The organism is Streptomyces sp. APSN-46.1 (genome assembly GCF_022815725.1).
Lineage (GTDB): Bacteria > Actinomycetota > Actinomycetes > Streptomycetales > Streptomycetaceae > Streptomyces.
In genome coordinates this window covers 1-52,644 of record NZ_JALGRF010000018.1, presented here as the reverse complement: position 1 = coordinate 52,644, position 52,644 = coordinate 1, and the positions used below count along the sequence as shown (strand labels likewise).

At 70.9% G+C, this 52,644-nt stretch carries 40 protein-coding genes, 1 pseudogene and 1 riboswitch; of the genes and pseudogenes, 21 read left to right on the top strand and 20 right to left on the bottom strand.

Features of this window, described 5'->3' with window-relative positions; translation table 11 throughout:
• From MTF65_RS29660 to MTF65_RS29640, 5 genes are all read right to left on the bottom strand, one after another.
• On the bottom strand, positions 1–2,822 hold a 2,822-nt coding region (locus MTF65_RS29660; RefSeq protein WP_243632083.1), incomplete at its 3' end, for a caspase family protein.
• Positions 2,815–4,206 (bottom strand): lipase/acyltransferase domain-containing protein, encoded by a 1,392-nt coding sequence (locus tag MTF65_RS29655; RefSeq protein ID WP_243632082.1) that lies wholly within the window; start codon positions 4,204–4,206, stop codon positions 2,815–2,817. The genes MTF65_RS29660 and MTF65_RS29655, both read right to left, overlap by 8 nt.
• 107 nt (positions 4,207–4,313) lie before the next feature.
• Positions 4,314–6,077: a 2-oxoglutarate dehydrogenase, E2 component, dihydrolipoamide succinyltransferase gene (gene sucB, locus MTF65_RS29650; RefSeq protein WP_243632081.1), complete on the bottom strand. Its 1,764-nt coding sequence runs from the start codon at positions 6,075–6,077 to the stop codon at positions 4,314–4,316.
• Positions 6,078–6,130: 53 nt separating this feature from the next.
• Positions 6,131–7,519, bottom strand: a complete 1,389-nt coding sequence (lpdA, locus tag MTF65_RS29645; RefSeq protein WP_243632080.1) for a dihydrolipoyl dehydrogenase — start codon at positions 7,517–7,519, stop codon at positions 6,131–6,133.
• A 316-nt stretch (positions 7,520–7,835) separates the two neighbouring features.
• Complete coding sequence (locus MTF65_RS29640; RefSeq protein ID WP_243632079.1) at positions 7,836–9,374, bottom strand: leucyl aminopeptidase; 1,539 nt, start codon at positions 9,372–9,374, stop codon at positions 7,836–7,838.
• A gap of 529 nt (positions 9,375–9,903) precedes the next feature.
• Here MTF65_RS29640 and iscB point away from each other — a divergent pair.
• The 5 genes from iscB (at position 9,904) to MTF65_RS29615 (ending at position 17,570) form a co-directional block, all read left to right on the top strand.
• Positions 9,904–11,316 (top strand): RNA-guided endonuclease IscB, encoded by a 1,413-nt coding sequence (gene iscB, locus MTF65_RS29635; RefSeq protein ID WP_243632078.1) that lies wholly within the window; start codon positions 9,904–9,906, stop codon positions 11,314–11,316.
• A 181-nt stretch (positions 11,317–11,497) separates the two neighbouring features.
• Positions 11,498–13,528 carry a hypothetical protein gene (locus MTF65_RS29630; RefSeq protein ID WP_243632077.1) on the top strand — a complete coding sequence of 677 codons (2,031 nt, stop codon included), beginning with the start codon at positions 11,498–11,500 and terminating at the stop codon, positions 13,526–13,528.
• Positions 13,529–13,639: 111 nt separating this feature from the next.
• Positions 13,640–15,181, top strand: a complete 1,542-nt coding sequence (gene pelF, locus MTF65_RS29625; RefSeq protein WP_243632076.1) for a GT4 family glycosyltransferase PelF — start codon at positions 13,640–13,642, stop codon at positions 15,179–15,181.
• Positions 15,182–15,387: 206 nt separating this feature from the next.
• Entirely contained in the window at positions 15,388–16,821 is a 1,434-nt protein-coding gene (locus MTF65_RS29620) for a hypothetical protein (protein WP_243632075.1), read from the top strand.
• 80 nt (positions 16,822–16,901) lie between these two features.
• Entirely contained in the window at positions 16,902–17,570 is a 669-nt protein-coding gene (locus MTF65_RS29615; RefSeq protein ID WP_243632074.1) for a spherulation-specific family 4 protein, read from the top strand.
• A 110-nt stretch (positions 17,571–17,680) separates the two neighbouring features.
• Here MTF65_RS29615 and MTF65_RS29610 read toward each other — a convergent pair whose 3' ends face one another.
• The 5 genes from MTF65_RS29610 to MTF65_RS29590 all read right to left on the bottom strand — a co-directional run bounded on the left by MTF65_RS29610 (position 17,681) and on the right by MTF65_RS29590 (position 23,990).
• On the bottom strand, positions 17,681–18,868 hold the full coding sequence (locus tag MTF65_RS29610; protein WP_243632100.1) for a sensor histidine kinase: 1,188 nt from the start codon (positions 18,866–18,868) through the stop codon (positions 17,681–17,683).
• Between the two features lie 77 nt (positions 18,869–18,945).
• Positions 18,946–19,551 carry a hypothetical protein gene (locus tag MTF65_RS29605; RefSeq protein ID WP_374207326.1) on the bottom strand — a complete coding sequence of 202 codons (606 nt, stop codon included), beginning with the start codon at positions 19,549–19,551 and terminating at the stop codon, positions 18,946–18,948.
• Positions 19,552–19,658: 107 nt separating this feature from the next.
• On the bottom strand, positions 19,659–21,521 hold the full coding sequence (locus MTF65_RS29600; protein ID WP_374207325.1) for a phosphatidylglycerol lysyltransferase domain-containing protein: 1,863 nt from the start codon (positions 21,519–21,521) through the stop codon (positions 19,659–19,661).
• A gap of 96 nt (positions 21,522–21,617) precedes the next feature.
• Positions 21,618–22,673 (bottom strand): nicotinate-nucleotide--dimethylbenzimidazole phosphoribosyltransferase, encoded by a 1,056-nt coding sequence (cobT, locus tag MTF65_RS29595; protein WP_243632099.1) that lies wholly within the window; start codon positions 22,671–22,673, stop codon positions 21,618–21,620.
• A gap of 111 nt (positions 22,674–22,784) precedes the next feature.
• Positions 22,785–23,990 carry a bifunctional adenosylcobinamide kinase/adenosylcobinamide-phosphate guanylyltransferase gene (locus MTF65_RS29590; RefSeq protein WP_243632071.1) on the bottom strand — a complete coding sequence of 402 codons (1,206 nt, stop codon included), beginning with the start codon at positions 23,988–23,990 and terminating at the stop codon, positions 22,785–22,787.
• 103 nt (positions 23,991–24,093) lie between these two features.
• On the opposite strand from MTF65_RS29590, the gene MTF65_RS29585 reads away from it, so the two are divergent.
• The gene (locus tag MTF65_RS29585) at positions 24,094–24,306 is read left to right on the top strand and encodes a hypothetical protein (protein WP_243632070.1); all 213 of its coding nucleotides are present in this window, start codon (positions 24,094–24,096) and stop codon (positions 24,304–24,306) included.
• A gap of 82 nt (positions 24,307–24,388) precedes the next feature.
• On the opposite strand, the gene erpA is transcribed toward MTF65_RS29585, so the two are convergent.
• The gene (gene erpA / locus MTF65_RS29580; protein WP_030010511.1) at positions 24,389–24,745 is read right to left on the bottom strand and encodes an iron-sulfur cluster insertion protein ErpA; all 357 of its coding nucleotides are present in this window, start codon (positions 24,743–24,745) and stop codon (positions 24,389–24,391) included.
• Positions 24,746–25,066: 321 nt separating this feature from the next.
• Here erpA and nadA point away from each other — a divergent pair, with 321 nt between their 5' ends.
• Positions 25,067–26,254: a quinolinate synthase NadA gene (nadA, locus tag MTF65_RS29575; RefSeq protein ID WP_243632069.1), complete on the top strand. Its 1,188-nt coding sequence runs from the start codon at positions 25,067–25,069 to the stop codon at positions 26,252–26,254.
• A gap of 87 nt (positions 26,255–26,341) precedes the next feature.
• Here nadA and MTF65_RS29570 read toward each other — a convergent pair.
• From MTF65_RS29570 to cobS, 3 genes and pseudogenes are all read right to left on the bottom strand, one after another.
• Positions 26,342–29,140 (bottom strand): annotated as a pseudogene (locus tag MTF65_RS29570) (efflux RND transporter permease subunit); the annotation flags it as partial.
• 484 nt (positions 29,141–29,624) lie between these two features.
• Entirely contained in the window at positions 29,625–30,329 is a 705-nt protein-coding gene (locus tag MTF65_RS29565; protein WP_243632068.1) for a response regulator transcription factor, read from the bottom strand.
• A gap of 53 nt (positions 30,330–30,382) precedes the next feature.
• The gene (cobS, locus tag MTF65_RS29560; protein ID WP_243632067.1) at positions 30,383–31,204 is read right to left on the bottom strand and encodes an adenosylcobinamide-GDP ribazoletransferase; all 822 of its coding nucleotides are present in this window, start codon (positions 31,202–31,204) and stop codon (positions 30,383–30,385) included.
• Positions 31,205–31,274: 70 nt separating this feature from the next.
• Between cobS and MTF65_RS29555 the strand changes: the two genes are divergently transcribed.
• Positions 31,275–32,060: a hypothetical protein gene (locus MTF65_RS29555; RefSeq protein WP_243632066.1), complete on the top strand. Its 786-nt coding sequence runs from the start codon at positions 31,275–31,277 to the stop codon at positions 32,058–32,060.
• A 100-nt stretch (positions 32,061–32,160) separates the two neighbouring features.
• Here MTF65_RS29555 and pspAA read toward each other — a convergent pair whose 3' ends face one another.
• Complete coding sequence (gene pspAA, locus MTF65_RS29550; protein WP_243632065.1) at positions 32,161–32,439, bottom strand: PspA-associated protein PspAA; 279 nt, start codon at positions 32,437–32,439, stop codon at positions 32,161–32,163.
• Positions 32,440–32,452: 13 nt separating this feature from the next.
• The gene (locus MTF65_RS29545) at positions 32,453–33,247 is read right to left on the bottom strand and encodes a PspA/IM30 family protein (protein WP_243632064.1); all 795 of its coding nucleotides are present in this window, start codon (positions 33,245–33,247) and stop codon (positions 32,453–32,455) included.
• 326 nt (positions 33,248–33,573) lie between these two features.
• Between MTF65_RS29545 and MTF65_RS29540 the strand changes: the two genes are divergently transcribed.
• Both MTF65_RS29540 and MTF65_RS29535 read left to right on the top strand, forming a co-directional pair.
• A complete protein-coding gene (locus MTF65_RS29540; RefSeq protein WP_243632063.1) occupies positions 33,574–34,182 on the top strand; it encodes a DUF3043 domain-containing protein in 609 nt (202 codons plus the stop codon).
• A 116-nt stretch (positions 34,183–34,298) separates the two neighbouring features.
• Complete coding sequence (locus MTF65_RS29535; protein WP_243632062.1) at positions 34,299–35,006, top strand: bifunctional 2-polyprenyl-6-hydroxyphenol methylase/3-demethylubiquinol 3-O-methyltransferase UbiG; 708 nt, start codon at positions 34,299–34,301, stop codon at positions 35,004–35,006.
• Positions 35,007–35,148: 142 nt separating this feature from the next.
• Here the strand turns inward: MTF65_RS29535 and MTF65_RS29530 are convergent, their stop codons facing one another.
• Positions 35,149–36,597 (bottom strand): hypothetical protein, encoded by a 1,449-nt coding sequence (locus MTF65_RS29530; protein WP_243632061.1) that lies wholly within the window; start codon positions 36,595–36,597, stop codon positions 35,149–35,151.
• Between the two features lie 82 nt (positions 36,598–36,679).
• Positions 36,680–36,904, bottom strand: a complete 225-nt coding sequence (locus tag MTF65_RS29525) for a hypothetical protein (RefSeq protein WP_243632060.1) — start codon at positions 36,902–36,904, stop codon at positions 36,680–36,682.
• A 132-nt stretch (positions 36,905–37,036) separates the two neighbouring features.
• Here MTF65_RS29525 and MTF65_RS29520 point away from each other — a divergent pair, with 132 nt between their 5' ends.
• Positions 37,037–38,011 carry a carbohydrate kinase family protein gene (locus tag MTF65_RS29520; protein WP_243632059.1) on the top strand — a complete coding sequence of 325 codons (975 nt, stop codon included), beginning with the start codon at positions 37,037–37,039 and terminating at the stop codon, positions 38,009–38,011.
• Between the two features lie 211 nt (positions 38,012–38,222).
• On the opposite strand, the gene MTF65_RS29515 is transcribed toward MTF65_RS29520, so the two are convergent.
• On the bottom strand, positions 38,223–39,620 hold the full coding sequence (locus MTF65_RS29515; RefSeq protein WP_243632058.1) for a cysteine desulfurase/sulfurtransferase TusA family protein: 1,398 nt from the start codon (positions 39,618–39,620) through the stop codon (positions 38,223–38,225).
• A 283-nt stretch (positions 39,621–39,903) separates the two neighbouring features.
• Here MTF65_RS29515 and coxB point away from each other — a divergent pair, with 283 nt between their 5' ends.
• The 4 genes from coxB (at position 39,904) to MTF65_RS29495 (ending at position 44,387) form a co-directional block, all read left to right on the top strand.
• Positions 39,904–40,875: a cytochrome c oxidase subunit II gene (coxB, locus tag MTF65_RS29510; protein ID WP_243632057.1), complete on the top strand. Its 972-nt coding sequence runs from the start codon at positions 39,904–39,906 to the stop codon at positions 40,873–40,875.
• The gene (gene ctaD / locus MTF65_RS29505; RefSeq protein ID WP_243632056.1) at positions 40,872–42,605 is read left to right on the top strand and encodes a cytochrome c oxidase subunit I; all 1,734 of its coding nucleotides are present in this window, start codon (positions 40,872–40,874) and stop codon (positions 42,603–42,605) included. The genes coxB and ctaD overlap by 4 nt, the downstream gene beginning before the upstream one ends.
• On the top strand, positions 42,602–43,000 hold the full coding sequence (locus MTF65_RS29500) for a cytochrome c oxidase subunit 4 (protein WP_243632055.1): 399 nt from the start codon (positions 42,602–42,604) through the stop codon (positions 42,998–43,000). Before ctaD ends, MTF65_RS29500 begins: the two co-directional genes overlap by 4 nt.
• Before the next feature lie 139 nt (positions 43,001–43,139).
• Entirely contained in the window at positions 43,140–44,387 is a 1,248-nt protein-coding gene (locus tag MTF65_RS29495; RefSeq protein ID WP_243632054.1) for an Ig-like domain-containing protein, read from the top strand.
• A 120-nt stretch (positions 44,388–44,507) separates the two neighbouring features.
• On the opposite strand, the gene MTF65_RS29490 is transcribed toward MTF65_RS29495, so the two are convergent.
• Complete coding sequence (locus MTF65_RS29490; RefSeq protein ID WP_243632053.1) at positions 44,508–44,912, bottom strand: hypothetical protein; 405 nt, start codon at positions 44,910–44,912, stop codon at positions 44,508–44,510.
• 199 nt (positions 44,913–45,111) lie between these two features.
• Between MTF65_RS29490 and MTF65_RS29485 the strand changes: the two genes are divergently transcribed.
• From MTF65_RS29485 to MTF65_RS29460, 6 genes are all read left to right on the top strand, one after another.
• Positions 45,112–45,732: a heme-copper oxidase subunit III gene (locus MTF65_RS29485; RefSeq protein ID WP_243632052.1), complete on the top strand. Its 621-nt coding sequence runs from the start codon at positions 45,112–45,114 to the stop codon at positions 45,730–45,732.
• Between the two features lie 76 nt (positions 45,733–45,808).
• Positions 45,809–46,618, top strand: coding sequence for a c-type cytochrome (locus MTF65_RS29480; protein ID WP_243632051.1), 810 nt, complete (start codon positions 45,809–45,811; stop codon positions 46,616–46,618).
• Positions 46,615–47,673: a ubiquinol-cytochrome c reductase iron-sulfur subunit gene (locus MTF65_RS29475; RefSeq protein ID WP_243632050.1), complete on the top strand. Its 1,059-nt coding sequence runs from the start codon at positions 46,615–46,617 to the stop codon at positions 47,671–47,673. The genes MTF65_RS29480 and MTF65_RS29475 overlap by 4 nt, the downstream gene beginning before the upstream one ends.
• Positions 47,670–49,298 carry a cytochrome bc complex cytochrome b subunit gene (locus MTF65_RS29470; protein ID WP_243632049.1) on the top strand — a complete coding sequence of 543 codons (1,629 nt, stop codon included), beginning with the start codon at positions 47,670–47,672 and terminating at the stop codon, positions 49,296–49,298. The genes MTF65_RS29475 and MTF65_RS29470 overlap by 4 nt, the downstream gene beginning before the upstream one ends.
• Before the next feature lie 178 nt (positions 49,299–49,476).
• On the top strand, positions 49,477–50,541 hold the full coding sequence (trpD, locus tag MTF65_RS29465; RefSeq protein WP_243632048.1) for an anthranilate phosphoribosyltransferase: 1,065 nt from the start codon (positions 49,477–49,479) through the stop codon (positions 50,539–50,541).
• Positions 50,542–50,619: 78 nt separating this feature from the next.
• Positions 50,620–50,736, top strand: a riboswitch (SAM riboswitch).
• A 217-nt stretch (positions 50,737–50,953) separates the two neighbouring features.
• Positions 50,954–52,351 (top strand): aminotransferase class V-fold PLP-dependent enzyme, encoded by a 1,398-nt coding sequence (locus MTF65_RS29460; RefSeq protein WP_243632047.1) that lies wholly within the window; start codon positions 50,954–50,956, stop codon positions 52,349–52,351.
• Positions 52,352–52,644: the final 293 nt, after the last annotated feature.

Here is a 52,644-nt window from a genome sequence, read left to right as displayed (position 1 = left end):
GGGAGGTAGGCGGCGGGGTTGTTCTGGGCGAGGGCGCGGTAGAGGTCGGTGGCTTCGGTGATGGTGGTGAGTGCGCCCTGTCGGTCTCCGGCCCCGGCCTGGACGGCGGCGAGGTTGTTGAGTGCGCCAGCGAGGTCGGGGAGGTAGGCGGCGGGGTTGTTCTGGGCGAGGGCGTGATGGATGGTGACGGCTTCGGTGATGGTGGTGAGTGCGCCCTGCCCGTCTCCGGTCTCGCTCTGGAAAGCGGCGAGGTTGTTGAGAGACATGGCGAGCTCGGGGAGGTAGGCGGCGCGGTTGCTGCCTGCCAGGGACCGGTAGAGGTCGGTGGCTTCGGTGATGGTGGTGAGTGCGCCCTGTCGGTCTCCGGTCTCGCTCTGGAAGGCGGCGAGGTTGTTGAGTGTGCCGGCGAGTTTGGGGAGGTAGGCGGCGCGGTTGCTGCCTGCCAGGGACCGGTAGAGGTCGGTGGCTTCGGTGATGGTGGTGAGTGCGCCCTGTCGGTCTCCGGTCTCGGCCTGCCGGTTGGCGAGGTTGTTGAGGGACATGGCGAGGTCGGGGAGGTAGGCCGCGCGGTTGCTGTCTGCCAGATACCGAAAGAGGTCGGCGGCTTCCTGTGCCGGTGCGAGGGCCTCGATGCGACTGCCGTCCTGTGATAGCGAAAACGCCACGCTGTCGAGCGCGTGTGCGAGATCGGGACGAAATGCTTCCTCTCGCAGGTCGGCCAACTCACGGATCAGTGCGATTCCGCGGTGGTTCGCCATTGCCGCGTGTGCCGCTAGCGTCTCTAGCAGGTAGAGGTTCGCGTTCTCGATCATCGTGGCGTCAGCGGACTGCTCCAGCAGGAGATCGACCAGCGCACGTGCCACGCGGTACGCCGGATCGGACTCGCCTGCCGTGTTCCGCAGGTGGCCGATGAACTCACGGTGATAGAGGCGGTACACCGCCTGGACGCCGTCGGTGTCTTCCACGACGTAGTGGCCGTACGTGTTCAGCAACCAGTCGACGTCCTCGGGGCCGTACTCGGTTCCGTCCGAGCTGAGGGCTGAGGCCGCCGCTTCCCAGACCCCTCGTGCCGGCATACCGTTCCCCGCGCTCCAGGCCAGCGCGGTCAGCAGATCCTCGGCTGCCTGCGGCAGGTGCTTGCCGTCCCGCTCCCGCTTCGGGCCCTCCGCCAGGTCCTCAGTGAAGGCGGCGCTGATGGAGGAGGGAATGGCGTGGGCCCAGTCGTCCAGACCGGACACGGCGAAGCGCCGGATCACGGCGTCGGTCGCCATCCTGGCAAAGAGGAAGCCGCCTGTGTGGGTGGATGCGCGGTCCGCGATCAGACCGGCTGCCGGCGCCACGTCTTCGGGCGGCAGCTCGCGGGCGAGCAGTCGTCGGAGGCAGTACTCCCGGATGTCGTTGGCGGTCTCGGTCTCGTCGTCCAGATCGGACGCGCGGGCCCGGACGTCCAGCAGACGGCTCACCGTCTGGTCCAGGGGCTCCTGAAGTTCCCGCTGGGGGCGGAACGGGCGGTCCCGGGAGCCGAGGAGTACGCAGACCAGGCGGCTCAGGGGCGAGAGGAGCTGTTCGACGATGGGATGGGCCTGGTCAGGAGCCGCTTCGTCCAGGCCGTCCAGGACCAGGGCCGGGAGCCGGTGCTGAGAGGAGTCGGACCACTTCTTCTCGACCTCGGCGATCAAGGCCGCAGGGGTCTGCGGCTCGGGAAGACGGAGGTGGCGGGCGATGGCCTCGGCGAGTTGCTGCACCGTGAAGCCCCGTAGGTGCAGTGAGACGTCCACCGAGCCCTCGCCCGGGTCCGGGTCCTCGGGGGCGAGGGCCCCGTGCTGCTCGATGTCCGCGCGGTGCTTGGGGTCGGACAAGGTGGCGATGCGCCCGAGTACGGCCGACTTGCCGCTTCCCGCGCTGCCCGTCACCAGGAACAGTCCGGCCTGCCGTGCCTCCAGCCACTTCGTGATCTCGCCGAGCACACGGCGCCGGCCGCTGAAGAACCAGCCCTCGTCCGTCAGGGCGGCTCCACGGCTCGCCTGGACGAGGTGTTCGACCAGCTCCGGTTCCGGGGCGTCCGCCCGACGCGGGTTGTCGAACATCAGCCGGGCCTCGCCGCCGAACATGACCGGCACCGGTGCGTGGCCGACCTCCTGAGGCCACTGGGCCAGCACGGTATTGATGACCGTGGCCCCGCTGACCTGCCCGTTTCGGCGGCTCCACTCGTGGCGGTAGTCGTCGGTCCGCGGGCCGTCCCGCAACACCTGGGTGAGGGTCTCCAACAGGATCCCGGAGGCCTCGGCCTCTTCCTGGGGACGGCAGCTCGCGATCACCCCGAGCCATGGGGACCGGCCGGGCGGAAGGTTCCGCATCGACAGCTTTCCGAGCGCTGTCTTCAGGGACTCCACCACCCCGGCGCCCGCATGGCAGGTGTCGATGATCAGCAGCATCTGGTCCGCCTTGCTGCGCAGAGCCGCCTCCGTCAGCAGATTGGCCGAAAACGTATCCGCCGCGTACTCCGGGTCGTCGGTGTCGTGAACGACCAGGTGCAGGGAGTCGGCGTCGAGGACGCCGTGGCCGGACCACAGGATGACGGCGGGGCCGTGACCGCCGCTCTCGGCCCAGTCCGCCCCCCAGTTCTTCAGCTGCGCCCTGAGTGGGTCGTACGGTGGGTCGGGCACCACCCTCTGTTCGTAGCCGCGCTCCTCCAACAGGGAGCACAGCTCCCGCATTTGACCGGTGGCGCCGGTCAGGGTCCGGAACCGCGTCTTCTGGTAGTTCTCGACCACGATCCCGAGCGCCGTTCCCCGGATCTCGTCCGCCGTGCGCTCACTCACCGGAGCCTCCCACCAGGGTCAGCGCCGTCACCGTCGTCTCCGTGCGGTGGCTCACCCGTACCGCCAGGCGGTACGCGCCCGGTTCCGGGGCCGGGAAGGTGGCGGTGTAGCGGCCCTCGCCCAGGGGGCGGATCGTGCGGGACAGGGGCTTGGCGCCGTCCGTCGGGCGGAGTTCCGCCGTGAGGTGGAGGGCGTCGTGGTCCGGGGTCTCCGGCGGGATCGTGACCGCGACCTCGTAGGGGTCGCCCGGGGCCAGGAAGGAAGGGGCCAGGACGCTCAGGGGGACGGTGGCGTCCTCGTCGCCGCGGTGGAACGGGCGGGCGTGGCCCAGGAGGCCGCACAGGGCGTCCCGTACGCCCCGGTTGTTCTGGAGGGCGCCGTGCTGCTCGCATGGGGTGTGGGATTCCGGCACCGCGTAGTCCGTGTTGTCGGCGTTCGTGGGGCGGGCCGAGAGGCGGGGGACCGTACCGTCGCCGCGTTCGTCGATGCCGTCGATCAGCCAGAGGGGGGTGAGGACGTCGTCCGCGTACTCCGCCGTCGTCAGCGTCGGCTGGCGGATGCCGGTGATGGCGTGCAGCGGGGCCGCGGGGGCCGCCCGGCGCAGGTTCGCGTGGAAGGCGGCCGCGTCCTTCAGGAGCCACGGGTCGATTCCCGGCAGGCCCGGGAGGTCGCGGGCGTACGCGAGGCCGCCCGGGCCCGCAACGCACGTGTAGTCCGGGGTCAGCTGGTGCAAGGAGGGGAGGCTGCGCGCGAAGGCGCTGAGGTCGACGCCGAGGCGGCCCCAGCCCTTGCGCAGGCCGTTCACCAGGTGCCCGAGGGCGTCCAGCGAGCCGCGGTGCGGGGTGCCCAGGGTGATCAGGCGGCGGGTGACCTCGTGGCCGCCGAGGCATTCCACGTAGTGGCGGGCGATCAGGCCGCCCATGGAGTGGCAGATGAGGACGACCCGGGCTTCGCGGCGCTCGGGTGCGGAGGCCTGCCAGCGCGGCAGCTCGCGCGCGAGGGTGTCGCGCAGCCGCTCCGCGTTGTAGCGGCAGGACAGGCGCCAGTCGTACGGGAAGGGGAGGAGGTTCTCGCCGCGGGCGACGGTGAAGGTGCGTTCCAGCCAGCCCAGCAGGTCCGTGTAGCCGTCGACCGGCTGCCAGATGCCCGGGATCGCGTGCACGTCCGGCATCAGGCCCGTGGGCACGACACCGTCGCCGGGGTGGTCGTCGCCGATGTCCTTCGGGAGCCGCAGCCCCTTCACCACGCCGCCGAAGGTGCGCAGGCCCCGCCACAGGGCGCTGCCCGACAGGTCCCAGACCGGTTTGCCGTCGGCGTCCGCCAGCCGGCTGCCCATGATGCCCGGCAGCACCACGACAAGATCGATCACCCGTGCACGCGACATGCAAGCCCCCCCGCTGGTCATCCCTGGACCGGCAAGGGTAAGACGACGGCGCCCTTGTCCGGAGGGGTTCCGGACAAGGGCGCCGTTCGCTGCTGAAGCGGGGAGCCTTACAGGCCGAGCTCGACCTCGAACTCGCCGGCCTCCAGGATGGCCTTGACGGCCGAGAGGTACCGGGCCGCGTCCGCGCCGTCCACCAGGCGGTGGTCGTAGGACAGGGTCAGGTACGTCATGTCGCGGATGCCGATGTTCGTGCCCTCGGCGGTCTCGATGACCACCGGGCGCTTCACCGTGGCACCGATGCCCAGGATGGCGACCTGGTTCGGGGGCACGATGACCGTGTCGAACAGCGCACCGCGCGAGCCGGTGTTGCTGATGGTGAAGGTCGCGCCCGACAGCTCGTCCGGCGTGATCTTGTTGCCGCGGACCTTGGCGGCCAGGTCGGCGGTCGCCTTGGAGATGCCCGCCAGGTTGAGGTCACCGGCACCCTTGATGACCGGGGTCATCAGGCCCTTCTCGGAGTCCACGGCGATGCCGATGTTCTCCGAGTCGAAGTAGGTGATGGTGCCCTCGTCCTCGTTGATCCGGGCGTTGACGACCGCGTGGGCCTTCAGCGCCTGGGCAGCGGCCTTGACGAAGAACGGCATCGGCGAGAGCTTGACGCCCTCACGGGCAAGGAAGGAGGCCTTGGCCTTCTCGCGCAGCTTCATGATCTTGGTGATGTCCACCTCGACCACGGAGCTGAGCTGAGCCTGCGAGTGCAGGGCCTTCATCATGTTGTCGCCGATGACCTTGCGCATGCGGGTCATCTTGACCGTCTGGCCACGGAGCTCCGAGACCTCGGCGGCAGCCGGGGCCTTGGCGACCGGGGCGGCGGCCGGAGCCGCGGCGGCGGCCTTGGCGGCCTCGGCGGCGGCCAGAACGTCCTGCTTGCGGATACGGCCACCGACGCCGGTGCCCGAGACCTGGGACAGGTTGACGCCGGACTCCGAGGCGAGCTTGCGCACCAGCGGGGTCACGTACGCGCCCTCGTCACCGGCGGAGACCGGGGCGGCGGGAGCGGGGACGGCAGGGGCGGGGGTGACCGGAGCGGCAACCGGAGCCGGAGCGACCGGAGCCGGAGCGGCAACCGGAGCCGGCGCGGCCACGGGGGCCGGAGCGGCAGCGACCGGAGCCGGGGCGGCCGGGGCGGCAACCGGGGCCGGGGCGGCGGCCGGGGCCGGGGCTGCAGCCGGAGCCGGGGCAGCCGCCGGAGCGGCACCCGCGACGCCGATGACGGCCAGACGGGCGCCGACCTCGGCGGCCTCGTCCTCGCCGACCAGGATCTCCAGCAGCGTGCCGGAGACCGGCGCCGGGATCTCGGTGTCGACCTTGTCCGTGGAGACCTCGAGCAGCGGCTCGTCGGCCTCGACGGTCTCGCCGACCTGCTTCAGCCAGCGGGTGACGGTGCCCTCGGTGACGCTCTCGCCCAGGGCGGGGAGAACGACGTCCGTACCGGCGGCGGCAGGGGCCGCAGCCGCTGCGGGAGCCTCGGCGACCGGGGCCGGAGCCGGAGCGGCCGGGGCCTCGGCGACCGGAGCCGGAGCGGCGGGAGCCTCGGCAGCGGCCGGAGCGGCGGCCTCGGCGGCCGCGCCCGAGCCGTCGTCGATGACGGCCAGCTCGGCGCCGACCTCGACGGTCTCGTCCTCGGCGACCTTGATGGAGGCCAGGATGCCGGCGACGGGGGAGGGGATCTCGGTGTCGACCTTGTCGGTCGAGACCTCGAGCAGCGGCTCGTCGGCCTCGACGCGCTCGCCCTCGGCCTTCAGCCAACGGGTGACAGTGCCCTCAGTGACGCTCTCCCCGAGCGCCGGAAGGGTTACGGAAACCGGCATGGTTTCAGTTGCTCCTTACGAAAGTGCGGAAGTGGTCGTCGCGCCCGTGACGATTAGTCGTGTGCGTGCAGCGGCTTGCCGGCGAGGGCCAGGTGGGCCTCGCCCATCGCCTCGTTCTGCGTCGGGTGCGCGTGGATGAGCTGCGCGACCTCGGCCGGCAGAGCTTCCCAGTTGTAGATCAGCTGGGCCTCGCCGACCTGCTCGCCCATCCGGTCACCGACCATGTGGACGCCGACCACGGCACCGTCCTTGACCTGGACGAGCTTGATCTCGCCCGCGGTCTTCAGGATCTTGCTCTTGCCGTTGCCCGCCAGGTTGTACTTCAGGGCCACGACCTTGTCCGCGCCGTAGATCTCCTTGGCCTTGGCCTCGGTGATGCCGACCGAGGCGACCTCGGGGTGGCAGTACGTGACGCGCGGGACACCGTCGTAGTCGATCGGAACGGTCTTCAGACCGGCCAGACGCTCCGCCACCAGGATGCCCTCGGCGAAGCCGACGTGCGCGAGCTGGAGGGTCGGGACGAGGTCACCGACGGCCGAGATGGTCGGCACGTTGGTCTGCATGTACTCGTCGACCAGGACGTAGCCGCGGTCCATCGCGACGCCCTGCTCCTCGTAGCCCAGGCCCTGCGAGACCGGGCCGCGGCCGACGGCGACCAGCAGCACCTCGGCCTCGAAGGTCTTGCCGTCGGCCAGCGTGACGCGCACGCCGGTCTCGGTGTACTCGGCCTTGTCGAAGAAGGTGCCGAGGTTGAACTTGATGCCGCGCTTGCGGAACGCGCGCTCCAGCAGCTTGGAGCTGTTCTCGTCCTCGACCGGGACGAGGTGCTTGAGGCCCTCGATCACGGTGATGTCGGAGCCGAAGGACTTCCACGCCGAGGCGAACTCGACGCCGATGACGCCGCCGCCCAGGACGATGGCCGACTCGGGGACGCGGTCCAGGACCAGCGCGTGGTCCGAGGAGATGATGCGGTTGCCGTCGATGTTCAGGCCCGGCAGCGACTTCGGCACGGAGCCGGTCGCCAGCAGGATGTGGCGGCCCTGGATGCGCCGGCCGTTCACGTCGACGGAGGTCGGCGAGGAAAGGCGGCCCTCACCCTCGATGTAGGTCACCTTGCGGGAGGCGACCAGGCCCTGCAGGCCCTTGTACAGGCCCGAGATGATCTCGTCCTTGTACTTGTGGACACCTGCGATGTCGATGCCCTCGAAGGAGGCCTTGACACCGAACTGGGCGGCTTCGCGCGCCTGGTCCGCGATCTCACCCGCGTGCAGCAGAGCCTTCGTGGGGATGCAGCCGTTGTGCAGGCAGGTGCCGCCGAGCTTGTTCTTCTCGATCAGGGCAACGTCCAGACCCAGCTGGGATGCGCGCAGCGCCGCGGCGTAACCGCCACTGCCACCGCCGAGGATCACTAGGTCGAAAACGGTGCTGGCGTCGTTCGCCACGTCACGTCCTCCATGCATGTGCGCCGGGCACCGGTCCTCTGTGACCGGGCGGCGGCTGGTATCGGCCGCTTGTTTCTTCGGCCCTGTGGTGGGGGCCCTGTCCTGCCGAGAACCCATCTTCGCATTTGTCGGGGGAACGCGGGACGCCGGGCCCGGACTGTGACAGGTCGTTCTGCCCGAAGTAAGGGTTACCGCTGCGTAGAAACGTACGGATTTCGTTGTGAGTGAAACGTACCCCGGGACCTCGATCAAGGTCCCGGGGTGCGTCACGTCTCACACGCGCACGTCACACACGCGCACGTCACTCGGTACTACGTCAGCCCAGGTCGCCCGTGGCCGTACGCTCGGCCAGCCGCACCAGGGTGCGCACGGCCGAGCCGGTGCCGCCCTTGGGGGTGTAGCCGAACGGGGAGCCCTCGTGGAAGGCCGGGCCCGCGATGTCCAGGTGGGCCCAGGTGATGCCCTCGCCGACGAATTCCCGCAGGAAGAGGCCGGCCACCAGGCCGCCGCCCATGCGCTCGCCCATGTTGGCGATGTCGGCGGTGGGGGAGTCCATGCCCTTGCGCAGGTCCTCGGGGAGCGGCATCGGCCAGGAGGCCTCGCCGACCTCCTCGGCGATCTCGTGGATCGCGGTGCGGAAGGCGTCGTCGTTCGACATGATGCCGAAGGTCCGGTTGCCCAGGGCCATGACCATGGCGCCGGTCAGGGTGGCGACGTCGACGATCGCGTCCGGGTTGTCCTCGGAGGCCCGGGTCAGCGCGTCACCGAGGACCAGGCGGCCCTCGGCGTCCGTGTTGAGGACCTCGACGGTCTTGCCGCTGTACATGCGCAGCACGTCACCGGGACGGGTCGCGGAGCCGGACGGCATGTTCTCGGCGAGCGCGAGCCAGCCGGTGACGTTGACCCGGAGGCCCAGCTTGGCGATCGCGACGACGGCGGAGAACACGGCGGCGGCGCCGGCCATGTCGCACTTCATCGTCTCGTTGTGGCCGGCCGGCTTCAGGGAGATGCCGCCCGAGTCGTAGGTGATGCCCTTGCCGACGAAGGCGAGGGTCTTCTCCGCCTTGGGGTGGGTGTAGGAGAGCTTCACCAGGCGCGGCAGGTTCTCGGAGCCCTTGCCGACGCCCATGATGCCGCCGAAGCCGCCCTTGAGCAGAGCCTTCTCGTCCAGGACCTGGACCTTGACGCCGTTCTCCTTGCCGGTCGCGGAGGCGACGGCGGCGAAGGACTCGGGCGTGAGGTCGTTCGGCGGGGTGTTGACGAGGTCGCGGGCGATGTTGACCTCGGTCGCGACGACCGTGGCGCGCTCGGCCGCGGCCTTGTGCTCCTTGTCGCGCGGCTTCGCGCCGAGCAGGGCCACCTCGGCGAGCGGCTGCTTCGGGCCGCCGTTCTTGTCGCCGTTGCCGGCCTTCTTCTCGCCGCCCTGGTAGGCGGTGAAGGCGTACGCGCCCAGCAGCGCGCCCTCGGCGACGGCGGTGACGGCGGAGGCGTCGTCGAGGGGGAGGGCGAAGGCGGCCTTCTTGGTGCCGTGCAGCGCGCGGGCGGCGGCGCCGGCGGCGCGGCGCAGCGCCTCCTCGTCGTAGGACTCGTCCTTCTCCGGTACGGAGCCCAGCCCGACCGCCAGCACGACGGGGACCTTGAGGCCGGCCGGAGCGGGCAGCTTGGTGATCTCGCCTTCGGCGCCCGAGGCACCGAGCGCTTCGAGCACGGCGGCGAGCTTTCCGTCGTACGCCTTGTCCACGGCCTCGGCTCCGGCGGCGGCCACGGGGCCCTTGGGGCCCTTCGCCACGCCGACCACGAGGGCGTCGGCGCGCAGCGTCGCCGCGCCGGCAGTGCTGAGAGTCAGAGCAGTCACGGTGGTGAAGTCTCGCTTCCGTTTGTGTTGGTGGGCGCGTCGGTCGCGTCAGGGTCGCCGGCCGCGCGAAGCGATCGTATTCGGGCCCGACGGCCGCCGGAAATGAGCCTACGCGTAGCCGCTCACCCGTACGCCTGTCGAAGGTTTGGCAAGTTGTTCGATCACGTGGTGATCAGGTTCACCCATCTGTGGCCTCTGTTCCAGGTTTGCCCCGTAGACGTGGACGAGGTCCGAAAGACTCGGTCCACTCCCACAAGGGGGCGCGGGGCTCCTTTGCGTCAAGAAGAACCGGGTATCGGGATCCCCCTCACGAAGGAGGGGGCTGTCAGCTGCTCTGGTTGAGGGCCGCCGTTACCAGCACCAGCCAGCGTGTAGGTGGAGGTGAACGAAGTTGGCTACGTTCCACGCAGGTGAGAAGACCCACCAGTCCGTGCTTCCTCAGCGGGCTGCTCTGGAATTCGAGTCAGCAGACACCCCTCGGATCGGGGACGAAACGGGGCTCGAACACCGTACTCGTGCGGTACCCGGCGTGGAACATGCGCGAGGGGAGACCGACGATGCTTCACCTGGCATCGACGGCGTCACCCCCGACCGTGAGGTTGGGGAGAGGGTCCGTGAGGGCCATCCCGTCGTGTTCGTCCTGGACAAGCACGGCCATCCGCTGCAACCGACCAGCCCCGCCAGGGCCCGCGAGCTCCTCAAGAACGGCCGGGCCGTCGTGGCCCGCCACACCCCGTTCGTCATCAGGTTGAAAGACCGCACCGCGGATCAGTCGCAGGTGGACGGAGTGGAACTCGGGATCGATCCCGGGTCCAAACACACCGGCATCGCCGTGTTCACCGCGAAGGACGGCGAGCGCCGAGGCCTGTACGCGTTCGAACTTACCCACCGGGGCGGCGCCATCCGGGACAAGCTCACCGCTCGTGCCGCCTACCGGCGTGGCAGGCGCACCCGCAACCTGCGTCACCGCGAGCCCCGCTTCTCCAACCGCACCCGCCCCAAGGGCTGGCTCTCCCCGTCGCTGCGTCACCGTGTGGACACCACCATGTCGTGGGCCACACGGCTCGCACGCTGGGCACCCGTCCGTACGGTGCATGTGGAGCTGGTCGCGTTCGACACCCACGCCATGTCCAACGGCGGACCGCTGGAGGGGGCCGAGTACCAGCACGGCACCCTGCACGGCACAGAGGTCCGCGAATATCTCCTCGCGAAGTGGGGGAGGGCCTGCGCCTACTGCGGCACCACCGGAGTCCCCCTCAACATCGACCACATCCACCCCCGCTCACGCGGCGGCAGTAACCGCATCTCCAACCTGTGCACCGCCTGCGTCCCCTGCAACGAGAAGAAGTCCAACCAGCCGGTCGAGGACTTCCTCAAGCAATCGCCGCGCTTGTTGGCCCGCATCCTCGCCCAGGCCAAAGCCCCACTCCGTGACGCCGCAGCCGTCAACGCCACCCGAAGGGCGCTGTGGCACGCCCTGGACGCAGCCTTCCCCTCGGTGCGCGCCGCATCGGGTGGCCGCACCAAATGGAACCGGCAGCGGACCGGCACCCCGAAGACCCACACCCTCGACGCCCTGTGCGTCGGCGAACTCGACACCGTAACCCGTACCCCAGCCCGTGTCCTCGCCGTCACCGCGACCGGACGCGGCACCTACACCCGCACACGATCCGACAAGTACGGCTTCCCCCGCCTGCGTCTGCCCAGGCAGAAGACGTTCTTCGGCTACCAGACCGGCGACCTCGCCCGCGCAATCGTCCCCACCGGCAAGAAGGCCGGCACCCACACGGGGCGCATCGCCGTCCGGGCCACCGGCAGCTTCAACATCAGAACCGCACACGGGCTCATCCAAGGCATCCGCCACACGCACTTCCGCCTCCTTCAAAGAGCCGATGGCTACGGCTACACCATCCGATCCGAAGGACCCACCGACGCCACCTGACCGTCACCGACGTAACCGAAGCGACCTCAGGCGCTCCGCGCCTCCGATCCAAGGATTCGCTTGCTCCCCCAGCTGAGGCAGGGGTTTCCACGAAAGAAGTCCGATGATTTCCACAGAGCCTCCCCGGCCCGGCCGACCGCCATGGACCGCGTCGAGGGATGCCTGCGGGGGGAAGGCCGAAATGGTCAACAAGAAAAACCGGATGAACAGGGTCGCCGCCGCCATGGTCGCGGCAGCCTTGATGTCCGTCGCCGTACCCGCCTCGGCCGCCGAGGTGGCCGCGACACCGCGCATCGACCTGAAGGTGCTCGTCGTCGACGACGGCGGCAGCTCGGTCGAGGCGATCACCGCGGAGCTCAAGGACACCGGAGTCCCCTTCACCCGCGTCGTGCTGGGCAGCGACAGCCGCCCGGTCATCGACGCGGGATTCCTCAGTGACACGGTCGACGGCCGTCCGCGCGCCAAGTTCCAGGGCGTGGTCCTGCCGAACGAGAACCCGTTCGGGGCGGACTCGGCCGAGATGGCCGCGCTCACCGCGTACGAGACGACGTACGGAATCCGCCAGGTCGACGCCTACACCTGGGCCCACCCGGGAGTGGGGCTGGAGTACACCGACAACGGGGGGTACAACGGTCAGCTCGACGGCACGCAGGCGGCGGTCACCGCCGCCGGCAAGGCGGGCGCCTTCGGGTACCTCGGCGGGCAGGTCACCTTCGAGGACAACTCCGCCCTCATCCCCGAGAGCTACGGCTTCATGGGCAAGCCGCGCCCCGGCTACACCAGTTACGTCGACGCCCCGGTCAGCGGCGGCAGGGCCTCGCTCGTCGGCGAGTACACCCACGACGGGCGCAGCGAACTGGTCGTCACCTTCGGCTACAACCAGTACCAGCAGCAGTTCCGGCTGCTGGCCCGGGGCATCGTCGACTGGCTCACGCAAGGGGTCCATCTCGGCCAGAGCCGCAACTACTTCGCGGTCCACGTCGACGACGTCTTCGCGCCGGACGCCCGCTGGAGCAAGGAGCTCAACTGCACCCCCGGCGACTACGCCTGCGCGGGCGGCGAGGGCAAGGAGAGCACCATCCGGATGACCGCCGCCGACGCCCAGTACGCGGCGCAGTGGCAGCAGGCCAAGGGCTTCAAGCTCGACATGCTCTTCAACGCCGGCGCCGGGGAGGAATGGAAGGCCGAGAACGGCGGCACCGACGCCCTCACCGCCCAGCTGATCGCTGACCGGGCCAAGTACCGCTGGATGAACCACACCTACACCCACCCCTTCCTCGGCTGCGTCCAGGACACCACCACCGTGCCCTGGAGCTGCACGAAGAACGCCCAGGGCGCCATCAACTGGATGAGCCGGGCCGAGATCTCCGCGCAGATCCGCGACAACAACAACTGGGCGGCCTCCAAGGGCATCGCCCTCGACCGCACCGAACTCGTCACCGGCGAGCACTCGGGCCTCAAAACCCTCCCGCAGCAGGACCAGGACAACCCCAATCTGGCCGGCGCCCTCGCCGACAACGGCGTGAAATGGGCGGGGAGCGACAACTCGCGCGAACCCGCGCAGCGTGCGGTCGGCGCCGCCCGCACCGTCCCGCGCCACCCGATGAACGTGTACTACAACACGGGCACCAACGCGGAGATGGCGGACGAGTACAACTGGATCTACGCCAGTCGCGCGGACGGCGGCAGCGGCGTCTGCGAGGACAACCCCGCGACCTCCACCTGCCTGCCGGCCCCGCTCGACGTCACCACCGGCTACCTCGACCACATCGTCCCGCAGGAGGCCCGTACCGCCCTGCGCCACGTGCTGGCGAACGACCCGCGCCCGCACTACGTGCACCAGAGCAACCTCGCCGAGGACCGCACCCTCTACCCGGTGCTCAACCAGGTCCTCGACACCTACCGCACGCTCTACGCGCCCAGCGCCCCGATCGTGAACCAGAGCATGAAGGCCACCGGCGTCGAAATGAGCCGCCGCGCCGCCTGGGACAAGGCCGTCACCGCCAACCAGGTCACCGCCTACCGCATCGGCACCACCGTCACCGTCAAGGCGCCCGCCGGAGTGGTGGCCCCCGTCACCGCGCCCACCGGCACCAAGAAGCAGCTCCTGCTCGGCACCTCGGACTTCGGCACCGCGTACGCCGGTTCCCGCTCCGCCTGGACCTCGCCCGAGCTGCTGCAGTCCGCGGTGACGCTGAAGCTGCCCAGCTGATCCTGCTCCCCGCTCCACCAGCAAGCGACAGCCGTCACCAGCACCACTAGAGCCGGCGCTCCGCGAGACCAACGGGCGCCGGCCCCTTTAAGTCCTGGGGGGACCCACCGCATGAGCCATGGGCGCCATGTCACCATGCTCACCGAAGGCACCTATCCACACGTCCACGGAGGCGTCAGCACCTGGTGCGACCAACTGGTACGCGGTATGCCGGAAGTCGACTTCAACGTCATAGCCCTGACCGGTTCCGGACGTGAGCCGGTCACGTGGGAGCTGCCGCGCAACGTCTACCGGCACACCGCCGTCCCGCTCTGGGGCCCGCCCCCGGGCCGCAGCCGCCGCGGCACCCCGCGCGGCAAGGCCCACCGCCGCTTCACCGACACGTACGAAAGCTTTCTGCTCTCCCTGCTGGACCCTCCCCCAGCTACCGCTGGGGGTACCCCCAGCCACGGAGGCTTCTCCGCGGCCCTGCGCGAACTCGCCCAGCTGGCCCGGGCCGGCAAGCTCGCCCAGGCCCTGCGCTCCGAATCGGTCCTGCGCCTGCTGATGACCGTATGGACCCGCCCGGGCCTGGCCACCGCCGACGCCGCGCCCACCATCCACGACGCGCTCACCGCCACCGACCTGCTGGAACACGCCCTGCGCCCGCTCTCGGTGCGGATCCCGCCCGACTGCGTCGCGCACGCCGTCAGCAGCGGCCTCGCCACCCTCCCGGCCCTGGCCGCCACCTACCTCGACGGGGTGCCGTTCCTGCTCACCGAGCACGGCATCTACCTGCGCGAGCGCTACCTCGGCTACCGCACCGCCGAACAGCGCTGGCCCGTCAAGGCGCTGATGCTCGGCTTCTACCGGGAGCTGAACTCCGAGGGCTACCGGCAGGCCGGCCTGATCACCCCGTGCAACCAGTACAACCGCCGCTGGGAGGAACGCGGAGGCGCCGACTCCCAGCGGATCCGCACCGTCTACAACGGCGTCGACCCGTACGCCTTCCCCGAGGCCGGACCGGAGCCCGAGGTGCCCACCCTCAGCTGGTGCGGCCGCATCGATCCGATCAAGGACCTCGAAACCCTCATCCGCGCCTACGCGTTCATGCGCGAGGAGCTGCCCGCGCTGCGGCTGCGGCTCTTCGGGCCGGTCCCGGCCGGCTGCGAGGAGTACAAGCTCCGCCTGGAGAAGCTCGCCGCCGACCTCGGCGTCGCCGACGGCATCACGTACGAGGGCCGCATCGACAAGGTGGCCGAGGCCTACGCGGCCGGCAGCATCGTGATGCTCTCCTCCATCAGCGAGGGCTTCCCCTTCAGCATCATCGAGGCCATGTCCTGCGGCCGCACCACCGTCTCCACCGACGTCGGAGGGGTCCGCGAGGCCGTCGGGGACACCGGCCTCGTCGTCCCGCCCCGCGAGCCCGAGACCATGGCCCGCGCCACCCTCGCCCTGCTCCGCGACGACGAACGCCGGGCCGAACTCGGTCGGCGCTCCCGCAAACGGGTGGTGGAGAAGTTCACCCTCCACCAGTCCGTGGACGGCTTCCGGCACATCTACCGAGAACTCGCGGGCCAGCCCGTCCTCCCGGTCCGCGCGGGCGACGACTGGACCCAGCGCCTCGCCGACCCCTGGTACCGCGAGCTCGCCGCCGACGGGAGCCTGTGGTGAGCGGATCCCTCTGGCTCAAGCCGCCGGACGGGGGACGGGTGTCCATCGGCCCCCCGGCCGATGGCCGCGCCACCTGCGGGGCCGGGTCCGGCGATCGTACGGGCCCCGGTCCCACGGGACCGGGTTCGCCCGGCTCCGCCGGCCCTCGCGGGGATACGCTCCCCGATCTCCCCCGACCGCGCCACGAGGGCCCGGCCGCCGACCCCATGGACGAACTCGCCGAGCGCCTCGACGTGTTCATCGCCGCCGCCGTCCACCCGGACGAGATCGCCGCCATCCTCGAATCCGACGGCATGACCGACGAGCACATCCGGCTCACCTACGGCCGCCACGACTCCTTCGGACTCGCCGAGGAGCTCTACGCAAGGGTGCCCCGCTCCTTCCCGGAGCCCGCGGACGCCCCCGACCCCTGGAAGGTCCCCCTCACCGCCTGCCTGCTGCGCGGGGTCATCTTCGCGCTGCCCGGCCTCGCCTACCTGCTCGGCGCGCCCCTGCTGGACGGCCCGCCGGACCGGCTCGGGCTGCCCGCCGGGACCCTGACCCTGCTGGCCGGGGCGCTGATCGGCTGGGTCTGGGACCAGACCCTGTCGCACCGCGCCTACTCCTGGCTCGGCCTCGGCGACCGGGCCGCCGCCGGGCGGACCCTGCTCGCCGGGGCCCCGGCCGGGGCCCTGCTGGGCACCGCCGCCGCGCTGACCGTCCCCGGCGGGCCGCCGTTCTCGTACGCCTTCGCCGCCGGGCAGGCCTTCTACGTCGGAGCCGCGACCGTCCTGCTGGTCCTCGGGCGCGAGCGGACGCTGTTCGCCGCGCTCGCCCCGATGGCCGCGGGGGCGGTGCTCACGCTGTTCGTGGACCTCGCCGTGCCGGTACGGGTGTCCCTGCTGGCGGTGTCCCTGCTGGCCGCCTGCTCCCTGGCGGTACGGGAACTGCCGCTGGCCGAAGGAGCACGGGCCGCCGTACGCCGCGTCCGCGGCTGGTCGCGGCGCCGGCCGGGCGAAGGGCCGGTGCGCTGGCGGATGCTGCGCGGGGCCGAGGAGGAGTACGCCCCGCGCGGCCCCCGCCTCGGGGAGTCCGTGCCGTACGGGGTGTTCGGCCTCGGCACCGGCCTGCTCGTGCTGTACGCCGCCCTCGGGGAGGTGCTCGCCGGCGGGCCCGCAGAAGCGGTCGCCGCCCCCTCGGCGGTGGCCCTCACCCTCAGCATGGGGCCCGCCGAGTGGCTGCTCCACCGGTTCCGCAGCGGCAGCCTCGCCGGACTCCGGGCGGCCCGCTCACCCCGGGCGTTCCGGCGCCGGATGCTCGCCGCGCTGACCCGGTGCGTCGCCGTGTACCTGGCGGTGCTGCTGGCCCTGGGCCTGGCCGGCACCCTGCTCTGGCCGGGCGCGCCCGGCCTGACCGGGGTCCGGGCCGCCACGCTGCTGCTGCTCGGCGGCGTGATGTGGACCGGGCTGCTGCTGCAGTCGTTCGGGGCGGTCCGCCCGGCCGCCGCGGTCTGCGCCTCGGCGGCCCTCGCGCAGAGCCTGGCGCTGCTGACCGGGCTGGGACAGCCGCGGGTGGTCCAGGTGGTGGTCGCGGGCACGGCCGCCGCGGCCCTGACCGCCCTGGTCTGCCTGCTGCTCGGCCGCGCGACAGCACACCGCTGACCATGCACCCGAAGACCGAAGGACCCGAATAGCCGAAGGACCCGATGCACCCGATGGACCCGACGGAGCCGAATCACCCCATGGACCCGGAGAAGGACCTCATGCTGCTGGTGCCCCTGTACGAGCACCCCGCGGACCGGCCCGAGGCCTGGGAGCTGCTGATCCGCCGCGCCGGCCGGCTGCACTCGGTGGTGCTCAACCCCGACAGCGGGCCGGGAAACGCCCCCGACGAGCGGTTCGCCGCCGTCGCCGGGCGGCTCCGCGAGGCCGGGGTGCCCGTCCTGGGATACGTGGACACCGACTACGGGCGCCGCCCGCACGCCGCCGTGGTCCAGGACCTGCTGCGCCACCGCGACTGGTACGGCACCGACGGGACCTTCCTCGACCAGGCCGCCGCGACCGTCGAACTGCTGCCGCACTACGGGCGGCTCGCCGTCGCCGCCCGGGCGGCGGGGGCCCGTACCCTCGTCCTGAACCACGGGGTCCACCCGCACCCCGGGTACGCCGAACTCGCCGATCTCCTCGTCACCTTCGAGGGCCCCTGGGACGCCTACCGCGACGCGGACGCCGTACCGCTCTGGACCGCCGAGCACCCCGCCCGGCGGTTCTGCCACCTCGTGTACGCCGTCCCGCGGGGCGCGCCCGCCGCCGAGCTGGCGCGGCAGCGGCGCGCCGGGGTGCACTGCGCGGTCCCCGGCTCGGGCGCGCACCCGTGGGGAACCCTCCCGTACGCCCTGGAGGCCGGCTAGCGACCCAGCCCCGCCGACTGTGACCCAGCCCCGCCGGTGCAACTCCAGCCCCGCCGGCGAGGCTGGATTTGCCCGGCGGGGGCCTCAAAGGCCGGCGAGGCTGCTGGGCACTAGGCCACCGGGAGGATGGCGTGGACGCGGTAGCCGCCGCCGTAGCGGGGGCCGGCGAAGCAGGATCCGCCCAGGGCCGTGGCGCGCTCGCGCATGCCGAGCAGGCCGTGTCCGCCGCCCTCGGTGCCCTCCGGCGACAGGGGCGACAGGGGGTCCGGGCCGGTGCCCCCGTCGTCCAGGACGGTCACCTCCACCGAGGCCCCGACCCGGACCACGCTGACCTCGGCCCGCACCCCCGGGCCCGCGTGTTTGCGTACGTTGGTCAGGGCCTCCTGGATCACCCGGTACGCCGCCAGGTCCACGGCGGCCGGCAGCGGATCCCGTTCCCGTCCCAGCTGCAGCATCACCCGCACCGGCAGCCCGGCATGCCGGAACGTGTCCGTGAGGTCCTCCAGTACGGCCAGCCCGGGCGCGGGCTCGGTCGGCGCCTCCGGGTCACCGGTCTGCCGCAGCAGTCCGACCGTGGCCCGCAGTTCGTTCAGCGCCGAGCGGCTGGCGTCCCGTACGTGGGCCAGCGCCTCCTTGGCCTGGTCGGGCCGCTTGTCCATGACGTGCGCGGCCACCCCCGCCTGCACATTGACCAGGGCGATGTGGTGGGCCACCACGTCGTGCAGGTCCCGGGCGATCCGCAGCCGCTCCTCGGCGACCCGCCGCCGGGCCTCCTCCTCCCGCGTCCGCTCGGCCCGCTCCGCGCGCTCCCGGATCGCGTCGACGAACGCCCGCCGGCTGCGCACCGCGTCCCCGGCCGCCGCCGCCATCCCGGTCCACGCGAAGATGCCGATGTTCTCCTGCGCGTACCAGGGCAGCGGGCCGGCCAGCATGGCCACGCCCGTCAGCCCCGCCATCGTCAGCAGCCCGATCCGCCAGGTGGTGGGCCGGTCGGTGCGGGCGGCCACCGTGTACAGGGCGATCACCGCGCACATGGCGACCGGCGCCCGGGGCTCCCCGGTGGTCAGCTCCAGCAGGGAGAGCCCCGCGGTCACGGCGAGCACGGCGCGGGGCTGCCGCCGCCGGAACACCAGCGTGGCCGCGCCCATCAGCATCAGCAGCAGCGAGAACGGGTCGGGGGTCCGGGTGCCGAAGGTGGGCCCGTGCGGTCCATGCGGATCGGCGAAGGACCCGACGACCATGCAGACGAGCGCCCCGAGCGCGAGTACGGCGTCGGTGGCGAGCGGATGGGCCCGCATCCACTGCCGGGTGGGGGCGAAGGGCTGCCCGAGTGGTGTCGTCACCCCGATACGGTACGACCCTCCCGCGGCCGCTCCTACGTGAGCTGCCGCCGGCGCCGGCGTCGGCGCCCCAGCGGCGTCCGCGAGCGCTCCGGCCCCCACCTGGCCCGCACCACGCACACGGCCATGACGGCGGCGATGGCCGCCAGGTGCTCCTTGCCCGCCAGATTGTCCTTGACCAGCACCTCGCCGGTCATCGCCAGGATCACCAACGCCCCAGTGAGGTACGCCCGGTACCGCCAGCAGACGTAGATCGCGAGCCCCACCACCGCCGCCGAGGGCCCCGTGTCGTTGACGATCCGGTCGGACACCGGCAGGCCGAGGGGATGGTCGGGGCCCAGCGCGAGCCCGACGCGCGCGTACGTGGTCCCGGCGAGGGTGGCCACGTAGCCGACGGCGAGGGTGCGCCACCAGCCGATGCAGATCTCCGAGATCCCGAAGACCAGCAGGACCTGCGCCAGCGCGCCCCACACGGGCAGGTCGAGCGCGGGCACGAACAGCGACAGCGGGGTCCGCAGGAGGGCCAGCCACAGCGGGTCCACGGCCTTGACCGAGCCGAGGTTCTGGACCGGCTGGAAACCCCACGCGGTGTTCTGGACGATCTGGAGGACCGAGGTCAGACAGACGGCGCCGATGGTCATCGGGATCGCCCGCCACCCGTCACGGGCGAGTGCGCCCCGGACCGTCCGGAACAGGGGCCCCCACTCGCGACGGGCGAACCGTCGCGGTGAGGAGGTGGTCCACGCTGTCAACGACGGGTCTCCAGGTGTTTGCGGTGCAGCCACTTCGGAAGTCCGGGGGCCTCCAGGAAGCCCTCGGCCCGGCCCGCCGCGATACCGATCCGCAGCAGGTCCGCACTCTTCTCGAAGAGCATGAACCGCGGTTCCCAGATCGGCCGGTATTTGGCGTTGGCCCGGTAGAGGGACTCGATCTGCCACCAGCGCGAGAAGAAGCTCAGCAGCGAGCGCCACATCCGCAGCACCGGACCGGCACCGAGCTTCGACCCGCGCTCGAAGACGGAACGGAACATCGCGAAGTTCAGTGAGACCTGTGTGACGCCGATCTCCTTGGAGCGTTCGAGGAGTTCGATGACCATGAACTCCATCAGACCGTTCTCGGACTCCCGGTCACGGCGCATCAGGTCCAGCGACAGGCCCTTGGGCCCCCACGGCACGAAGGACAGCAGGGCCCGCAGATCGCCGTTGCCGTCGGTGCACTCCAGCATCACGCACTGGCCGTCGCCGGGGTCGCCCAGCCGGCCCAGCGCCATCGAGAACCCGCGCTCGGTCGCGCCGTCGCGCCAGTCGTCGGCGCGGCGCACCAGCTCGTCCATCTCCTGCGCCGGGATGTCGGCGTGGCGGCGGATCCGGACCGTGTAACCCGCCCGCTTGACCCGGTTGAACGCCTGCCGGACGGTCCGCATGGCGCGGCCCTCCAGGGTGAACTCGGCGGTCTCGACGATCGCCTCGTCGCCCAGCTCCAGCGCGTCCAGGCCGTGCCGGCCGTAGATCTGCCCGGCCTCCTCGCTCGCGCCCATGACGGCCGGCACCCAGCCGTGCTCGCGGGCCTCGGCCAGCCACGGCTCGATGGCGCCGGGCCAGGCCTCGGGGTCCCCGATCGGGTCGCCGGAGGCCAGCGAGACACCGCCGACGACGCGGTAGGTCACGGCGGCCTTGCCGGTGGGGGACCAGATGACGGACTTCTCGCGGCGCAGGGCGAAGTAGCCAAGCGAGTCGCGGTCGCCCTGCCGGGCGAGCAGCGCGCGGAGCCTCTCCTCGTCCTCCTCGGTGAGGGGGTCCACGGCGCGGCGCGAGCGGAACGCCGCGAACAGCACGGCGAGCAGCAGCAGCATCGACATGACGTTGATGAAGACGTCCACCCAGCCGGGCGTGGTGATCGCCTTGAAGTCCATGTCGTCCGGGGCCAGGGTGATCAGCCGCAGTACGCCGTACTTCCAGCGGGCCAGGAACGAGGCCTCGGAGGCGTCCGGGTCGATGTTGGCGGCGCCCACGAGCAGCGCGGCGACCAGCGAGGTGGCGAGCAGGCCGACGGCGGCGACGGCCACGGCCAGCTTGGGGTTGGAGCGGTCGCCCTTGGCGTAGAACTCGTGGCGGCCGAGGACCAGCGCGCCGACGAAGGCGGCGGTCAGGACGAGGGAGACCCAGTTCTGGGCGTGTTCCCGGAACTCCGGGTAGTACCCGGTGAACGCCGAGACGGCGAAGGCGAGCAGCAGCAGCCCGCTCACCACCAGGTTCAGGATCCACGCGGCCCGCTTGCGGCGGCCCATCGTGACGGCGAGCAGCAGCGAGAACAGGCCGGAGGCGAACCCGGCCGTCAGCAGGTACGGGGTGTAGAAGTCGGCGGTGTTGTGCCGGCGCAGATCCTGCCCGAAGGAAACCCACACCGCGCTGAGGAAGTTGACGAATGTGACGGCGCGCAGGTACCAGACCGCGAACGCGGCACTGCGCCGCGACCGGGTGCTCCCCCTGCCGGTCCCCCGGCCGCCCCCCTGTCCCCCCTGTTTGGCGTTGGCGGCGGGCCCGCCGCCGGTGGCGATCTTGTTCCTACCGGACGCCGGTACGGCTCCCCGGTCGGTGTCTGCGCTGGTCAAGCGGACCTCTCCCATGAAACGCGATGATATGGGGCATCACCGTCCATGGGCGGTCCGGGCGCCCGCGCACTGGTCAGGTCCGCGGGGCCCGTCGCCTCATTCCGTCGGCTGCTCCACAGCCCGCTCCGGCAGTTCCGCCGCGAGTGCGGCGGCCGCCTGGACCAGGGGGAGTGCCAGCAAGGCCCCGGTTCCTTCTCCCACAGTGACGCCGTGGTCGAGCACAGGGTTGAGCGCCATCCGGTCCAGGGCCTTCGCCTGGCCCGGCTCGCCGCTGGCCTGGCCGGCGAGCCACCAGTCCGGGGCCCGGAACGCGGCCCGCTGGGCCACCAGTCCGCAGGCCGCGGAGACGATGCCGTCGAGGATGACGGGCGTACGGCGTACCGCGCACTGGAGCAGGAACCCGGTGATCGCGGCGACGTCCGCACCGCCGACGGCCGCCAGCAGCGCGACCTGGTCGCCGAGGACGGGGCGGGCCCGGCGCAGCGCGTCGCGGATGGCGGCGCACTTGCGCATCCAGGTGAGGTCGTCGATGGGTGTCCCGCCGCGGCCGGTGACCACGGAGGCGTCGGTTCCGCAGAGGGCGGCCACCAGCGTCGCCGCGACCGTGGTCCCGCCGACGCTCAGATCCCCGAGGACGACCAGATCCGTCCCGGAGTCGGCCTCCTCGTCGGCGATCCGCATCCCGAGCCGCAGCGCCGCCCCGGCCTCCTCGGCCGTCAGCGCGTCCTCCACGTCGATCCGCCCGCTGCCGCGCCGTACGCGGTGGCGGGAGACGTCCTCGGGGAGCAGTCCGGGGTCGCAGTCGAGGCCCGCGTCCACGATCCGCACGGTGGCGCCGAACCGCCCGGCCAGGACGGAGACGGGGCTCTGCCCGTCCAGCACGGAGCGCACCAGCTCGTGGGCGGTGCCCGCCTTCCGTCCGGACACGCCTTCGGCGGCGATGCCGTGGTCGGCGGCGAACAGCACGACGCGCGGCCGCTCGATCGGCTTGACGGGGACCTGACCCTGCGCGGCGGCGAGCCACTCGGCGAGATCGTCCAGCCTGCCCAGCGCCCCGGGCGGCACGGCCAGCCGCTCACGCCGCTCTTCGGCGTCACGCCGAACGCCCCCGTCGGGGCGCTCGATCAGATCGGAGAAGTCGTCGAGATTCAGCGTGGTCATCTGCCAGAGCGTACAGCCGGTGAGGCCCTACCCAAGCCCCGCTTCCCGGGCCGTCCGCGCCGCCTGAGCGGTCAGTCCTTTCAGTCCTTGCGGTCAGTCCTTTCAGTCCTTGAGGACGACCGCCTGGCCGGCCACGACGAGCAGGACGTGCTCGCACTCGGCCGCGACGGCGTTGTTCAGACGGCCCAGCTCGTCGCGGAAGCGGCGGCCCGACGCCGTCGCGGGGACGATGCCCGAGCCCACCTCGTTGCTCACGGCCACCACCGTCCGCCGCGTCGTCCGCACGGCGGCGATCAGCTCCGCCACCCGCTCACCCAGCTCCTTGCGCCCCGGACCCGCCCAGACGGCGTCGTCCCACGCCCCGGCCCGGTCCATCGCGTCCGTCAGCCACAGCGCCAGGCAGTCGATCAGCAGCGGCGGCCCCCCCTCCACCAGCAGCGGAGCCAGCTCGCAGGTCTCCACGGTCCGCCAGGACGCCGGCCGCCGCTCCCGGTGCAGACCCACCCGCGACGCCCACTCCGCGTCGCCCTCGCGGGAGCCGCCCGTGGCCACGTACACGACCTCCGGGAACCCGGCCAGCCTCCGCTCCGCCTCGTACGACTTCCCGGAGCGCGCGCCGCCCAGCACCAGTGTCCGGCGCGGCAGATCCGGCACCGCGTGGTACTCGCCGACCACCACCGTGGTCCCGTCCGGCACCGCCCGCGCACCGAGGGCCGCGCACCGCCGCTCCAGCTCCCGGCCCGGCGGGGTGTCGTGGTCCAGGTGTACGGCGATCACATCCGTGGTCGGGCCCACGGCCCCGCTCGCCCGCAGCCGGGCCAGCGCCTCCGGCCGGCCCAGCACGTCCGCGAGGACCATGTCGTACGGGCGCTGCCCGACGCTGTCGTTCATTCCGGCCGGGGCCCCGCCGGGCGGCAGGTACAGCAGCCGGCCGCCGTCCGGGCCGGTCACCTCGTACCCGGTGCCCGGCGCGTCCATCGGCACCGCCCGCACCCGGTGCCCGGAGATCACCGACAGCTCCCGCCCGTCCGGTACCCGCCCGGCGGCCGGCAGCCCGGGCGGCAGCTCCACCGCCGGACCCTCGTGCGGGTGGGTCAGCAGGACCTGTCGTACGCCGGCCAGCGAATGCCCGGCCCGCGCGCCGGCCAGCACCGCGCCGGGGGTCAGGTCGAGCAGCAGCGCCCCGTCCACCAGGACGGCGGTCGCGGCCCGGGCCCGGGTGCCCACGGAGACCGCGCAGGCGGCGCAGGGACAGCCGGGGCGGGGCAGTCCTTCGGGTGTTCCGGTACCGAGCAGAGTGAGTTCCACGGGATGATCCTCCCGCGTCGCCGGGACTGCTGCGCGCCCGGTTACTCTGCGGGCAGACTCAAGGCGAGCACGGATGAGCAACGGACGAGCAACGGAGGCGGACATGGCGTGGACGTGGCGGTTCGAGAAGGCCGACGGCACGGAGACGAGCCCGTCGGTGGTTCCCGAGGAGTTCACCACGCAGGGGGACGCGGAGTCCTGGATCGGCGAGTACTGGAAGGACCTGCTGGAGGGCGGCACCGAGCAGGTGAAGCTGTCCGACGACAACGGCGTCGAGCTCTACACGATGAGCCTGCGCGAAGCACTGAACGCCTGACCCCTGGCCGGGGCTGCAACCCGTAACCCATGCCAGAGTGCCCCCCGGGCTACCCGGGGGGCACTCTGGCACGGGGACAGGCTTAGCTGAAGGAGTCGCCGCAGGCGCAGGAGCCCGTGGCGTTCGGGTTGTCGATCGTGAAGCCCTGCTTCTCGATGGTGTCGACGAAGTCGATCGAGGCGCCGTGCAGGTACGGGGAGCTCATCCGGTCCGTGACGACCTTGACGCCGTCGAAGTCCTTCACGACGTCGCCGTCGAGGGAACGCTCGTCGAAGAAGAGCTGATAGCGCAGGCCGGAGCAGCCGCCGGGCTGGACGGCGACGCGGAGCGCCAGGTCATCGCGGCCCTCCTGCTCCAGCAGGGTCCTGACCTTCTCGGCGGCGGCGTCGGACAGGAGGATGCCGTCGCTCACGGTGGTCTTGTCGTCCTGTACGGACATCTGCATTCACTCCCGAAGTGGGCGGCTCCCCGCCGGAAGCAGGGAAACGTCGGACTCTTGCTCTTGCCGTCGATGGCAACGAGCGGGGTCGCGGATTCATTCCTGACCCGACGCTGGTTTCAGTTATTCATGCTCGCACACCGGCGCGGACGAGTGGACCCGATGGGCGGTTGGCTTCCCTCCGGCTTCCGAGCGGTGCGAATTCGTCACATCGACACTATGGCCATCGTCAAAGTGACATGAAGCAGCTATGATAGATAGCGTCAAATAGACGAGAAGTCGAAGCGATCTTCAGAAGTCCCTAGTCGCAGAACAGAAAGGGTGCGTGTCGTGACCACCGCCCAGCCTTTGGACGTCCAGCCGACGCCCCTCGCCCTGCTGCTGCTCGGCCGCGAAGCCGACCCCAAGAGCGAGCGCGGGGTGGAATGCCCCGGCGACCTGCCCTCGCCGTCGGACCCGGACCTGGTGGCGCGCGCCCGCGCGGCCAAGGAGAAGCTCGGCGACAAGGTCTTCATCCTCGGCCACCACTACCAGCGTGACGAGGTCATCGAGTTCGCGGACGTCACCGGCGACTCCTTCAAGCTGGCCAAGGACGCGGCCGCCAAGCCGGAGGCCGAGTACATCGTCTTCTGCGGCGTCCACTTCATGGCCGAGTCCGCGGACATCCTGACCGGGGACGACCAGAAGGTGGTCCTGCCCGACCTGGCCGCCGGCTGCTCGATGGCCGACATGGCCACCGCCGAGCAGGTCGCGGAGTGCTGGGACGTGCTGACCGAGGCCGGCGTCGCCGATGTCACGGTCCCCGTCTCGTACATGAACTCCTCAGCCGACATCAAGGCGTTCACCGGCAAGCACGGCGGCACGATCTGCACCTCGTCCAACGCGAAGAAGGCCCTGGAGTGGGCCTTCGAGCAGGGCGAGAAGATCCTCTTCCTCCCGGACCAGCACCTGGGCCGCAACACCGCCGTCCGCGACATGGGCATGTCCCTGGACGACTGCGTGCTCTACAACCCGCACAAGCCGAACGGCGGCCTGACCGCCGAGCAGCTGCGCGACGCCAAGATGATCCTGTGGCGCGGTCACTGCTCGGTCCACGGCCGTTTCTCGGTGGACTCGGTCAACGACGTACGCGCCCGCATCCCCGGCGTGAACGTCCTCGTCCACCCCGAGTGCAAGCACGAGGTGGTGGCCGCCGCGGACTACGTCGGCTCCACGGAGTACATCATCAAGGCGCTGGAGGCGGCCCCGGCCGGCTCCAAGTGGGCCATCGGCACCGAGCTGAACCTGGTCCGCCGCCTGGCGAATCGATTCGCCGCGCAGGACAAGGAAGTCGTCTTCCTCGACAAGACGGTCTGCTTCTGCTCGACGATGAACCGCATCGACCTGCCGCACCTGGTGTGGACCCTGGAGTCCCTGGCCGAGGGCAACCTCGTCAACCAGATCCAGGTCGACAAGGAGACGGAGAGCTTCGCGAAGCTCGCCCTGGAGCGCATGCTCGCGCTCCCGTAGGGAACGGGGTACGGACACCCCGGGCCCCGGCCCGTAAGCGCCCGAAGGGCGGCCCCGTACGGGGCCGCCCTTCGGCGTTCGGCCTGGTCAGACGCCGGCCGGTGTCTCCTCCGGGGCCGGGGGGACCACCTTCAGCTGGGCCACGCGGCGCGCCGAGCGCTTCGCGCGGCGGCGCTCCTTGCGGAGTTCGACCATTGTGTAGAGGGTCGGCACCAGGAGGAGCGTCAGCAGGGTCGAGCTGATGAGGCCGCCGATCACCACCACCGCGAGCGGCTGCGAGATGAAGCCGCCCTCGCCGGTGACGCCCAGCGCCATCGGGAGCAGCGCGAAGATCGTCGCCAGGGCCGTCATCAGGATCGGGCGGAGCCGGTGCCGGCCGCCCTCGATGACCGCCTCGACGACTCCGAGGCCCTGGGCGCGGTACTGGTTGACCAGGTCGATCAGGACGATCGCGTTGGTCACCACGATGCCGATGAGCATCAGCATGCCGATCATGGCCGGGACGCCCATCGGGGTGCCGGTGACGATGAGCAGGCCGAGCGCGCCGGTGGCCGCGAAGGGGATCGAGACCAGCAGGATCAGCGGCTGGATCAGCGAGCGGAACGTCGCGACCAGCAGCATGAACACGATCGCGATGGCCGCGAACATGGCCAGGAAAAGCGAGCCGAAGGCCTCGTCCTGGTCCTGGGAGACACCGCCGATGGAGGCCGTGGCCCCCTCGGGCAGGTCCAGCGCCTTGAGCTTCGTCTGGAGCGTGGCGCTGACCGCGCCGGTGTTGTCGCCGGCCGGCCGCGCCGTGACGGTGGCGGCGCGGGCGCCGTCGATCCGGGTCATCGCGACCGGGCCGGGTACCACCTTCACCTCGGCGATGTCGCCGAGCCTGGCCTGGCCGACGGGGAGCGCCTGGAGCTCGGCCAGGGTGGTGGCCGGCCGCGCGGACTTGATCAGGATGTCCCGCTCGGTGTCCTCCAGTACCGCCTTGCCCGCCGGGTTGCCCCGTACGGCCTGCGCGACGATCGCACCGAGCGCGGCCTGGTTCAGGCCCGCCTCGGCGGCCTTGGGGGTGGCGGTCACCGAGATCCGGGGCACCGACTGGGACAGGTCGCTCTGCACGTCGGTGACGTCCTTGAGCTTGGCCACCTCCGCGCGGACCTGCTCGGCGGCCTTGGCCAGGACCTCGCCGTCGCCGGCCTTGACGACCACGCTGAGGTTCTGGCTGCCGAAGCCGTCGCCGGCCACGATGCGGGTCTCGCCGATGCCGTCGAGTGCGGCGAGCTTGCCGTCGATCTCCTTCTTGACGCGGTCCGCCGTGCCGGAGTCCTCCAGGGTGACCTGGTACGAGGCCTGGTTGGAGCCCGTACCGCCGCCGAAGGCCGCGAGGAAGCCGGAGGAGCCGACGGTGACCTGGTAGTCCTTGACTCCCTTGACCGAGGCCAGCACCTTCTCGATCTTGCGGCTCGCCTCGTCGCTGGCGGCCAGCGAGGTGCCGGGGGCCAGCTCCTGCTTGACCGTCAGGACCTCCTGCTCGCCCTGGTCGAAGAAGTTCGTCTTCAGCAGCGGGGTCATCCCGAAGGTGCCGAAGAGGACGACGACCGCGATCGCCACACTGGTCAGGCGGCGTCGGGTCGCGAAGCGCAGCACCCGCACGTAGAACCGCTGGAGGCGGCTGCGCGCCTCCTTCTCCTCGGCTTCGCGCCGCGCCTCGGCGGCGCTCTCGGCGTCTCCGGGAGTGACTCCCTTCGGCGCGCGCAGGAACCAGTACGACAGCACCGGTACGACCGTCAGCGAGACGAGCAGCGAGGCCAGCAGGGCCGCGGTGACGGTGAGCGAGAAGGAGCCGAAGAGCTCGCCGATCATGCCGCCGACGAGGCCGATCGGCAGGAAGACGGCGACGGTGGTGAGCGTGGAGGAGGTGACCGCGCCGGCGACCTCCTTGACCGCGGTGATGATCGCGGCCTCGCGCTCCTCGCCGTAGCCGAGGTGGCGCTTGATGTTCTCCAGGACCACGATCGAGTCGTCGACGACGCGGCCGATGGCGATGGTGAGCGCGCCCAGGGTCAGCATGTTGAGCGACAGGTCGCGGGTCCACAGCACGATCAGCGCGAGGACGACAGACAGCGGGATGGAGACCGCAGTGACCAGCGTCGAGCGCAGCGAGGCCAGGAAGACCAGGATCACGATCACCGCGAAGAGCAGGCCGAGCATGCCTTCGGTGGTGAGGCTGGAGATGGACTTGGCCACGGCCGGGCCCTGGTCGCTGACGACGGACAGCTCGGCGCCCCCGCCCAGCGTGGAGCGCAGCTCGGGGAGCTTGTCCTTGACCGCGTCGGAGATGGCGACGGCGCTGCCGTCCTTGTCCATGGTGAGGACGAGGGCGAGGCTGGGCTTGCCGTTGGTACGGGTGATCGAGACGGCCTTGGCCGTCTCCTGCTTCACGGTGGCGACGTCGCCGAGGCGGACGGCCGGCTTGCCGGGTCCGGGGTTCAGCCGGAGGTCCTCCAGCTGGGCGAGGGAGGTGAAGCCGCCGCCGACGCGGACGGTCCGGTTCTTGCCGTCCTCGTCGAAGGAGCCGGCGGGGACGGTGGCGCCGCCGGCCTGGATGCCCTGGGCCAGCGAGGCGCCGTCGAGCCCGGCGGCCGCGAGCTCGGCGTCGTCGGGGGTGACGGTGACCTGGAGGTCCTGTACGCCGTCCACGGTGACCTGGCCGACGCCCTCGATGTCCTCCAGGACGGGGACGACGGAGCTCTCCAGCTGGTCGGCGAGCGCCTGCTGGTCCTTGTCGGAGGTGACGGCGAGGATCACGGTCGGGATGTCGTCGGTGGAACCGGCCACCACCTGCGGGTCCACGTCGGCGGGGAGCCGGACCCGGGCCCGGTTGACGGCCTGGCCGCTAAGACCGCATTACCAGGAGTGCTACGCGTGGGCAGTGGAATCGGTGAGCTGTCCCCCGATGGTGCGCCTTCCCGTGGATCTGGTCGTCGGCACGCCAACAGGCCCGTACGGTTGGGGTTACACGCGCGGCGCCCAGGCGACGTCGCGCACCCTCCCCGGCGGACCTTCACGGGCCGGTCGGTAAGCGTCCGGAGGGACGCACTCACACGGACCGGACGGGCCGCCCAGGCGGCCCGCCGAAACCAGGGTGCGAAGACGATCGGCCGCCAGGCGTGACGTCTGGCAAAGCATCACTCAGCTGATCAGAGACGCTGAAGCGGGACAGCCTGGATGGGTGTGGGATCTCTCTTGAGCACGTACGCGAGGGCTCTCCCACCCTGTCCCGAGCCGGGACGCCACTGCATCGCTCGCAGACCCCGTTCCTATGCGCGCGGCATACCGCGTCTGTATTACGCGACCGCACTGCGGGAACGTGCCGCTACTCGGCCCGGGGGCGGACGAGTCCCGATTCGTACGCGATGACCACCAATTGGGCACGGTCGCGGGCGCCGAGTTTGGCCATGGCCCGGTTCACGTGGGTCTTGACGGTCAGCGGGCTGACCTCCAGTCGGCCGGCGATGCCGTCGTTGGAGAGTCCGGCGGCCACGTGGACGAGGACCTCGCGCTCCCGGCCGGTCAGCGCGGCGAGCCGTTCGGAATGCGCGGCTCCGGTCCCGGCGTCGACGGCCTCGCGGCTGGCCTGGGCCAGGAAGGTCGCGATCAGCCCCTTGGTGGCGGCCGGGGAGAGCAGGGCCTCGCCCGCGGCGGCGACGCGGATCGCGTTGAGCAGCTCGTCGGGCTCGGCGCCCTTGCCGAGGAAGCCGGAGGCCCCGGCGCGCAGGGCCTGGACCACGTACTCGTCCACCTCGAAGGTCGTCAGCATCACCACGCGCACGGCGGCGAGCTCGGGGTCGGCGCTGATCATCCGGGTGGCGGCGAGCCCGTCGGTGCCCGGCATCCGGATGTCCATGAGGACGACGTCGGGGCGCCGTTCGCGGGCGAGGGCGTAAGCCTGCGCCCCGTCGGAGGCCTCCCCGACGACCTCCATGTCGGCTTCGGAGTCGACGAGCACCTTGAAGGCGCTGCGCAGTAGGGCCTGGTCATCGGCGAGCAGGACTCTGATCGGCGTCGGCGTCTCTTCCACGGCCCTGACCCTACCCGCCGTCACCCGGCGGCTTCCCGGGCACTACCTGGGCACTATCCGAGGGCCATGATCACCAGGGTCGTGGTCGCCGCTACCTCGGACAGGGCGCCGAAGACGTCGCCGGTGACCCCGTCGAAGCGGCGGACGCAGCGGCGCAGCAGGAGGTGGGCCGCCAGCAGGGCGGCGGCGACGGCCACCGCGTGCCGGGCGGCCGCCGGCAGCCCCAGCGGGAGGGCGGCGGCCGTGGCGGCCAGCAGCGTGAGCGCGGCGACGGCGACGGCCGCCCGGCGCGGGACCACGCCCGCGACCGTCGCGCCCAGGCCCTCCGGGCGGGCCGCCGGGACGCCCTCGCGGGAGGCCAGGGTCATCGCGAGCCGCGCGGTGACCGCCGCCAGGACAGCGGCGAGCGCCCCGCGGACCCAGCCGTCGGCATACGCCTCGGACAGGGCCGCGACCTGGATGAACAGCATGAGCAGCAGCGCCACCACCCCGAAGGGGCCGATGTCGGACTGCTTCATGATCCGCAGTGCCTCTTCGGCGGGCTTCGCGCTGCCCAGCCCGTCGGCCGTGTCGGCCAGGCCGTCCAGGTGCAGGCCCCGGGTGAGCGCGGCGGGTACGGCCACCGTCACCGCCGCCGCGAGCAGCGGACCGCCGCCGAGCAGCAGGAGGAGCACTCCGGGTACGGCGGCCAGCAGCCCCACCACCAGTCCGGCGAGCGGGGCGCAGGCCATGCCGGTACGGGCGGCCGGGCGGTCCCAGCGGGTGATGCGGGCCGGCAGCACGGTGAGGGTGCCGAACGCGAAGCGCAGGCCGTCGCCGAAGGAGGCGCGTTCCGAGGGCGGGGCCGGCGGCGTGTCATCGAACGAATCTCTCATCGGCGAGAACGCTACCTGTTGACTCCGGACGGTAAATTACCCATTACGTCCCAAAAGGGGGAGGGGTGTCATGGGTCACTGGTGGTACCGGAACATCGTCGAGCCGGGGAAGCTGCCGCTCCTCCTCGCCCTGCTCTCGTTCGTACTGTCGTTCCTGGTCACTCGCTTGATCACCCGGCTGATCCGGGCCGGGAGGGGCCCCTTCAAGAACGTCACCCCGGGCGGCCTCCACATCCACCACGCGGTGCCGGGGGTGGTCCTCGTGATCATCGGTGGCTTCGGCGCCATCGGCAGCGGCCGGCACGGCTTCGGCGCCGTCATCTCCGCCGTGCTCTTCGGGCTGGGCGCGGGCCTGGTCCTGGACGAGTTCGCGCTGATCCTGCACCTCGACGACGTCTACTGGAGCGAGCAGGGCCGCAAGAGCGTGGAGGTCGTGGTGCTGACCGCCGCCCTGGTGGCCCTGGTCCTGGGCGGGTTCCTGCCGTTCGGCGTCGACCAACTGACCGCCGAGGAACGGCAGAGCCGGGGGCTCGTCGTCATGAACACCGCCACCAACTTCTTCCTGGCCCTGATCGCCCTGTGGAAGGGCAAGGCCCGTACCGCGTTCTTCGGCACGGTCATCCCCCTCGTGGCGCTGGTCGGCGCGGTCCGGCTGGCCCGGCCCGGTTCCCCGTACGCGAAGAGGTTCTACGCGAAGCGCCCCCGGGCCCGGGCCAAGGCCAGGCTGCGCGCCTTCCACCACGACCGGCGCTGGGCGGCGCCGCGCCGCAAGTTCGAGAACTTCATCGGCGGCACCCCCGATCCGGAGCGGCCCATCGCGGACAGGCCGGGGCCAGGGCCGGGGCCAGGGCCGTGACAGCGCGACGGGCCCACCCCCGGGAAGGGGTGGGCCCGTCGCGTCGTCTCGCGTCGTCGCGCGTCGTTCCGCCTTGGTTCCGGTTCCCGAACTCGGCCTGTCAGCCGGGGATCAGCCCGTCGTCGCTGAGCATCTCCCGGACCTCGTCGAGGCTCGCGTCCGGTCCGGGCAGGATCAGTTCGGACGGCTCCAGCGCCTCGTCCGGGAGCGGCTCGCCCAGCCGTCGTACCGCGTCGAGCAGCGCGCCCAGCGTCCGCCGGAAGCCCTCCTCGTCGCCGGACTCCATCTCCTTCAGGAGCTCGTCGTCCAGCGTGTCCAGCTCGGCGAAGTGGCTCTCGGCCACCTTCACCTGACCTTCCCCCATGATGCGGACAATCATGACGGGCCCCGTCCTACTGCTTGTCGAACCGGTGCTGGGTCTGGGACGGCTGGGCGGTGCCCGGGGCGCCGCCCTCGATGGCCTGCTGCTGGGCGGACGGGCCGCCCGCCAGCTCGGCCTTCATCCGCTGGAGCTCCAGTTCCACGTCCGTACCGCCGGAGAGGCGGTCCAGTTCGGCCTGGATGTCGTCCTTGGAGCCCAGGCCGCTCTGGTCGTCGAGCGCGCCGGAGGCCAGCAGCTCGTCGATCGCGCCGGCACGGGCCTGCAGCTGGGCGGTCTTGTCCTCGGCCCGCTGGATGGCCAGGCCGACGTCGCTCATCTCCTCCGAGATACCGGAGAAGGACTCCGCGATCCGGGTCTGCGCCTGGGCCGCGGTGTACGTGGCCTTGATGGTCTCCTTCTTCGTGCGGAAGGCGTCCACCTTGGCCTGGAGGCGCTGGGAGGCGAGGGTCAGCTTCTCCTCCTCGCCCTGCAGGGTCTGGTGCTGCACCTCCAGGTCGCTGACCTGCTGCTGGAGGGAGGCGCGCCGGGACAGGGCCTCGCGGGCCAGGTCCTCGCGGCCGAGGGCGAGCGCCTTGCGGCCCTGGTCCTCCAGCTTGGCGGACTGGCTCTGGAGCTGGTTCAGCTGCAGCTCCAGACGCTTGCGGGAGGTCGCCACATCGGCGACGCCGCGGCGCACCTTCTGAAGCAGCTCCAGCTGCTTCTGGTACGAGTAGTCGAGGGTCTCGCGCGGGTCCTCGGCCCGGTCCAGGGCCTTGTTCGCCTTCGCGCGGAAGATCATCCCCATACGCTTCATGACACCGCTCATGGGCTTCGCGCGCCCCCTTCTAGACGGACTGTGCTCCAGGTCACCGACAGGACCCACAGTACGGGCCCTGCTTCCATTACCGCACTGTTCGAGTGCGGATGCGCTCCTCCTCCAGGACGACTGCTCCTCCGCCTTGTCAGGCGTAAGGAGTAGGTGGCCCCCCGACCCGCTCGGGCAGGAGCGGGAGCGGGAGAGGGCCGGCCGTGCGCGAGAAACCGTGCGCGAGGACCTCTCGGCCCTCCACACGGTCCTCACAGGAGGAAGACGCCCGCCGTTGCCGGATCGTTCCCCGCCGGGGTGGGGGCCGTGCCCGCGACCACGTAGGCTTGGGTTTTGTGTTTGGTAGCCGCTCCTCCAAGGAAGAGAAGGCCGCCGCCACCGACAAGGTGAGCGCCGACCTCTCGCAGCCCCGTGACCCGCAGGCCCCCAAGGGCCGACCTACGCCGAAGCGCGCTGTGGCCCAGTCGCAGCGCAAGGCCGTCGTGGCCTCGACCGGCAACCGCAAGGAGGATGCCAAGCGAGCCCGCGAGCGCCGTCGCGTAGAGATGGCCAAGCAGCGCGAGGCGCTGGCCAGCGGCGACGAGCGCTATCTGCCGACCCGCGACAAGGGCCCGGTGCGCAAGTTCGTCCGCGACTACGTGGACTCCCGCTTCTCGGTCGCCGAGATGTTCCTGCCGCTGGCGGTGATCATCCTGGTGCTGAGCATGGTGCGGGTGCCGTCGATCCAGAACATCGCGCTGATGCTGTGGCTCGGCGTGATCGCGCTGATCATCGTCGACTCCATCGGCCTGGTGATCCGGCTCCGCAAGGCGCTGAGCCAGCGCTTCGCCGACGAGCCGCGCCGCGGCGCGGTCGCGTACGGCCTGATGCGCACCCTCCAGATGCGCCGACTGCGCCTGCCCAAGCCGCAGGTCAAGCGCGGGGAACGGCCCTGAGCCGAGGGACGCCCGGAGCGTCGGGGGGCAGCGTCACGCATGGCTGGGCCTCGGGGGGCGCGAGGCTGTGGCTGGAGGGCCTGGGCGGACTGCGCAACGCCGTCCGTCAGGAACTCGTGGGCCGACAGGTGGACGAGCAGATCGCGCACCGCTTCCCCGTGGGCCAGCGGCTGCGGGTCCTCGACGTCGGCATGGGCCAGGGCACCCAGGCGCTGCGCCTCGCGCGCGCCGGGCACAAGGTCACCGGCCTGGAGATGGATCCGGGCATGCTGGAAGTCGCCCGTGAGGCCCTGGCCGGCGAACCGGCCGGGATCCGGGACCGGGTCGTCCTGCTGGAGGGCGACGGCCGCGAGACGGGCGCGCACTTCCTGCCGGGCAGCTTCGACGTGGTGCTGTGCCACGGGGTGCTGATGTACGTACCCGAGCCGGACGCGATGCTCGCCGGGCTGGCCCGGATGCTGGCGCCGGGCGGGCTGCTGTCCCTGCTGGTGCGCAACGGCGACGCGCTCGCCATGCGGCCCGGGCTGGACGGCGACTGGTCGGGCGCGCTGGCCGCCTTCGACACCGTCGACTACACGAACCGGCTGGGCCTGGACGTACGGGCCGACCGGCTGGCCGGGCTGACCGCCACGCTGTCCGGAATCGGGGCGCCGCTGCAGGCCTGGTACGGAGTGCGGATCTTCACCGACGGCACCGAGGCCGGGGAGGATCTCCCGCCGGAGGACGAGCTGGAGCTCCTGCTGGCCGCCGAGGAACGCGCCGGCCGCACCGATCCGTACCGCGGGGTGGCGGCGCTGCTGCACTTGTGCGGAGTCCGCGGCTAGCGTCTCTGATCACCACACGATCGCCACGGATCCCCAAGGAACCACGAGAGCCCGAGTGCCGAGAGGGCCGGGCCACCGTCTGGTGGCCCGGCCCTCTCGCGTTCCCGGATCTCTGGATGGACGGGGACCTACCGACCCTGACCTACTGGTGGGGGAGCGGCTTGCCCGAGGTCGCGTCGATGACCTTGCGGTCGCCCAGCGGCTGCTGGAGCGTCGTCGTGACGGTCATCTCCTGCGCGAGCATGATGCAGGCCTGGCCCGGCTTGGTCGGGGTGTCGATGATCTTGACCAAGACCGATTCGGGCTGCTCCCGCGCCTCCAGGGCGTAGGTGCTGCACACGCCGCCCCAGAAGTTCACGGTCAGCTTCCGGTCGGCCTCCCTGTACGAGAATCCGGGCACGGTACGTCCCTCCGAGGGCGCCGGGTCCGAGGGCGCCGGGCCGCCATTGCCGTCGGCCGCCGCCGGCTGGACCACCGTGTGGCCCGGGGCGCCGCCCTTGCCGGCCACCTCGAACAGCCAGGCCGGCACCAGACCCCGGGAGCCGTCCACCGTCCCGGGCGCGAGCCCGAGCACGGCCCCGGTTACGGTCTCGGTCCGCGGCGGCTTCATGGGCCGGGGGTCCGGGTTGCACGGCAGCGTGTCCGTCGGCCCCACCGGGGTGTCCGGCTCCAGCGGGACCGAGGTCGCGCAGCCGCTGGGGCCGGGGCCGGATCCGTCGGAGCCCTTCGCCTTCTCGTTCAGCCGGGCCAGCGCCTCGACCGCCCCGACCACCTTCTGCTCGCCGGCGCGGACGGGGGCCTTCAGCTCGCCGCTGCCCGCCACCACCTGCGAGCCCGTGCCCACGGTGATCCGGGTGGACCAGCCCTGGGTGGGCAGCCCGCCGACCACCGGGTCCGCCGTGACGACCCGGGCAGAGTCCTGGGTGAGGCGGGCGTCCAGCTTGGCCCCGTCCTGGCCCGCGGCCGCGAGCACCGGGGCCGCGGCGGCCTTCGCGGCCTCCTCGCTCACCGGCTTGCCCTGGGCGGCGTTGCCGCCCGCGTCCTGGGGGAGCGTGGCCGGGCCGCAGGTGTCCTTGCCGCGCACGCAGTCGTCCCCGGCGCCGTTGCCCGGCTGGAAGCGGTTGAAGTTCCAGGTGCCGGGGGCCTTGAGGCTCACCGTCAGCCGGGGTCCGGAGCCGTCGGCGCCCTCCCCGGCCAGCCAGGTCTCGCCGGACAGCCGGGGGGCGCCCGCGATGCCGAGTGCCGCCGCGAGCCGGGCCACCTCCGCCGAGGTGACCTCGCCGGACGCGGCGAAGGCGGGCGCGGTGGCCGGGGCCTCCGGGAGCTTGGCCTCCGCCCGGTACACCACGGCGCCGCCGGACGGGTCGGGCTCGCCGGGGGCGATGCCCGGGGCCGAGGGGCTCGGCGCGACGCGGGGCGCGGAGGCCGCGCTTTCCCCCGTACGGCCGCCGCCCGCGCCGTCGCCGTAGGCCGTGGACGCCCAGTACGCCGTGCCGCCGCCCGCGAGCAGGACGGCGGCGGCGATCGAGCCGATGGCCCAGGCCGGCCGCCGTCGTGTGCCCCGTGATGTGTCGGGTTGTTCGCTGGTCACCGCATCGCTCCTTCGCCCGTCCCGCTGGTCGCGTCGTGCTTGATGCGGGTGTGACGGAACAGACGCGCAACCGGTTCCCCGTTTACACGCCGTACTCGGCCGTGGCGGCGATCAGCCGGGCCGAGGCGGGCGGGACACTGATCCCGTGGATCTGCGAGGGCGCGACCCGGTCCGGCCGGGGCCCGGCCGGGACCGCCCAGTGCGGGGCCATCCGGGCGCAATCCCCCAGCAGTCGCGCGAAATCGGACCGCCCGTCGGAGGCGTACTCGGCGTGCTCGGCATACCCGAAATCATCCGTGTAGGTCATGGAGGCACCGTAGGCACCGGGCCGGGCACGAAGAAAGAGCTACTACGGGGTAGTTTCATCCGGTCGGATTCCATGCTGTAAGCAGGTAGTTTTGACTGTCAGCATGCCGCCTTTCGCAGGAGCGTCCACGCCGTGCGTATCGCAGTCACCGGCTCCATCGCCACCGACCACCTCATGACCTTCCCCGGCCGTTTCGCCGACCAGCTGGTCGCGGACCAGCTGCACACGGTCTCCCTCTCCTTCCTTGTCGACAACCTCGACGTCCGCAGGGGCGGTGTGGGCCCGAACATCTGCTTCGGAATGGGGCAGCTCGGCATCCGCCCGGTCCTCGTCGGCGCCGCCGGCTCCGACTTCGACGAGTACCGGGCCTGGCTGGACCGGCACGGTGTCGACACCAAGTCCGTCCGGATCTCCGAGGTACTGCACACCGCGCGCTTCGTGTGCACCACGGACGCCGACCACAACCAGATCGGCTCCTTCTACACGGGCGCGATGAGCGAGGCCCGGCTGATCGAGCTGAAGTCCGTCGCCGACCGGGTGGGCGGGCTGGACCTCGTCCTGATCGGCGCCGACGACCCCGAGGCGATGCTCCGCCACACCGAGGAGTGCCGGTCCCGGGGGATCCCCTTCGCCGCCGACTTCTCGCAGCAGATCGCCCGGATGGACGGCGAGAACATCCGCACCCTGATGGAGGGCGCGACGTACCTCTTCTCGAACGAGTACGAGAAGGGGCTCATCGAGTCGAAGTCCGGCTGGAGCGACGAGGAGATCCTGGCCAAGGTCGGCACTCGGGTCACGACCCTGGGCTCGCGCGGAGTCCGGATCGAGCGGATCGGCGAGGAGCCGATCACCGTGGGCTGCCCCGAGGAGACCGCGAAGGTGGACCCGACGGGCGTCGGCGACGCGTTCCGCGCCGGGTTCCTCACGGGCCTCGGCTGGGGCGTCGGCCTGGAGCGGGCGGCGCAGCTGGGCTGCATGCTCGCGACGCTGGTCATCGAGACCCTGGGCACCCAGGAGTACACCCTGGCCCGGGCGCACTTCATGGAGCGCTTCACGAAGGCGTACGGCGAGTCCGCGGCCGCCGACGTCCGCGCCCACCTCGCATAGCGCCCACCCCGCGAGAGCCCACCCCGCATGGCGGCCGCCTCGCATAGCGGCCACCTCGCATGGCGGCCGCCCCGCGAGAGCCCACCCCGCGTGGCGGCCGCCCCGCGTGGCGGCCGCCTCGGGTCGCCACCCCGACCCCGCCCGGTCACCGCCGGGCGGGGTCCGGCTGGGGCCCGGGCGGTCCGGGCGGGCCCGGCGCCCGGCCGGAGGATCAGAGCAGTCGGCGGACCGTGTACGCCACGCCCGCCGGGCGCGCGGCCTCGCCCAGGTACGCGTGGCCCCGCATCACGCACCACGCCGGGATGTCCAGCCGGGCGACCTCGTCGTCCGACACGACGGTCACGGTCCCGCCCACCGGCACCCGGTCGATGACCCGCGCCAGCTCGATCACCGGCTGCGGGCACCGCAGCCCGAGGGCGTCGATCTCCAGGGCCTCCGACTCCGTCTCCGCCCCCGCCCCCGGCACCACCGCGGCCGGCTCCGCCACGCCCAGTTCGGCCCGCACCCGCGCCACCACCCCCGGCAGCACCTCCAGGAACCCGTTGACCTCCTCGGCCGTGGTCCCGGCCGGGAGCGAGACCCGGACGTTTCCCTCCGACAGGACACCCATCGCCCGCAGCACATGACTCGGGGTCAGGGTGGAACTCGTACAGGACGAGCCCGAAGACACCGAGTACCCCGCCCGGTCCAACTCGTGCAGCAGGGTCTCCCCGTCCACGTACAGGCAGGAGAAGGTGACCAGGTGCGGCAGCCGCCGCTCCGCGTCGCCGACCACCTCCACATCCGGCACCAGCCGGGCCACCCGCCGACGGATCCGGTCCACCAGCACCCGCAGGCGGGCCGCCTCCGCGTCCGCCTCGGCCCGTACGGCCCGCAGCGAGGCGGCCGCCGCGACGATCGCCGGGAGGTTCCCGAAGCCGGGGGAGCGGCCCGACTCCCGTTCGTCCGCGGGGCCTTGGGGTGAGAAGCGGACGCCCTTGCGCACCGCCAGCAGGCCTACCCCGGGCGGGCCGCCCCATTTGTGCGCGCTGCCCACCAGAACCGACCAGGCCGCCTCCACCGGCCCCCAGCCCAGCGACTGCGCCGCGTCGACCAGCAGGGGCACCCCGGCCGCCCCGCAGGCCTCGGCCACCTCGGCCACCGGCTGGACCGTGCCCACCTCGTGGTTGGCGGACTGGAGGCACGCCAGCGCCGTGCCCGGGGTCAGCGCGGCCGCGTACGCGTCGGGCTCGACCGCCCCCGTACGGGCCACCGGGACCTCGGTGACCGAACCCCCGGCCGCCGCGTGGGTCTGCGCCGCGTGCAGTACGGAACTGTGTTCAACCGCCGATACGACCAGATGTCCGCCGATGCGCCGGCGCCCGGCGAGCGCTCCCGCGATGCCCGAGTGAACCGCGTGCGTCCCCGAAGGAGTGAACACGAGCTCGTCCGGGCGACAGCCCACCGCCTCGGCCGCCGCCTCCCGCGCGGCGTCCAGCAGCAGCCTGGCCCGGCGCCCCTCCCGGTAGAGCCGGGCCGGGTCCGCCCAGCCCTCGTCCAGGGCGGCCTGCAGCGCCTGCCGGGCCACGGGGTGCAACGGGGCGGCGGACGCGGTGTCGAAGTACGGCATTCGGCCACGCTAGCCGCAGGCCCGTACCATCCGAGGTCAGGGGCCGTCAGAAGCCGTCCGGAGTCGGCCATTCAGGGCCGGATGGACCGTCCCCCGTACGGCGGATCCATCCCTTCGGGGGCAGTAGCGGCGCGTTGGGCACCCTCCCCGCGCGACCCCAAATAGCGTCCAGTAGGGTTTGGTCCGCATAAACATCCAAACCCCTGCCTGCGTCAGGGCCGGCGACCGACCCGAATACGGCCGCGGCCGGCCGCGCGGGCCGAGACTCTCGGGAAGGCGCTACGTGAGTCCCTACGGCTCCGACCGCTCGCCGCGGCGCCCGATGCGGCGGAAGCTGCTGCAGGCGCTGACTGCGGGCGTGGTCCTGGCGACCGCCACTGGTTGCTCGTATACATGGCAAGACTTTCCCCGCCTCGGAATGCCGACTCCGGTAACCGAGGAGGCGCCGCGCATCCTCTCCCTGTGGCAGGGATCCTGGGCGGCCGCGCTCATCACGGGCTTCCTGGTATGGGGCCTGATCATCTGGAGCGTCATCTTCCACCGGCGCAGCCGGACGAAGGTGCAGGTCCCCCCGCAGACCCGGTACAACATGCCCATCGAGGCGCTGTACACCGTGGTCCCGCTCATCATCGTCTCGGTGCTCTTCTACTTCACCGCGCGTGACGAGTCGAAGCTGCTCGAACTCTCCAAGCCGGCGCACACGATCAACGTGGTCGGCTACCAGTGGAGCTGGGGCTTCAACTACGTCGAGAACGTCGATGGCGACGCGGCGAGCCCGAAGGCCGGCGAGGTTCCCAAGGAGCTCGCCAACATCCCGGACCGCTTCACCAAGGACTTCCCCGCGGGCGCCGAAGGCGTCTACACGAAGGGCGTCCCCGGCGATCGCAACCCGCAGACCGGCAACCCGGGGCCGACCCTCTACCTGCCCAAGGGCGAGAAGGTCCGCTTCATCCTGTCGTCGAACGACGTCATCCACTCCTTCTGGGTGGTCCCCTTCCTGTTCAAGCAGGACGTCATCCCGGGCCACACCAACGTCTTCGAGGTCATCCCGTCCCAAGAAGGCACCTTCATGGGCAAGTGCGCCGAGCTCTGCGGCGTCGACCACTCCCGGATGCTCTTCAACGTGAAGGTCGTCTCGCCGGAGAAGTACCGGGCTCACCTCAAGGAACTGGCCGAGAAGGGGCAGACCGGCTTCCTCCCGGCCGGCATCAAGCAGACTGACCCGGCCCGGAACGCGGAGACGAACAAACTGTGAGCATCCTCAACGAATCTCAGGGTGCCGCCGCAGCTGACTCGTACGAGAACGAGCTGCCGGTACGGCGCAAGCAGCCGGGCAATGTCGTCGTGAAGTGGCTCACCACCACCGACCACAAGACCATCGGCACGATGTACCTGCTCACCTCGTTCGTGTTCTTCATGATCGGCGGGATCATGGCGCTCTTCATGCGCGCCGAGCTGGCCCGTCCGGGCACGCAGATCATGTCGAACGAGCAGTTCAACCAGGCATTCACGATGCACGGCACGATCATGCTGCTGATGTTCGCGACGCCGCTGTTCGCCGGATTCGCGAACTGGATCATGCCGCTGCAGATCGGCGCGCCCGACGTGGCGTTCCCGCGGCTGAACATGTTCGCGTACTGGCTGTACCTCTTCGGCTCGCTGATCGCGGTGGCCGGCTTCCTCACGCCGAACGGCGCGGCCGACTTCGGCTGGTTCGCCTACTCGCCGCTGACCGACGCGGTCCACTCGCCGGGCATCGGCAGCGACATGTGGATCATGGGTCTGGCCTTCTCCGGCTTCGGCACGATCCTCGGCTCGGTCAACTTCATCACCACGATCATCTGCATGCGCGCCCCCGGCATGACGATGTTCCGCATGCCGATCTTCACCTGGAACGTGCTGCTGACCGGTGTTCTGGTCCTGCTCGCCTTCCCGGTGCTGGCCGCCGCGCTCTTCGCGCTGGAGGCCGACCGCAAGTTCGGTGCGCACGTGTTCGACGCGTCCAACGGCGGCGCACTGCTGTGGCAGCACCTCTTCTGGTTCTTCGGACACCCAGAGGTGTACATCATCGCGCTGCCGTTCTTCGGAATCATTTCCGAAGTGATCCCGGTCTTCTCCCGCAAGCCGATGTTCGGTTACATCGGTCTGATCGGTGCGACGATCGCGATCGCCGGCCTTTCCGTGACCGTGTGGGCCCACCACATGTACGTCACCGGCGGTGTGCTGCTGCCGTTCTTCTCCTTCATGACCTTCCTGATCGCGGTACCGACCGGTGTGAAGTTCTTCAACTGGATCGGCACCATGTGGAAGGGCTCGCTGTCCTTCGAGACCCCGATGCTCTGGGCCGTCGGCTTCCTGATCACCTTCACCTTCGGTGGTCTGACCGGCGTCATCCTGGCCTCGCCCCCGATGGACTTCCACGTCTCCGACTCGTACTTCGTCGTCGCGCACTTCCACTACGTCATCTTCGGCACCGTGGTATTCGCGATGTTCTCCGGCTTCCACTTCTGGTGGCCGAAGTTCACGGGCAAGATGCTGGACGAACGCCTCGGCAAGATCACCTTCTGGACGCTGTTCGTGGGCTTCCACGGCACGTTCCTGGTGCAGCACTGGCTGGGTGCCGAGGGCATGCCGCGTCGTTACGCGGACTACCTCGCCGCCGACGGCTTCACCCTGCTGAACACCATCTCGACGATCAGCTCGTTCCTGCTGGGCCTGTCGATGCTGCCGTTCATGTACAACGTCTGGAAGACGGCGAAGTACGGCAAGAAGATCGAGGTCGACGACCCGTGGGGCTACGGCCGTTCGCTGGAGTGGGCGACGTCCTGCCCGCCGCCGCGGCACAACTTCCTCACCCTGCCGCGGATCCGTTCCGAATCCCCGGCGTTCGACCTGCACCACCCGGAGATCGCGGCCCTCGACCATCTTGAGGACCACGGCGCCGGCACCATGGCCGTCACCGGTGGCAAGGAGGCCGGCAAGTGAAGATCCAGGGCAAGCTGTTCCTCTGGCTCTCCTTCTTCATTCTGATCATCGCCGTCGTGTACGGCGTGTGGTCGAAGGAGCCCGTAGGCACCACCGCGCTCTTCCTGGCCTTCGGCCTGAGCGTCATGATCGGCTACTACCTGGCCTTCACGGCCAAGCGCGTGGACGAGATGGCCCAGGACAACCTGGAGGCCGACGTCGCCGACGAGGCGGGCGAGCTGGGGTTCTTCTCCCCGCACAGCTGGCAGCCGCTCTCGCTGGCCATCGGTGGCGCGTTCGCCTTCATGGGCGTCATCTTCGGATGGTGGCTCATGTACTTCTCGCTCCCCGTCATCCTGATCGGCCTGTGGGGCTGGGTGTACGAGTACTACCGCGGTGAGAACCAGAACCAGTAGCCACACCTAGTGGCTGAGCCATCGCGCGTTCGCCGCGTGGCGCACTTGGGGCCCGGATACCTCGAACAGAGGTATCCGGGCCCCTCGTTTGCAGTCACCCCGCGCGCAGTAATGGTCATACCTTCATAGCGTTGGCTCCATGAAGCACTCACCGCGTCTTTGGACGGTACTCAGCTGCTCCCTGCTGGTCGCGTCCCTCGGGGCCGGCGCCACCGCATGCGGGTCGTCCGGAGACAACCCGCTGTCCGCCCGCCCGTACGACGCGGGCGATCAAGTCGCCTTCAACCAGGCCGCCGGCAGCCGCCCCGTGGACCACAAGCGGCCCCTGGAGATCACCGCCAAGGGCGGCGACGGCCGGATCACCGACGTCACCGTGGTGGACACCCACGAACGCCGCCTGGCGGGCGAGTTGTCCGCCGCCGGGGACCGCTGGCACAGCACCGTCCCGATGGCGGCGGGTACCCGCTACACCGTCACGGTGAACACGGAGGACCAGCGAGGCGCCCCGGGGCAGCGCACACTGACGTTCGAAACGACCCCGGCCAAAGGAGTCCTCAAGGTCGAATTGGGACCGAAGGAGGGCAAGTACGGGGTCGGACAGCCGCTCACGGCCACACTCAGCGAGCCGGTCAAGGACAAGGCCGCCCGCGCCATCGTCGAACGGGGGCTCATCGTCGACGCCCCGCCCGGAGTCGTGGGCAGCTGGTACTGGGTCGACGACAAGACGGTCCACTTCCGCCCCAAGGAGTACTGGCCCGCCCACTCGACTGTCTCCGTACGGAGCAACCTGGAGGGCATCAGGATCACCAACGCGCTCTACGGCGCCGCGGCCAAGCCGGTCAAGCTGGAGATCGGCGACCGCGTCGAGGCCACCACCGACGCCTCCGGGCACTACATGGAGTTCAAGCGCAACGGAGAAGTGATCAACACCATTCCGGTGACCACCGGCAAGCCCGGCTTCTCCACCCGCAACGGGGTCAAGGTGGTCCTCGGCAAGCAGTACTTCGTCCGGATGCGCGGCGACACCGTCGGCATCGGGGGCAGCGAGAACTACGACCTGCCGGTGTACTACGCCACCCAGGTGACATGGAGCGGTGAATTCGTGCACGCCGCGCCGTGGTCCGTGGGCTCCCAGGGCTACGAGAACGTCAGCCACGGCTGCACCGGCATGAGCACCGGCAACGCCGCCTGGTTCTACGAGAACATCACCGAGGGCGACATCGTCAAGGTGGTCAACAGCATCGGCGAGGACATGGACAACTTCGGCAACGGCTACGGCGACTGGAACCTGGACTGGAAGGACTGGCGCCAGGGCAGCGCCCTGCTCAAGGGCACCCAGGAGGGCCGCAGCCCGATCGACCAGGCACGACTGCGTCCGCAGGTCTGAGCGCCCCGGGCCTCCCGGGGCCCTCGGGGCGCCGGGCGGTGTCCGGGCGCCCGTACGGCCGTCACCGGTGCACGGAGGCCCTTTCGGGCCCCGTGCACCGGAATACCCGCAATACCCGCCTCAGGCCGCGTTGGAGGACAGCCGCGCCCGCAACAGGCCCGCCAGGGCCGCCGCGAACTCCACCGGGTCCACCGGAAGGGTCACCGCGGCGTCCGCGCGGCTCCACGTGGCCAGCCAGGCGTCCTGCGGGCGGCCCATGAGCAGCAGCACCGGCGGACACCGGAAGATCTCGTCCTTGATCTGCCGGCACACGCCCATGCCCCCGGCCGGAACCGCCTCGCCGTCCAACACGCAGACATCGACACCGCCCGCGTCCAATTCGCTCAGGACCGCCGGAAGCGTCGCGCACTCCACGAATTCCACGGGCGGCAGGTCCGCGGCCGGCCTGCGCCCGGCCGCCAGCCGCACCTGCTCCCGGGTACCCGCGTCGTCGCTGTAGACCAGAACCCGCGCAGTCGCCCGCATTTCGTCCTCCACATGTCACGTGAGTCACGTTGATGTTGCGCGGGATGCTACTCCGTCCGACCCGGTGTCAACATCGGTTCGTCCATGTCCCGCGAGACATCGCACAGGGGCCGTCTGATGGGCCGTTCGGGCCTTGCACACCCCTTGGACACTCCGAACGGCACCCCCCGGGGTGAGGGCGGGATAAGCGACCGACATAATGTCGGTCGTGGCGACAGCAACGACAGTAGATACCGGGCACGCGCACCCGACGGTCAACCGGCCGAACCTCGTCAGCGTCGGAACCATCATCTGGTTGAGTTCCGAGCTGATGTTCTTCGCGGCCCTCTTCGCGATGTACTTCACCCTGCGATCCGTGACAGGCACCGAGTACTGGACAGAACAGGCTTCATTCCTGAATCTGCCCTTCTCGGCGACGAACACGACGATCCTGGTGCTCTCCTCGCTCACCTGCCAGCTCGGCGTCTTCGCCGCCGAGCGCGGTGACGTGAAGAAGCTCCGGACGTGGTTCATCATCACGTTCGTCATGGGTGCGATCTTCATTGGCGGCCAGGTGTTCGAGTACACCGAGCTGGTCAAGCACGAGGGCCTGAGCCTCTCGTCCGGTCCGTACGGCTCGGTGTTCTACCTGACCACCGGCTTCCACGGTCTGCACGTGACGGGCGGTCTCATCGCCTTCCTGCTGGTCCTCGGCCGGACGTACGCGGCCAAGAGGTTCACCCACGAACAGGCCACGTCGGCCATCGTCGTGTCCTACTACTGGCACTTCGTCGACGTCGTCTGGATCGGCCTCTTCGCCACGATCTACCTGATCAAGTAGCGAATACGTCGCCGGGCGGGGCCCGGCACTCCATCCAGACACACCGACGCAGAAGATCCTGACACCGGGGTAATCCGTGAAAAAGCTCTCCGCACGACGACGCCATCCGCTGGCGGCGGTCGTCGTTCTACTCCTCGCGCTGGCGGCCACTGGGGGGCTGTACTCCGCCTTCGCGCCCGCAGGCAAGGCGCAGGCCGAAGAAACCGCCCAGTCCCTCGCCATCGAGGAGGGTGCCAAGCTCTACGCCGTGGGTTGCGCAAGCTGCCACGGAACCGGCGGTCAGGGTTCCTCTGACGGCCCGAGCCTGGTCGGCGTCGGCGCTGCGGCCGTCGACTTCCAGGTGAGCACGGGCCGCATGCCCGCCCAGCAGCCCGGCGTCCAGGTGCCGAAGAAGCCCGTCGTCTACACCCAGGCGCAGACGGACCAGCTGGCCGCGTACATCGCGTCCCTCGGTGCCGGCCCGAGCGTGCCGTCCGAGAAGCAGTACGACCCGGCGGGCGCCGACATCGCCAAGGGTGGTGAGCTGTTCCGCAACAACTGCGCGCAGTGCCACAACTTCACCGGCGAGGGCGGCGCGCTGACGAACGGCAAGTACGCCCCCAACCTCGAGGGCGTCTCGCCGAAGCACGTCTACGAGGCCATGCTCACCGGCCCGCAGAACATGCCCTCCTTCCCGGACAGCACCATGCCGGAGAAGCAGAAGAAGGACATCATCGCGTACATCCAGAACGTCAACGGCGAGAAGTCGACCAGCCCCGGTGGCCTGAAGCTCGGTGGCCTCGGCCCCGTCTCCGAGGGTCTGTTCGGCTGGATCTTCGGTCTGGGTGCGCTGATCGCTGTCGCCGTCTGGGTCGCGGCCCACACCGCTAAGGCCAAGAAGTCATGAGTAGCCAAGACATTCCCGAAGAGAAGCACCTGCCGAGTGAGCAGGGCGACGCGCACCACGGTGGTGTAGCGGTGGCGGTCGACCCGTTCGCCGACCCCGGCCTGCCGGTCCACAAGCCGCGCATCCAGGACATCGACGAGCGGGCCGCGAAGCGCTCCGAGCGCACCGTGGCCATGCTGTTCACGCTGTCGATGCTCGCCACGATCGGCTTCATCGCCTCCTACGTGACCTTCCCGGTCGACAAGATCGTTTTCATCTTCCCCATCGGGAAGGTGAGCGCGCTCAACTTCGCCCTCGGCATGACCCTGGGCACCGCCCTCTTCTGCATCGGCGCGGGCGCGGTCCACTGGGCCCGCACCCTGATGTCCGACGTGGAGGTCGCCGACGAGCGCCACGCGATCGCGGCGCCGCCGGAGCTCAAGGCGAAGGTCATGCAGGACTTCGCCGACGGCGCGAACGAGTCCGGCATCGGCCGCCGCCCGCTCATCCGCAACACGATGCTCGGCGCGCTGGCCCTGCTGCCGCTGTCCGCCGTCGTGATCCTGCGCGACCTGGGCCCGCTGCCCGAGCTCAAGCTCCGCAAGACCGTCTGGGCGAGGGGCAAGCTGCTCATCAACCAGAACACGATGGAGCCGCTGCGTCCCGAGGACGTGCAGGTCGGTTCGCTGACCTTCGCCATGCCGGAAGGCCTGGAGGAGGACCAGCACGACTTCCAGATCCAGATCGCCAAGGCCGCCCTGATGATCGTCCGTATCCAGCCGGAGGACATCAAGGACAAGCAGGAGCTGGAGTGGTCCCACGACGGGATCGTGGCCTACTCCAAGATCTGCACCCACGTCGGCTGCCCGATCAGCCTGTACGAGCAGCAGACGCACCACGTGCTCTGCCCGTGCCACCAGTCCACCTTCGACCTCTCCGACGGCGCCCGAGTCATCTTCGGCCCCGCTGGTCACGCGCTTCCGCAGCTGCGGATCGGCGTCAATGACGAAGGCTTCCTCGAGGCGCTCGGCGACTTCGAAGAGCCCGTCGGTCCTGCATTCTGGGAGCGCGGATGAGCACCCCCGACAACAACAAGCGCAAAGCGGCGCCGGCAGGCGAACGCGTAGCCGACTGGGCGGACGGCCGCCTGGGCATCTACACGCTCGCCAAGTCGAACATGCGCAAGATCTTCCCGGACCACTGGTCCTTCATGCTGGGTGAGATCGCCCTCTACAGCTTCATCATCATCATCCTCACGGGTGTGTACCTGACGCTGTTCTTCCACCCGAGCATGAACGAGGTCGTGTACCACGGCTCGTACGTCCCGATGCAGGGCGTGCTGATGTCCGAGGCCTTCGCCTCGACCCTCGACATCAGCTTCGACGTCCGCGGCGGTCTGCTCATCCGGCAGATCCACCACTGGGCGGCGCTGATCTTCGTCGCGGCCATGCTCGTGCACATGATGCGCGTCTTCTTCACCGGCGCGTTCCGCAAGCCGCGCGAGATCAACTGGATCTTCGGCTTCCTGCTGCTGGTCCTCGGCATGTTCACCGGTTTCACCGGTTACTCGCTGCCGGACGACCTGCTCTCGGGCACCGGTGTCCGCTTCATGGAGGGCGCGATCCTGTCCGTGCCGATCGTCGGCACGTACCTGTCGTTCTTCCTCTTCGGCGGAGAGTTCCCGGGCGGCGACTTCGTCGCGCGGTTCTACTCGATCCACATCCTGCTGCTGCCCGGCATCATGATGGGCCTGCTGGTGGCCCACCTGATCCTGGTCTTCTACCACAAGCACACCCAGTTCGCGGGCCCCGGCAAGACGAACAACAACGTCGTCGGCATGCCGCTGCTGCCGGTCTACATGGCCAAGGCCGGAGGCTTCTTCTTCCTGGTCTTCGGTGTCATCGCGGCCATCTCGGCGATCGCCTCGATCAACCCGATCTGGGCGCTCGGCCCGTACCGCCCGGACCACGTGTCCACCGGTGCGCAGCCCGACTGGTACATGGGCTTCTCCGAAGGCCTGATCCGTGCCATGCCCGGCTGGGAGATCAACCTCTGGGGCCACACGCTCGTCCTGGGCGTGTTCGTCCCGCTGGTGATCTTCCCGCTGGTCCTGGCCGCGATCGCGGTGTACCCGTTCATCGAGTCCTGGGTCACCGGCGACAAGCGCGAGCACCACATCCTGGACCGCCCGCGCAACGTCCCGACCCGGACGGGCTTCGGTGTGGCCTGGCTGACGTGGTACGTCATTCTGCTGATCGCCGGTGGAAACGACATGTTCGCGCAGTACTTCCACATGTCGATCAACGCGATCACCTGGTTCGCCCGCATCGCGTTCTTCGTCGGTCCGGTCATCGCCTTCGTCATCACCAAGCGGATCTGCCTCGGCCTCCAGCGCCGGGACCGGGACAAGGTGCTGCACGGTCGCGAGACCGGCATCATCAAGCGCCTGCCGCACGGTGAGTTCGTCGAGGTCCACGAGCCGCTCTCGCAGGGCCAGCTGCACACGCTCACCTCGCACGAGCAGTACAAGCCGGCCGAGATCGGCCCGACGGTCGACGAGAACGGTGTCGAGCGCAAGGTGACGCGCACCGAGAAGCTGCGCGCCAAGCTCAGCAAGGGCTACTACGCGGAAGACAGCCAGATTCCGAAGCCCACGGTTGAGGAGTACACGGAGATCCAGAGCGGCCACGGCCACCACTGATCCCCCGCACGACCGCATGAGGGACTGATTCCGGTCAGTCCTGGTGTCGCCACGGTGAGAGCCCCGTCCAGCGTCTGGACGGGGCTCTTCGCCGTCCCCGGGGCTGGATAGGCTGAAGCCCTTCCCATTCGACGTGGGCAGCGAGTACGGGGGCGGCCCACTAGCACAGGAGCGGACCATGAACGTTGTGACCCCGGCAGGCGGCGACAGCGTGGCGGCACGCGGCTGGCCGGGCCTCCTCGACGCCCTGCTGACGGGACAGGACCTCGGCGCGGACGACACGGCGTGGGCGATGGACCGGATCATGCGGGGGGAAGCCACCGACGCCCAGATCGCGGGCTTCGCGGTCGCGCTGCGGGCCAAGGGGGAGACGGTCGCGGAGATCACCGGCATGGTGCGTGCCATGTACGCCCACGCCAACCTGATCGAGGTGCCGGGCCGGACGGTGGACATCGTCGGCACGGGCGGCGACGGGGCCAAGACGGTCAACATCTCGACGATGTCGGCGATCGTGGTGGCCGGTACGGGCGCCAAGGTGGTCAAGCACGGCAACCGGGCCGCGTCCTCCGCGAGCGGGTCCTCGGACGTGCTGGAGAAGCTCGGCGTCAACCTGGACCTGACCCCGGCGCGGGTGGTGGAGGTCGTCGAGGAGGCCGGCATCACCTTCTGCTTCGCGGTGAAGTTCCACCCGGCGTTGCGGCACGTGGCCGCGGCCCGCAAGGAGCTGGGGATCCGGACCACCTTCAACTTCCTCGGCCCCCTGACGAACCCGGCGCGGGTACGGGCCCAGGCCACCGGTGTGGCCGACCCCCGGGTGGCCCCGATCGTCGCGGGCGTGCTCGCCGAGCGGGGCTCCTCGGCGCTGGTCTTCCGGGGTGACGACGGCCTCGACGAGCTGACGACCACCGCCACCTCCCGGGTGTGGTGGGTCCGCGACGGCCGGGTCGCGGAGCAGTCCTTCGACCCGCGCGACGTCGGTATCCCCCTGGTGGAGGTCTCCGCCCTGGCCGGCGGGGACCCCTCGTACAACGCGGACGTCGCGCGGCGCCTGCTGGCGGGGGAGACGGGCCCGGTCCGTGACGCGGTGCTGCTGAACTCGGCGGCGGCGCTGGTGGCGCTGGACCCGGGGACCGGGTCGTTGGAGGAGCAGATCGCCGCCGGGATCGCCCGTGCGGCCGAGTCCATCGACTCGGGCGCGGCGCGGGCCGCGCTGGAGCGGTGGGTCACGGCCAGCAACGCCTGATGTTTCGAGCCAAGGCCCCGGTCCGCCATTCGGACCGGGGTCTTGCGATCGGGGGATCTTGTGGCAGGATGCTGAACAGGTCACGAGTGACAGCGTGTAGGCCCCGGCTTGCTGTCCGGCAACCCTCCTTCCGTGGCGGGGTGCCCCGGGTGATGACCAGGTCGTAGGCAGCAAGGCCTACGGCAAGCGCGGATCCCTCGACACCAGGGGTCCTGGTCTCTCGAGGAGCGTTTTCCGTGAGCAAGCGAATGCGATAGGGCGACTCCGCCCCTTCTTCATCCCTCGGATCCGGGTCTCTTTCGTGTACCCCCCTTCAGTTCCGAGGACTTCCCCGTACCCCGGACGGCCGACGAGGCGTACCCGCGTACGGGCAACCGAAGCCATTCAGCCCTGCCTGCCGGGAGATACCGCCATGTCCGCAACCCTGAACGCCGCCACCTCCGTGAACGCCGCCACCTCCGTCTCCGTCTCCGTTTCCGCCGCCGTCGAGCCGCTCGCCGTCCTCGGCCGGGACGTGACCGTCCCGCTGGTCACCGGGGGCGAGGTCACCTACGCGGCCCTCGACTACGCGGCCAGCGCCCCCGCGCTCCAGCGGGTCTGGGACGACGTGGCCGCGTACGCCCCGTACTACGGCAGCGTGCACCGCGGCGCGGGCTACCTCTCCCAGCTCTCGACGGACCTCTTCGAGCAGAGCCGGGTCACGGTCGCCGAGTTCCTCGACTGCCGCCCCGCCGACCAGGTGATCTTCACCCGGTCCACCACCGACTCGCTGAACCTGCTGGCCTCCGTGCTGCCGGCCGACTGCCAGGTGTTCGTCTTCGAGACCGAGCACCACGCCTCGCTGCTGCCGTGGGTGGACGCGCGGGTCACGTACCTCAACGCCCCGAGGACCCCGGGCGAGGCCGTCGCCACCCTGGAGCGGGCGCTGGCCGACCGCGACCCGTACGGCCCGGCGCTGGTCTGCGTCACCGGTGCCTCCAACGTCACCGGCGAGCTGTGGCCGGTGAAGGAACTCGCCGCCGCCGCGCACGCCCACGGCGCGCGGATCGTCCTGGACGCCGCCCAGCTGGCCCCCCATCACCCCGTCTCGGTCCGGGACCTCGACGTGGACTGGGTCGCCTTCTCCGGCCACAAGCTCTACGCGCCCTTCGGGTCGGGCGTCCTCGCCGGCCGCGCGGACTGGCTCCAGGAGGCCGAGCCGTACCTGGCCGGCGGCGGGGCCTCCCGCAAGGTCGCGCGGCGCGAGGACGGCGGCGTGGACGTGGAGTGGCACACCACGGCCGCCCGTCACGAGGCGGGTTCGCCGAACGTCATCGGCGTCTACTCCATCGCCTCCGCCTGCCGCGCGCTGAACGAGGCCGGGTTCGAGAACCTCGTCGCCCGGGAGCGCCTGCTCATCGCCAAGGTCCGCGAGGGCCTGGCGGAGGTCCCGGCGGTCCGCGTCCTCTCCCTCTTCGGGGACGACGCCCCGCGCGTCGGCGTCATCTCCTTCGTCGTGGACGGCTGGAACAGCTCCCACTTCGCCGCCGCGCTGTCGGCCGAGTACGGAATCGGCGTGCGCGACGGCCTGTTCTGCGCCCACCCGCTGGTCCGCACCCTGCTGGGCAGCGAGCCGCAGGCCCAGGGCGAATGCGGAGCGCCGGAGGCGGCGCCGGGGGAGAGGTCCCTCAACGCCATCCGCGTCAGCTTCGGCGCCGGCACCCCCGACGAGCACGTGGACCGCTTCGTCCGCGCGGTGAGGGAACTCGTCGCGGACGGCGCGAAGTGGCAGTACCGCACGGAAGAGGGCCGCTGCGTGCCCGCCGTGTGACAGGCCGCGGATCATGACGGTGGCAGCCAATCCAGCCTCGCCGGCGTTTGAGGCGCGGGGTCTGGGGCGGAGCCCCAGGAAACCCCGCGCCGCCGGGGACCCGGGGCCCCCCGCGCCCCGCCCGCCCAACCCCCCCGGGGGGGGGCCCGGCGGGGGTACGTGGGCGGCCCCACCCCCCCGCGGCGGGGGGGGTTGGGGCGCGGGGGGGGGGGGGGGCCCCCCCCCCGAACCCCGGCTCCGCCGGGCACCGGGCTCCGCCCGGACCCGCGCCTCAAACGCCGGCGAGGCTGGAT

Excerpts from the sequence above, each read along its gene's own strand:
- trpD (WP_243632048.1), top strand. The coding sequence starts at position 49,477 with ATGAACGTTGTGACCCCGGCAGGCGGCGACAGCGTGGCGGCACGCGGC.
- sucB (WP_243632081.1), bottom strand. The coding sequence starts at position 6,077 with ATGCCGGTTTCCGTAACCCTTCCGGCGCTCGGGGAGAGCGTCACTGAG.
- MTF65_RS29610 (WP_243632100.1), bottom strand. The coding sequence starts at position 18,868 with ATGCGGGCCCATCCGCTCGCCACCGACGCCGTACTCGCGCTCGGGGCG.
- MTF65_RS29460 (WP_243632047.1), top strand. The coding sequence starts at position 50,954 with ATGTCCGCAACCCTGAACGCCGCCACCTCCGTGAACGCCGCCACCTCC.
- cobS (WP_243632067.1), bottom strand. The coding sequence starts at position 31,204 with ATGAGAGATTCGTTCGATGACACGCCGCCGGCCCCGCCCTCGGAACGC.
- MTF65_RS29485 (WP_243632052.1), top strand. The coding sequence starts at position 45,112 with ATGTCGGTCGTGGCGACAGCAACGACAGTAGATACCGGGCACGCGCAC.
- MTF65_RS29490 (WP_243632053.1), bottom strand. The coding sequence starts at position 44,912 with ATGCGGGCGACTGCGCGGGTTCTGGTCTACAGCGACGACGCGGGTACC.
- MTF65_RS29655 (WP_243632082.1), bottom strand. The coding sequence starts at position 4,206 with ATGTCGCGTGCACGGGTGATCGATCTTGTCGTGGTGCTGCCGGGCATC.
- MTF65_RS29545 (WP_243632064.1), bottom strand. The coding sequence starts at position 33,247 with ATGAGCGGTGTCATGAAGCGTATGGGGATGATCTTCCGCGCGAAGGCG.
- MTF65_RS29605 (WP_374207326.1), bottom strand. The coding sequence starts at position 19,551 with ATGACCATCGGCGCCGTCTGTCTGACCTCGGTCCTCCAGATCGTCCAG.
- MTF65_RS29555 (WP_243632066.1), top strand. The coding sequence starts at position 31,275 with ATGGGTCACTGGTGGTACCGGAACATCGTCGAGCCGGGGAAGCTGCCG.
- erpA (WP_030010511.1), bottom strand. The coding sequence starts at position 24,745 with ATGTCCGTACAGGACGACAAGACCACCGTGAGCGACGGCATCCTCCTG.
- MTF65_RS29620 (WP_243632075.1), top strand. The coding sequence starts at position 15,388 with ATGGACGAACTCGCCGAGCGCCTCGACGTGTTCATCGCCGCCGCCGTC.
- MTF65_RS29525 (WP_243632060.1), bottom strand. The coding sequence starts at position 36,904 with ATGACCTACACGGATGATTTCGGGTATGCCGAGCACGCCGAGTACGCC.
- MTF65_RS29630 (WP_243632077.1), top strand. The coding sequence starts at position 11,498 with ATGGTCAACAAGAAAAACCGGATGAACAGGGTCGCCGCCGCCATGGTC.
- MTF65_RS29515 (WP_243632058.1), bottom strand. The coding sequence starts at position 39,620 with ATGCCGTACTTCGACACCGCGTCCGCCGCCCCGTTGCACCCCGTGGCC.
- pspAA (WP_243632065.1), bottom strand. The coding sequence starts at position 32,439 with ATGATTGTCCGCATCATGGGGGAAGGTCAGGTGAAGGTGGCCGAGAGC.
- MTF65_RS29470 (WP_243632049.1), top strand. The coding sequence starts at position 47,670 with ATGAGCACCCCCGACAACAACAAGCGCAAAGCGGCGCCGGCAGGCGAA.
- pelF (WP_243632076.1), top strand. The coding sequence starts at position 13,640 with ATGAGCCATGGGCGCCATGTCACCATGCTCACCGAAGGCACCTATCCA.
- MTF65_RS29495 (WP_243632054.1), top strand. The coding sequence starts at position 43,140 with ATGAAGCACTCACCGCGTCTTTGGACGGTACTCAGCTGCTCCCTGCTG.
- MTF65_RS29585 (WP_243632070.1), top strand. The coding sequence starts at position 24,094 with ATGGCGTGGACGTGGCGGTTCGAGAAGGCCGACGGCACGGAGACGAGC.
- MTF65_RS29615 (WP_243632074.1), top strand. The coding sequence starts at position 16,902 with ATGGACCCGGAGAAGGACCTCATGCTGCTGGTGCCCCTGTACGAGCAC.
- MTF65_RS29475 (WP_243632050.1), top strand. The coding sequence starts at position 46,615 with ATGAGTAGCCAAGACATTCCCGAAGAGAAGCACCTGCCGAGTGAGCAG.